The organism is Stenotrophomonas sp. CFBP8994, from assembly GCF_034044835.1.
Lineage (GTDB): Bacteria > Pseudomonadota > Gammaproteobacteria > Xanthomonadales > Xanthomonadaceae > Stenotrophomonas > Stenotrophomonas rhizophila_A.
In genome coordinates this window covers 452866-509435 of the sequence record NZ_JAXCWT010000001.1, presented here as the reverse complement: position 1 = coordinate 509435, position 56570 = coordinate 452866, and the positions used below count along the sequence as shown (strand labels likewise).

Here is a 56570-nt window from a genome sequence, read left to right as displayed (position 1 = left end):
GATCGATCGTCCGATCCGTCCGCTGTTCCCGGAAGACTACAAGAACGAAGTGCAGATCATCGCCACGGTCATGTCGCTGAACCCGGACATCGACGGCGACATCGCCGCGCTGATCGGCGCCTCGGCTGCACTGTCGCTGGCCGGCACCCCGTTCAAGGGTCCGATCGCCGCTGCCAAGGTCGGTTACAAGAACGGTGAGTACATCCTCAACCCGACCGTGACCGAACTGAAGGATTCGGAGCTGGAACTGGTTGTGGCCGGTACCGCCAACGCCGTGCTGATGGTTGAATCCGAAGCCGCGCTGCTTTCCGAAGACGTGATGCTGGGCGCCGTGACCTTCGGTCACCGCGAAATGCAGAAGGTCATCAACGCCATCAACGAGCTGACCGTGGAAGCCGGCACCAAGCCGTCGACCTGGGTCGCCCCGGCCAAGAACGACGTGCTGATCAGCGCCCTGCAGGAAGCCATCGGCCCGCGCCTGGGCGAAGCCTTCCAGGTGCGCGACAAGCTGCAGCGCCGTGACGCCATCTCGGCGATCAAGAAGGACGTGGTCGAGTCGCTGGCAGGCCGCGTGGCCGCTGAAGGCTGGAACCCGGCCGAGCTGTCGAAGGAATTCGGCGAGCTGGAATACAGCACCATGCGCAACTCGGTGCTCGACACCAAGGTCCGCATCGACGGTCGCGCGCTGGACACCGTCCGCCCGATCGCCGTCAAGACCGGCATCCTGCCGCGCGTGCACGGCTCCTCGCTGTTCACCCGTGGTGAGACCCAGGCCATCGTGACCATCACGCTGGGTACCGCCCGCGACGGCCAGGTGATCGACGCCGTGTCCGGTGAGTACAAGGACAACTTCCTGTTCCATTACAACTTCCCCCCGTACTCGGTGGGTGAGACCGGCCGCATGATGGGCCCGAAGCGTCGCGAAATCGGCCACGGCCGCCTCGCCAAGCGCGGCGTGCTGGCAGTGATGCCGTCGCTGGAAGCCTTCCCGTACACCATCCGCGTCGTCTCGGAAATCACCGAGTCGAACGGTTCCTCGTCGATGGCCTCGGTCTGCGGTTCCTCGCTGGCCCTGATGGACGCCGGCGTGCCGGTGAAGTCGCCGGTTGCCGGTATCGCCATGGGCCTGGTCAAGGAAGGCGAGCGCTTCGTCGTCCTGTCCGACATCCTGGGTGACGAAGATCACCTGGGCGACATGGACTTCAAGGTCGCCGGTACCGCTGAGGGCATCTCCGCCCTGCAGATGGACATCAAGATCGAAGGCATCACCGAAGAAATCATGAAGCAGGCACTGCAGCAGGCCAAGGCTGGTCGTCTGCACATCCTGGGTGAAATGGCCCACGGCCTGACCGCGCCGCGCCAGGAGCTGTCGGACTACGCGCCGCGCCTGCTGACCATCAAGATCCACCCGGACAAGATCCGCGAAGTGATCGGCAAGGGTGGTTCCACCATCCAGGCCATCACCAAGGAAACCGGCACCCAGATCGACATCCAGGACGACGGCACCATCGTCATCGCTTCGGTCAATGCCATCGCTGCGCAGGCTGCCAAGGCCCGCATCGAGCAGATCACCTCGGACGTCGAGCCGGGCCGCATCTACGAAGGCAAGGTCGCCAAGATCATGGACTTCGGCGCGTTCGTCACCATCCTGCCGGGCAAGGACGGCCTGGTCCACGTCTCGCAGATCTCCAGCGAGCGCGTCGAGAAGGTCGGCGACAAGCTGAAGGAAGGCGACGTGGTCAAGGTCAAGGTGCTGGAAGTCGACAAGCAGGGCCGCATCCGCCTGTCGATGAAGGCCGTCGAGGAAGGCGAAGGCGCCTCGGCCGAGTAATCGACCGCAACACCAAGGTAGGTGACGACCGTTGGTCGTCACCCCCTGAAAAAAAACGGGCCTTCGGGCCCGTTTTTTTTGCCTGTCGCAAGTCAATACGTTTCCCATTAGCGGCGCCAGAAGATGTCCGCCGGACAGATTCGCAGGACATCCAACCACGACCGTGCGCGCCTTGATAACGTTGGCCCATCGTGATCCACGGAGTCGCCATGTCCCCTCTGTCTACTTCCCTGCTGGGCGCCGCCATCGCGCTCGCGCTGCCCATCGCGAGCCACGCCGCACCGGCTTCGAATGCGGTGATTGGGGCCTACTATCCGGGCGGTTCGGCCGAGCGCTATCCAGTGGCGTCCATTCCCGCCGATACGCTGACCCATCTGTTCTACGCGTTTGCGCGCATCGACGACGGCAAGTGCGTGGTGGACGACGGCGCTGCAGCACACTTCAAGGCACTTGCTGCGCTCAAGCGCAAACACCCGCAGCTGCACACCATCATCTCCATCGGCGGCTGGAACGCCGGCGGCTTCTCCGATGCAGCGCTTACGGCACAGAGCCGCGAACGTTTCGTGCGTTCGTGCGTGGCGATGTTCTTCGAGCAACAGCGCGGCAGTTTCGACGGCGTGGATATTGACTGGGAATTCCCGGTCTCCGGTGGCCCGCTGGAGATCACCGACCGTCCTGAAGACCGCCACAACATGACCCTGCTGGTGCAGGAGTTCCGCAAGCAGCTGGACGCGCTCGACGGCGGCCGCGGCCCGCACAGGCTGCTCACCGCCGCACTGCCGGCCGGCCGCGTGCAGACCGACGGTCCTTACGACCCGGCGCTCAGTTACGAGTTGAAGGAACTGGGCCAGGCGCTCGATTTCATCAACCTGATGAGCTACGACATGGGCACGGGCTTCTCCAAGGTGTCCACCTTCAACGCGCCGCTGCGCGAAGTGCCGCAGGACCCGCTCGCACCGGAGCAGCGTCGCTGGAACAACGTGGAAGGCGCCGTGGAGTATTACCGCCAGCATGGCGTGCCCAACGACAAGCTGGTGCTGGGCGTGCCGTTCTACGGGCGCGGCTTCAAGGTCACGACCGACTCTGCCGATGGCCTGTACCAGCCCTACAGCGCCCCGTTCGATGCCGGTGACTGGCGCCGCATCAAGCAGGAATTCCTCGACAAGCCCGGCTGGCAGCGGCACTGGCACCCGGTGGCGCAGACGCCGTGGTTGTACAACGCCGCCGACAAGGTGTTCATCAGCTACGAAGACCCGGACTCGATTCGCCTGCGCGCGGACTACGCCAGGGACCAGAAGCTGCGCGGCGTTTTCACTTGGGAGCTGACGGGTGATGACGACCAGGCCAGCCTGCTGAAGGCCATGGCTGCACCGTTCAAGTGAAGCCGGCTACACGCTGAAAGCATGCCGATGGGGGATAGCAGGTAGGGTCGGTTCCCAAACGACTGCCGATAGCGGAGATTGCTCGATTGACGCATGACCTTCAAACGGAGTCGCGCTTTTCCGGACTTCTCCGTTCGTTGGTCATTCGTCGCCCTGCCGATCATTCCTATCGGCGGTCGTTCGGGAACCGACCCTACCGGTGGATTACTCCCGGATTGCCGGGAGTTAACGCCGCGGCCGAGCCTGCACTATTCTTGCCGGCATGACGAGCGTTCAGCTGCTGGACCTGCACATCGACCGCGCCTCGCAGCAGGTGCGGCGCGGTGATGTGGCGCTGCCGGTGAGCGGCCTCAGCTGGCGGCTGCTGGACTGCCTGTTGGAGCACGGCACCGATGTGGTCGACTTCGACACGCTGGCACGGCAGGTCTGGGCGCCGGCCGTGGTGGGTGAAGATGCGATCAGCCAGCGGGTGAAGCTGCTGCGCCAGGCTTTGGGCGATGACAGCCGCCGGCCGCGCTACGTGCGCTCGGTACGTGGCCGGGGCTACCAGTTATGCGCGCCGCCCCAGGCGTGCGCACCGATGGCGCCACCAGCGCCGGTAGAGCCATCCGCGGCGGCTGCCGCGACCGCCGCAACTGCCGCAGCAACTGCGGCGGCGCCGGAGGGGCCGCAACGGAGGCTGCACGCGCGGTGGGCTTGGCTGGCGGCGGGCGTGGCTGCTGCCGGCGGCATCATCGCCGTCATCGTCCAGCGGCCGGACAACGCGGCGCACTCACCCGCAGACCCGGTGCTGCAACGCGCCGCGTATTACGCCGGCATCGGCCAGGCCAGCAACAACGAGCGTGCGATCACCCTGTACCGACAGGCGCTGCAGATCGACCCGGATTCCAGCGCCGCACGGCGTGGCCTGGCGCGAGCATTGGCCGCCGATGCCTGCCTGTTCAACGGCAGGCCGGGGAACGCGCAGGAGGCACTGCAGCTGGCCGGTCAGGTGTTGCAGGCGGCCCCTGACGACGCAGCCGCGCATGCGCTGCGCGGGTACGCCCATGATTGCCTTGGCGCGATGCCGCAGGCGATTGCCGATTACGAGCAGGCGCTGCTGCGCGATCCCGACGATGAGCGCACCCGCGCCTCGCTGGCCTACCTGCAGCAGGAGCAGGGCCACCTGGCGCAGGCGCTCAATGCCAACCTCAGCCTGCGCGCGCCGGAGCGGATCCGCTTCCGCGACGTGCAGGTCGCCCGCGAACTTGAACTGCTTGGCTTCACCGACGCCGCCGCACGCCGCCATGCGCGCAACTTCCAGCTGTACCCGGACAATGTCTTCAGCAACATTGCATGGCCGCGTGCGCTGATGAACATGGGCGAGCAGGACAAGGCGCGGCAGGCGCTGGACCAGGCGCTCGCGCGCGGTACCCCGCATCCACAGCTGCTGCGCCTGCACGGCGAACTGCTGTTGATGGGGGGCGACCGGCAAGGTGCGGCAGCGGCCTTCGAGCAGGGCCGCCTGCTGCGCCCGCTGCAGTCGTTGGGAACGACCCTGGCCGGCCTGCAGCAGGGCAGTGGCACGCCGTCCCCGGAATGGATTGCCGCGCGCCTGCGCGAGGTGACCGCGCAGGCTGACGACGGTTGGTCGGACGCGGCCGTGGAACGGGCCCTGCTGCACCAGGCGCAGGGTGATGCAGGCGCGGCCATCGCCGACCTGCACCGCGCGGTGGACGCCGGCTTCCGCGACGCCGCGTGGCTGCGCGTCACCCCGCTGTTCGCCCCGCTTCGGCAGGCGCCCGGATGGGAGCGCCTGCTGGCCCGGATCGAGGCGGACGTGGCCGCGCAGCGGGCGCAGGTACTGGCAGCGTCCTGGCGCCCCGATGACCTGAAGGGCCTCAGCGCAACGCCGGCAGCAGGAACCCGGTAAGCACGCGGCGCGACTGGGGATGGGCGTAGCTGCGGTTGTAGGCCTTGCTGGTCACCACCGCGACCAGCTTCTTCTCCGGCATCACGAACACATAGTTGCCGCCGTTGCCCGACATCGCCCACACCGTGGTTTCCTTCCCGTCCACCGGCAGCTTCAGGCCCCACCACTGGTAGCCGTAGTCGCTGCCGTCGTCGGTCTGCGCCTGCGGGCGGATCATTGCCGCGATGTAGTCGGCAGGCACCAGCTGTTTGCCCTGCCAGCGTCCCCCGGCCAGCACCAGCTCGCCCAGCCGGGCCAGATCACGGGTGCGGTAGCGGGTGCCGCCGCCGCCCATGCCGATGCCTTCGGGGGAACGGTTCCAGTGACTGCGGGTAATGCCCAGCGGGCGTTCGAGCGCCTGCGCGGCGTAGTCGGCCAGCGGCAGTTTCGTGGCCCGTTCCAGCACCGCGCCCAGCACGAACGAATCGGCGGTGCAGTAGGCGTGCGCGCGGCCGTGCGGGCTGTCCTCTGGCCGGCTCATCCAGGGCGCGAAGCCCTTGACTGGCAGCGCCAGCGCGAAGTCCAGCCAGCGCTCGGTCACGTACATGCGCTCTTCGTTGCCGGCGGAAAATTGATTCTGGTCATCGCATTCCCACAGGCTGCTCATGGTGAGCAGATCTTCGACCGTGGTGCCGCGCAGGCGGGGGTCGACCGGGTGCTGCGCGGTGAACTCCTGGAAGTAGTCGTAGACACGCGCCTGCACGCCCGGCAGGTGCCCGTCGCCGATGGCCGCCCCCACCAGCAGCGAGGTCACGCTTTTGCTGGCCGAGCGCACGTCGTTGAGCGTCTGCGCATCGGCGCCGTTGAAATAATGTTCGTAGGCCACCGTGCCATCGACCAGCAACAGCACGCTGGTGACCTGTTTGATCTCGTCGCTGGCAACGGCTGCCTCCAGCGCGGCGAGCGGGGCAGGGTCGAGGCGCGGCGGGGCGGCCTGAGCCGCGATGGGCAGGCAAGCGGTGATGGACAGGACCAGTGCGGCGAAACGACGGGCGGGGTGGGGCATGGTGGCGCTCCTCGGAAGTGAGGTGCCACTACGCCAGCACCGCGTCTGAAGTGCTGGAAGAACGCCTGAAGAATTCTGAAAGCGGCACCCAGCCTGCATCTGGCGATGCAAAGCGGGCCACGCGCTTTGTCCGTTACGCCCGCGTGTGCGCCCACACGCTGTTGGGGTCGCCGTTTACGGCCCGGCGCTGCGTTGCGCGCGCCATGGCGGCAAAGCCCAGCGCCATCGCCAGCGCCACGCCGTCCACCCAGAACAGCGGCCAGTAGCCGCGCGCGGCGCTGGTCCACAGCCACAGCCCGCTCATCGCACCGTGCACCACCGGGATCAGCGCGGTCACCGCCGCCGCAGCCCACAGCAGCTCCACCGCCGCCCTGGACGGCGCGCGCAGCGCCGCCCACAGGGCGCAGCCGCCCCAGACCAGGAAGCAGGTCCAGCGCATGCCCGCATCCGCATGGGCCGGGGCCAGGTGCTCCAGCAGCTGCACGCTCACGAACGCCGCCGACACCGCCACGCACAGCCCAATGCACACGCCTGCCGTGGCCCGCGCCATGTTCACCTGCGCGCGTCCCTGGGTGGCCTGGCGGCGCTTGCGGCGCGACTCGATCCACAGCAGGTTGCCCGAATAGAACAGGAACGCCCCGCCCAGGCCGAGCACGAAGTACAGCCACGGCACCAGCCCGTTGCCGAATTCGCCGAAGTGCAGCGCATACGTCGCCGCCAGCGTGGCGTGGTTGGCATCGCGATGCCCCGGCAGCTGGGTGTGCAGCACATCGCCGGTATTGGCATCCATCGCCACCGCGCCCAGCGGGCCCAGCGACACGCCGCCATCGCCGGTGATTTCGATCACGGCGTTCCGGTCACCGGCATTGGCCAGCTTCAGGTAGGCCGGTTCGAACACCGCCTGGCCTTTGTCATTGGCCACCGCGATCGCCCGCGCATGCAGCATCGCCAGGCTGCCGGCACGCACCGGCTCGTTGGCGGGCGCGCGGATCGGCGCGGTATCGGTTGCCCCCGGCAGCGCCGCCAGCAGCTTGCCGTCGTAGATCAGCGGGTTCAGCGCGGCCATCTGCAGGAACATCAGGCACAGCAGCGCACCGGTGACCGCGAACAGCAGGTGGAAGGGCAGGCTGAGCACGCCGATCACGTTGTGCGCGTCCTGCCACATCTGCTTGAAGTTGCGGCCCGGACGCAGCGCGAAGAGGTCGCCCACCAGCTTGGGCAGGTGGATCACCAGCCCGGACAGCAGCGCCAACCCGTACAACAAGCTGACCACGCCCATCAGGTAGATGCCGGCCACCGGCAGGCCCAGCGTGTAGTGCAGTTCGTTGACCAGCTCGGCCAGGCCGGCCTGTGGTGGGGTGGGGCTGCCATCCACGTGGTCGGCCCAGGCAAACAGCCAGGTGCCCTTGGCATCCTGCCAGTACGCGATGGACTGTGGCGTTTCCGCGCCGGGGAAGGTCATGCCCACGTGCTTTCGCGCGTCGGGGTGTTTGGCCAGCACGCCATCGAGCAGCCGCTGTGCATCGTCCAGGGTCTGCGCTGGCTGGTCCATGCCCTGCGGCGACTGCCACAGCGGCAGGTCGTGGTGGAACACCGTGATGGCGCCGGCATAGAACGCCACGAACAGCGCAAAGCCGGCCACCAGGCCAACCCAGGTGTGCACGGTGGTGAAGGTGCGCAGGGTGAGCGAACTGAATTTCATCGAATAGGCCTCACTGCACCCAATGGAAGTGGCGCAGCAGCCACAGCAGGCCGAAGCCGAACGCGGCGCTGGCACTCAGCCACCCCCACGCGCGCGGTCCGGTGCGGAATGCGAAGGCCCACAGCGCGGCCAGCATCCACAATGGAATGAAAGCGATCATGCCGGGCACGATCACCGACTGCCACGGACCCGGCGGCAGCCAGGTGATCAACCCGGTGACGGCCGCAGCCACGAAGAAGCCCGCCAGCAGGCCGGCCAGTGCACGTGCCCACATCAGCGCCGCGCCTCCGCATCCGGCCGCGTCCAGGCAGCAACATAGGGCAACACCATCGCCGTGAGCATCCAGCCGCCGAGGGTCACGCAGAAGCCGGTGGCAAAGCCCAGCTGGCCCATCCACAGCCACAGCGAGGTGGCCGCCGCCACCAGCCCGAGCTGGCGGCCCAGCCGCCCTGCGCGGCGCAGGCGCGGCCAGCGGCAGTGCGGGGAGGCAGCATAGAAGGCCAGCGCCGAAAAGGCCGAGGCGGCGCCGGCCAGCGCGCAATACAGCAGGGCCAGGGCATCGGCGCTCAGCATGGGCGCGCCGCGCGGGGCAGGGGCGTGCGGGCCGAAGGGGCGGCGCAGGGCATGGAAATCCTTGGAAACGAAGACGGGCCGGGCGGTGCGGCAACCTGCGCATGGTAATCATTGCCGTTTTCAATCGCCACAGCGGCCTGTTCAGTAGTGCCGGCCACCGGGCGAATGCCGTCGGGATTGGGCTTCCCCGGCCGTTTGGTTTAAGATCGGGGCATCCACCTCGAGGCAACAAGGTGACCCGCGCCCAGCGCCGGTCCAGCGTGCGACATGAGCACTACCACCGCCCAGCGCTGAACGTCATGACGGCCCCTTGCCCAGGCGCCTTCATGGCGCTTTTCTTTTATCCGGCCGCGCGCCCCGGACACCATCGACCCCGTTTCCCTGGCCTGCGCCGCAGGCCCACCAGCACAAAGCCCCAGCCATGATTGCGATCACGCTTCCCGACGGCAGCCGCCGTGAGTTCGAAAACCCCGTCAGTGTCATGGACGTCGCCCAGTCGATCGGCGCCGGCCTGGCCAAGGCCACCATCGCCGGTTCGGTGGACGGCAGGCTGGTCGATGCCAGTGAGGTCATCGACCACGACGCGAGCCTGCGCATCATCACCGCCAAGGACGAGGAAGGCGTGGAGATCATCCGCCACTCGGCCGCGCACCTGGTTGGCCATGCGGTCAAGCAGCTGTACCCGGACGCCAAGATGGTGATCGGCCCGGTGATCGCCGAAGGCTTCTATTACGACATCCACTCCGAGCGCCCGTTCACCCCGGACGACATGGCCGCCATCGAAAAGCGCATGGGCGAGCTGATCGCGCAGGACTATGACGTGGTCAAGAAGATGACCCCGCGCGCGGAAGTGATCGAAATCTTCAAGGCCCGTGGCGAGGACTACAAGCTGCGCCTGATCGAAGACATGTCGCCGGACATCCAGGCCATGGGCATGTACTACCACCAGGAATACGTGGACATGTGCCGCGGCCCGCACGTGCCCAATACGCGCTTCCTGAAGGCCTTCAAGCTGACCCGCATTTCCGGCGCCTACTGGCGTGGCGATGCGCAGAACGAGCAGCTGCAGCGCATCTACGGCACCGCCTGGGCCGACAAGAAGCAGCTTGAGGCCTACATCAAGCGCATCGAAGAAGCCGAAATGCGCGACCACCGCCGCATCGGCAAGCAGCAGGACCTGTTCCACCTGCAGGAAGAGGCCCCGGGCCTGGTGTTCTGGCACCCCAAGGGCTGGGCCCTGTGGCAGGTGGTGGAACAGTACATGCGCAAGGTCTACCAGAAGAGCGGCTACGGCGAAGTGCGCTGCCCGCAGATCCTGGACGTGAGCCTGTGGAAGAAGTCCGGCCATTGGGACAACTACCAGGACAACATGTTCTTCACCGAATCGGAGAAGCGCACCTACGCCGTCAAGCCGATGAACTGCCCGGGCCACGTGCAGGTGTTCAACCAGGGCCTGCACAGCTACCGCGACCTGCCGATCCGCTACGGTGAGTTCGGCTCGTGCCACCGCAACGAGCCCTCCGGCGCGCTGCACGGCATCCTGCGCGTGCGTGGTTTCACCCAGGACGACGGCCACGTGTTCTGCACCGAATCGCAGATCGAAGCGGAAGTGACCGCGTTCCACCAGCAGGCGCTGGCGGTGTACCAGCACTTCGGCTTCGAGGAGATCCAGATCAAGATCGCCCTGCGCCCCGAATCGCGCCTGGGCGACGATGCCACCTGGGACAAGGCCGAAGCCGCGCTGCGTTCGGCGCTGTCCAGCTGTGGCGTGGAATGGCAGGAGCTGCCGGGTGAGGGCGCCTTCTACGGCCCGAAGATCGAATACCACCTCAAGGACGCCATCGGCCGGACCTGGCAGCTGGGCACCATGCAGGTCGATTTCATGATGCCCGGCCGCCTCGGCGCCGAGTACGTGGACGAAAACAGCCAGAAGAAGCACCCGGTCATGCTGCACCGGGCGATCGTGGGCTCCATGGAGCGCTTCATCGGCATCCTGATCGAGCACCACGCCGGCCAGTTCCCGGCCTGGCTGGCCCCGACCCAGGCGGTGGTGGCCAATATCACCGACGCCCAGGCTGAATACGTGCAGGAAGTAACGAAAACCCTTGCAGATCAAGGCTTCCGGGTAACGTCGGATTTGCGCAATGAGAAGATCGGTTATAAGATTCGCGAGCATACGCTGCAGCGGGTCCCGTACCTGCTGGTGGTGGGCGACCGTGAGAAGGAAAATGGCGCCGTAGCCGTGCGTACGCGCTCGGGCGAGGATCTGGGCAGCATGTCCGTCCAGGCGTTCGTCGAGCGGTTGCAGGCAGAACAGTCTGTGTAAGAAAGTCCCGGCCCTGCGGATGATCCGCGAGGGCCGGTTTGATTCCTCTGGGAGATTGCAATATCAGTACCCCTGACAACAAACAGAACCGCAAGAATCAGGAAATCCGGGTGCCGCGCGTACGCGTGATCGGCAGTGACGGTGAAATGATTGGCGTGTTGACGCGTGACGAAGCGCTGTCGATGGCCGAAGACGAAGGTCTGGACCTGGTCGAGATTCAGCCGCAGGCTGATCCGCCGGTGTGCAAGATCATGGACTTCGGCAAGTTCAAGTTCGAAGCGCAGAAGAAGGCCAACGAGGCCAAGAAGAAGACCAAGCAGGTCGAGATCAAGGAAGTGAAGTTCCGCCCGGTCACCGATGAAGGCGACTACCAGATCAAGCTGCGCAAGATGCGCGGTTTCCTGGAAGAGGGTGACAAGATCAAGGTGAACATCCGCTTCCGTGGTCGTGAAATGAGCCATCAGGAACTGGGTCGCGAAATGGCCAACCGGATCGAAGCCGATCTGGGCGAGGACATCGTGATCGAGTCCCGCCCGCGCCTGGAAGGCCGGCAGATGGTCATGATGATCGCGCCGAAGAAGAAGTAACCGCGCTCTGGCGCGACGCGCGCCACGTCGAACGTGGCCGCGCGGAACCCCCGGTTCGTCGGCTCCCGGGCAGGCGACGGCGGGGTGGCGACGGCGGTACGACGGCGGTACGCCGGGGGTACGACGGGGGTAGAGCCGACTGTTAGTCGGCTGCTTTCCCGCCATGCCGCCAAGGGCAGCCGACTAACAGTCGGCTCTACCCAGCCGGCGACAACCAGCCGGCGACAACCAGCCGGGCGACCCCGAGCCGGCGACACCCAGTCGCTGTGACGGCAATACCGTCCGTTTCGTTCAGGTTCCGGGCCCAAGACCCGGCAAACCCCGCCTGATCAACAGCTTGCACCCGTTCCCCAACCCATGCATAATGGGCGACCCCGTTTTTTCGCGGGGCTGCTGTTTTGAACGGTTTCACGCTTTTCAACGGCAACAGGACCGGCCTGGTTCCCAACGGGGATCCCGGGCTTACAAGCAGGCAAGGGCACGGACGGAAAGTGTGGCAATGCCACCGCCCTGGTCAGTGACAAAACATCATCAAGGACATTGCAATGCCCAAGATCAAGACCAACCGGGCGGCGGCCAAGCGTTTCCGCAAGACCGCCTCCGGTAAGTTCAAGGCTGGCCACGCCAACCGTAGCCACATCCTCACGAAGAAGTCGACCAAGCGGAAGCGCAATCTGCGTCAGACGAACCATGTTCGTGCAGAAGACGCAGGCCGTTTGAACCGTATGCTTCCCTACCTCTGAGGACTGACCCATGGCACGAGTAAAGCGTGGCGTACAGGCGCGTCGCCGCCACAAGAAAATTCTGACCCTGGCCAAGGGCTACTACAACGCCCGCCGCAAGGTGTTCCGCGTTGCCAAGCAGGCCGTCATCAAGGCCCAGCAGTACGCCTACATCGGTCGTAAGCAGAAGAAGCGTAATTTCCGTTCGCTGTGGATCACCCGCATCAACGCGGCTGCCCGCATCAATGGTCTGAGCTACAGCCGTTTCATGAACGGCCTGCTCAAGGCGGGTATCACCCTGGACCGCAAGGTCCTGGCCGATATCGCCGTGCACGACGCAGCTGGTTTTGCAGCACTGGCCGAAAAGGCCAAGGGCGCGCTGGCGGCATAAGTCCTCTCCCCGCCGTTGCCGTGCAAACGCAACGGCTGCGGGTAAGGCAATGCATGGGGAAGGGCGCAAGTCCTTCCCCATTCTTTTTTGTGGCGGCGGCAGCCCAACCGGGTGCCGTCCCGACAGCGGTGGCGACGGGGGTCGGCCCGGCGCGCATCGCGAAGGCATACCGACGCGAGGTTCAGGCTATCCATGAGTGACATCCAATCCCTGACCACCCAGGCGCTGGCCGACGTGGCCGCCGCCCAGAGCCCCGATGCGCTGGAAGCCCTGCGCGTGGCGCTGCTCGGCAAGAGCGGCAGCATCACCGCACAGCTCAAGCAGCTGGGTGCTCTGCCGGCCGACGAGCGCAAGGCCGCCGGCGAAGCCATCAACCAGGCCCGTGACGCGCTGACCCGCGCGCTGGGCGAACGCAAGGCCGTGCTGGAGAACGCCGCGCTCGACGCGCGCCTGGCCGCCGAAGCGATCGACATCACCCTGCCCGGGCGCCGCGCTGAACGCGGTGGCCTGCATCCGGTGACCCGCACCCTGGAGCGCATCACCGAAATCTTCGGCCGCCTCGGCTACGAGCTCTCCGAAGGCCCGGAAATCGAAGACGACTGGCACAACTTCGAAGCCCTGAACTTCCCGCCGCACCACCCGGCGCGTGCCATGCACGACACCTTCTACTTCGGCGATGGCCGCCTGCTGCGCACGCATACCTCCGGTGTGCAGGTGCGCTACATGGGCGACCACGCGCCGCCGCTGCGCATGATCGCGGCCGGCAAGGTGTACCGCAGCGACAGCGACCAGACCCATTCGCCGATGTTCCATCAGGTGGAAGGCCTGCTGGTGGACGAGCATTCGACCTTCGCCGACCTCAAGGGCACCCTGTCCGAGTTCGTGCGCGCGTTCTTCGAACGCGATTTCGAGATGCGTTTCCGCCCCAGCTACTTCCCGTTCGTGGAACCGGGCGCGGAAGTGGATATCGCCTGGCAGCAGCCCGACGGCAGCACCCGCTGGCTGGAAGTGCTCGGCTGCGGCATGGTCCACCCCAACGTGCTGCGCAACGTGGGCATCGACCCGGAGCGCTACACCGGCTTCGCCTTCGGCCTGGGCGTGGAGCGCTTTGCCATGCTGCGTTACGGCGTGAACGACCTGCGCGCGTTCTTCGAGAACGACGTGCGGTTCCTCAAGCAATTCGCGTAACGCCGAACGACATTCATCACGGCCCAGGCGCATGCGCCGGGCCCACCAGGGTGACACCATGAAATTCTCTGAAAACTGGCTGCGCAGCCACGTTCCCACCACCGCCTCGCGCGACGAGCTGAGCGCGGTGCTGACCGCCATCGGGCTGGAAGTTGAAGAGGTCACCGACCTCGGCGCCAGCCTGGACCACGTGGTGGTGGCGCGCATCGTCACCGCCGAGCGCCACCCCGAAGCCGACCGCCTGCAGATCTGCCAGGTCGATGCCGGGCAGGGCGAGCAGCTGCAGATCGTGTGCGGCGCGCCCAACGCGCGCCCGGGCCTGGTTGCGCCGCTGGCGATGATCGGCGCGAAGATCGGCGACTTCAACATCAAGGCGGCCAAGCTGCGCGGCGTGGATTCCAATGGCATGCTGTGCTCGGCCAAGGAACTTGGCCTGGACAGCGACGCCTCGGGCCTGTTCGAGCTGCCCGATGACGCCCCGGTGGGCCAGTCGCTGGTGGAGTACCTGGGCCTGCCCGACGCCAGCATCGAGATCAAGCTCACCCCCAACCGCGCCGACTGCTTCAGCGTGCGCGGCATCGCCTTCGACGTGGCCGCCGCGTGCGCCAGTGAAGTGGTGCCGTTCAATCCCGCGCCGATCGCCGCCGTGGGCAGCCGCGAACTGACCATCGCCCTGGACGCCGGCGCCGAAGCACCGCGTTACCTGGGCCGTGTGATCGAAGGCGTGAACCCGCGCGCCGCCACCCCGCTGTGGATGGCCGAGCGCCTGCGCCGCAGCGGCGTGCGCCCGGTGTCGCTGCTGGTCGACATCACCCAGTACGTGATGCTGGAACTGGGCCAGCCGATGCATGCCTACGACCTGGGCACCCTGCAGGGCAGCATCGCCGTGCGCCGTTCGCGCACCGGTGAAACCCTGAAGCTACTGGATGGCCGCGACGCCGCGCTGGATGACGGCTTCCTGGTCATCACCGACGCCGACCGCCCGGTGGGCCTGGCCGGCATCATGGGCGGCTTCGACACCCGCGTCACCGACGACACCACCGCCGTGTTCCTGGAGGCCGCGCACTTCGCGCCGGCCGCCATCATGGGCCGTGGCCGCAAGCTGGGCCTGCACACCGACGCCGGCCACCGCTTCGAGCGTGGCGTGGACCCGGCGCTGCCGCGCACCGCCATTGAATACGCCACCCGTCTGGTGCTGGACCTGGCCGGCGGCACCCCGGCTCCGGTGACCGAAGCGGTGCGCGAAAGCGACCTGCCGGCCACCGCGACCATCGGCCTGCGCCGTGCGCGCATCGCCCGCGTGCTGGGCATCCAGATTGCCGATGCCGACGTGGAGCGCATCCTGCGCGCGCTGGGCATGGACGTGGCCGCCGCCGCCGATGGCTGGCAGGTCACCGCGCCCAGCCGCCGCTTCGATATCGCCATTGAAGAAGACCTGATCGAAGAGCTGGCCCGCATCCACGGCTACGAGCGCATTCCCACCACCCTGCCGGGCGGTGCCGCGCGGATCGCCATGCCCAGCGAAACCCGCCTGGACGACCTGAGCACGCGCCGCCAGCTGGTGGCCCGCGACCTGCAGGAAACCATCAACTACGCCTTCGTCGACGCCGGCCTGCTGGCCCAGTGGCAGCTGCAGGACAACGTGGTGGCCCTGGCCAACCCGCTGTCGGCCGAGCTGGCGGTGATGCGCCCGGCGCTGCTGCCGGGCCTGGTGGCCACCCTGGGCCGCAACGCCGCGCGTCAGCAGGGCACCGTGCGCCTGTTCGAGCTGGGCCGCGTGTTCCATCCGCAGGCCGGGCAGGGCGCCGCCCCGCTGGAAACCCAGCGTGTGGCCGTGGCCGTGTGTGGCGACGCCACCCCGCAGCAGTGGGGCCTGGCCACCCGCAAGGTCGATTTCCATGACCTCAAGGGCGACCTGGAATCGCTGGCCGCCGCCTCCGGCGCCGCACTCAGCTTCGTGCCCTCCACCCGCCCGTACGGCCACCCGGCGCGTTCGGCCGAGGTGCTGCGCGATGGCGCCAGCATCGGCTGGATCGGCCAGATCCACCCGCGCCTGGCCAAGGCCATGGACATCGACGTGGACGTGTTCGGCCTGGAGCTGGACCTGGCCCCGCTGGCCGCCCGCAGCCTGCCGCGCGCCACCGAGCTGTCCCGTTTCCCCTCCGTGCGCCGCGACCTGGCCTTCCTGGTGCCGGAAGCGGCCGCCTGGATGGACCTGGAAGCCACCCTGCGCCGGGCCGTGGGCCCGCTGCTGCGCCAGGTGACCCTGTTCGACCGCTACGTCGGCCAGGGGGTCGAGCCAGGCTTCAAGAGTCTCGCTATGGGCTTGATTTTGCAGGACAAGTCGCGCACTCTGACGGACCGCGACGTGGATGCGGTGGTCACCGAGGCGGTGGCCGCAATGGAGCGTGAACACCACGCCCGGATCCGCGGTTGAGCGGGCAGCATGGGGGGTAGCAGGCAATGGCATTGACCAAGGCTGAGATGGCCGAAAAGCTATTCGACGAAGTGGGTCTGAACAAGCGCGAAGCCAAGGAATTTGTCGACGCGTTCTTCGATGTACTGCGTGAAGCGTTGGAACAGGGACGTCAGGTGAAGCTTTCCGGCTTCGGCAACTTCGACCTGCGGCGCAAGAACCAGCGCCCGGGCCGCAACCCGAAGACCGGCGAGGAAATTCCGATTTCCGCCCGTACGGTGGTCACCTTCCGTCCGGGCCAGAAGCTCAAGGAAAGGGTAGAGGCATATGCTGGATCCGGGCAGTAACCGCGAACTTCCGCCGATACCGGCCAAGCGCTACTTCACCATTGGTGAAGTCAGCGAGCTGTGCGATGTAAAGCCGCACGTGCTGCGCTACTGGGAAACCGAATTTCCCAGCCTGGAACCGGCCAAGCGCCGTGGCAACCGCCGCTACTACCAGCGCCACGACGTGCTGATGGTGCGCCAGATCCGCGGCCTGCTCTACGAACAGGGCTACACCATCGGCGGTGCCCGCCTGCGCCTGGAAGGTGCCGGCGCGCGCGACGAATCGGCGCTGAGCAACCAGATCATCAAGCAGACGCGGATGGAGCTGGAAGAAGTGCTCCAGCTGCTGCGTCGCTGAACCATTTTTCGATCAAACCGGTTATACTCGTCGGCCCGCTGAGAGGCGGGGACAACACCAGCAACATCGGGGCGTAGCGCAGCCTGGTAGCGCATCTGCCTGGGGGGCAGAGGGTCGTCGGTTCAAATCCGGCCGTCCCGACCAAAACTGGTTAAACATCAAGGGCTTGCGCCATACGGTGCAGGCCCTTTTTGTTGCATCACCCTATTCCCACCCTATAGACGTGGCTGCTTCGACACTTGCAGAGTGATAAGGTTGTGAAGGCCGCGATGATGCGTGTCTGGCCGATCAAGAGGGCAATGCCTCGAGCGCCGAGCGTCGGCAGTGCAACTTGCTACAACTCAAGGGATATGCGGTGGATAGAGCCAACTGGCGCGAGCTCAACGTCCGGCGTCCTAGCATGTCGTTCATGGCCAGCAAGCTAGATGCACGGAGTGAATGTTCGCTCGCAACAAACGTCTAACGATTCGTAGAAACGGAATCCGCTTGGCGACTCAGTCCTATACAGGAGTTTGGAGAGAAGATGAGCATGGTTCCCACTGAATGTCGCATGCCCTCGCTCTATCCCGAACTCGGGAGGTTGCAGCCGCAACTCATCCTCCTGGCTTTTTTCGTTGGCAACGGCACGCTCAGTCAGAACGCCGCGTTGATCCGTAGAAACCTCGTCCGGCTAATCGATAAGGCTGTGTATGAGTATTCTTTGGCCAGACAGACGGTGCTTGATCAGATCGCGGAGTCTCAACGCAGCTACGAGCAAATGCTTGGCGGAAGAGTCATTCATATGTTCGGATTTACTGATCATATGGAAAACTGTCTAAACGCTACCCGTCGAGCGCTGGACTTGCTGCAGCACTTGCGGGCCGATTTAAGTGCTCCTGCTCAAGACAGAATTAGGCGTCGGCTGATTGAATCTCATGCCGGATCATTAATTGAAGTGCGAAATATGTTTGAACACGTCGGTGATGCAATAAATAACAACGAGTTTGGTGAAGGTGAGATGGTTATCCTGAGCTACGGCGATGATCAGAGGGGTGTCTGCATCGGAAGTAATTCTCTGTCATTTGACTCTATTGCGACAATTCTTCGTGGGATTCACGAAGAGGCAAGGCGACTTCTGGAGGAGCCGCATCCGACGGATACCCCCTGACGATGCCCTCTAGTGACCCTACGCAGCACTTGGGGCCCGGCGATAACTAGTGTTTCAGTCAGTGTTCGAATCAGTGCAGCATCCTAGAAGAGACGACTCAAGACGGAACCGGTCACTCTATTTGGCTGCATACTCTTGGTGCATAACACACATAAGGCGATGTGCAATGTCACGCTGGACTGATCAATATGCTACCCACCCCTTCCACAGTACCTGGCAATCATTTGTTAGTACGGTAACTAGCGTTTCAGTTCCTGACGGTGCGCCTCTGGCCGATGCAGAGGAACTTGCCCGACTCGTGAAGGTCGTCGCTCAGCTGGACTCCACGTTGGCAGCAGTCGACCCGGAAATGGGCAACATCGACGCGCTTGGCAGCATGCATGCATCCACGCAAACGGCCTTAGGCGAGGTGCAGGCATTCCTCAGTAATGGCAACATAGGTCATCTTAGCAACGCCAACGGGCAGGTCGACGCCCTTGCTAGCCAAGTGCAGCGGTACGCCTCTACACTGCCTGCTATTGGTTCGCCGGCGGTCGTCGCAGCAGCAGCATCGCTTGGCAAGTACGTGGCTGACTGGCATCGCAACGCTTCTGCTCAGCTTGAAAAGCTGGGGGAGATGGTCGGGCAGGTCGACGCCCGTACGAGGGAGTCGAACCTCGCTGTAGATAAACTGGTTGAGCGTATGACCGCGCTCGAAGGGCAGCTCCAAAGCCAGATGTCGACCTTCACACAAACCTTCACCCAGGCCGAGGCGTCACGCGCAGAACGCTACGACAAATGGCAGGAAACACAGCATGCCAAAGTCGATGATGCATTCTCCGAGTTCGCAAAGAAGTATGCAGCAGGCCTCGTAGTCCTGGCCGACTATGAAGGACAGGCAGGGAAAGTGCTGGGGTCTGTCGTCAACACCTCGCAGGCAGGTGCCTACGCTACCTATGCGAATGAAGAGAAGGCTAGCGCCAATACCTACCGGCGGATGGCGATCGGTCTGATGGTTCTGGCAGCTATGGTCTTGTTCTTGCCTGAACTCTGGCACGTTGGCCGCGTGGTTAGCGGCTACAGCGTTGACTGGCAAAAGGCGATATACCGCTTACCCTTCTCTCTAGTCCTGTTTGCGCCAGCAGTCTATCTGGCCAAGGAATCTAGCAGGCACCGCAACAACGAGGTGCTCAACCGCCGTCGGCAGCATATCCTGACAACCATCGAGCCGTACCTTGCGTTGCTCGAACCGAAGAAGGCTGAGGAGGTCAAGACTGAGGTGGCCAGAAGTCTGTTCTCCGATGCCATGGGCGCGCCGGCGGTAAAAGACGAGGATGCCAGTAACATGCTTGCACAACTGTCGAACCTTGTGACCACAATTCTCAAGCAGAAACGGTGATCAGATTGTGTAACAAGGAGTCGTTCCATTTCGTGTCCATACTTCTCCGCTACCAGCCGATAGCGCCGCGTGGTGGGCCGATGTCCGATTGTGACAATTAGCGGGCACCGAAGGCGGTTGGTAGTTGTTTCAAAGAGCATGAGCGATTTATACCCGACTTCGACTAACGCACCAGGTCTTTCTCAAATGAATAAGATGCCTCCGGTTTCCTTTGACTACATCACCACCCAGCAATATCGGCAACTGCTCGAAAGAGACTTGGCGGAAATGCATGCCTGCTTGAGAGCGGACGCCTGGAAGGCTTCCATGGTTCTTGCGGGCAGCCTAATTGAGGCAGTCCTCGTTGAGCATCTTGAGTGGCTCTCTCCTTCGGGCGAAGAGAAGCGCATCCGAAAGCTAGTGCTGGGCGACGTGATCACCGAATGTGCGAGTAAGGGCGAAATCACAGAAACTACTGCGAAGTTGTGCAGCGCAGTGAAGGACTACCGTAACCTCATCCACCCGGGGAAGGTTGTTCGCGACAGTGTAGCCGCCCCTGACCAAAACAACGCGATCATCGTAACGGCGCTCGTTGGGCGAATCGTGGGAGAAGTTGCTTCCGCTAGGCGCAAGCACGGCGGACTCACAGCTGAGCAGTTGCTGAGCAAGCTGGAGAAGGATAATGGGGCCATTGCCATCTTTCCACATCTCCTCAAAGACATAACTCACAAGGAGAAGCATCGCCTGGTGACTGAAGTGTTGCCAGTCGCTTACGCAAAGAGCAAGCTATTCGTAGATAACGACGACTTCTTCGACGCGAGTTTTCCCCCGCGAATTTGCACTGCCTACCGTTTGACGACAAAGGAGTCGCCCGAGCTTTCTAGCGAAGCTGCGAAACAGTTTCATTCACTCATCATAAGTGGCGACGCCCTGGAGATCGCCCAACATCGCGAGGCATTCTTTAACCCAGAGGATTTAGCGCACCTTACAGATGCGATGCGCGCAGTGGTGATCGATCACCTTATTGGAATTATGGTCGACCAGCGCAGCAATATTCGCTATCAGGAGTTTACGGGAATTACGCCCTTCCTAACTAGTTCAAGTTTATTTAGGTTCCTCTACCCAATCATTCACGACTTGCGGGTGAGCGACAGGATGGAACGTGCCAAAGATTTCCTTTCCTTTGAACTGCCGCGATTGCCGGCTGAGTTGAAGCCTGAGGTAAAGGAATTTCTAATTGAGCAAAAAGGCAGTCCCCAGTTCAGGCGCAGCGCCAATAGCATCGCGTATTTGGACGAGCTCATAGAGTGGATTGACTTCCCATTCTGAGGCCCACCGCATTTCTTTGCATGCCAGAATCCTTTCGCAGCCTGTTTAGCAATTGTTCTCGACGAACGAGAGCCCTAACCATCAGCACCTACCACCTCTCTCACAGCGGTGCGTGGTGAAACGTCCGGCAACGTTGTCGACGTAGCTCCTATCGCAGCAAAGTGTTGCCTGGTTGGACGTCCTGCCATGGGGTGTCGTGTCCTTCGAGGTAGTGTTCAGTCATGCTGGCTGAGGAGTGCCCCATCAGACCCTGCACTTGCTCAATCTTCCACCCATTTTCGCTGAGAAGTGCTCCGCCGAGGCTGCGAATCTCATGAAAGCTCGGTGGGTATTTGCCCGTAACCCCAGCTGCCTCACGCGCATCTTGGAACGCCCTGGTGAGCTGTTCTGGCATCACCTGAGTATGGTGGTTTCGGGCAGAAGCCCGCATGTTTGAGGGGCGTGCCTTCTCAGGGAGTCGGTGAATGATGTACGGGGAGAGCACGCTGCCTCGCGCCTGCCCTAGCAGGCCGGCGAGCTGTTCGCCTATTCGAATCTTCAGCTTCACCAAGCTGCTGCCCTCTGTTTTCTGTGGGATGACCCAAAGTGCCCCATCACGCACGTCGGTGAACTTTAGCGACACAACGTCGTCGCGGCGGAGTAGCGTGACTAGGGAAATGTCCATCGCAAGGCGGAGCCAAGGATCAGCCTTCTCCCAGATTGCGGCATACATTTCTTTGGTGAGGCGAGCACGCTTGCGATCATGTTGGAACCTGCGGGTCGCCAGCACCGGGTTGGTGTCGATCCATCCCTCCTGGACGGCGCATGCCATGATCCAGCCAAGAACAAGCCGGAACTGCTGACGTGCACGGTCAGACTGGGTGACCGCGCGAATGAACTCGGCGCAGTCCTTAACCGCAACGTCCTCCACTGGCTTGGGCCCAAGGCCTGCCTCGATGCGACGAATCACGCTCTCATACACCTCGGCAGTCTTGGGAGCCCAGCCACGGTTTGGTATATCGTCCCGACGAAACACCGCAATCGCGTCCGCGACCGTTTCGCGGGACCCGACGACTCGGTCGATTAGGTCGTTGCCGGGCATGAGCATAGCATTGAGCTTCTTGGCTGCAGCAAACGCCTTGGCCTTGTCGCGGCCCATGAAGGTCTCGCGTCGGGTGACGGGATGTCGGTACTTGAAGCCGTCCCGGTTTGGGTACAAGTTGTCGGGCCAGCCTTGGCGACTGGAGCTTCGCTTCCTTGGTGTCATTTGCCTATCCTGCTTCAAGCACGCGCGCCACAAGGTCGTCCCCGTCAGCCAGCCACGCGTGGACGTCAATGAACCAACTGCCGCCGACCTTCTTCCCTGGCACTTTCCCGTCCCGCAGCCACCGGTGTAGTTGGGGAATACTCGGACGGCTGCTGTCGTCGAAGTAGGCATCTAGCCACCTCTGCGGGGTCATCAGGTGCATGCGGTGCTCCCCGGCCCTGGGGGTCGAGCGAGGTTACTAGTCGGGCGAGTGCCGCCTAAGGCCATCCTGAATCGCTTCAGCAAAAACGGGTTGTGAGCGGCCATCATCGGGGCAAAACTGGCACTGGGGAGTAGTCGAGGTGGCAAATGGCTGTTGGAAGTGCGCCTGAGTCGTTTCACAGCGTTACGCTGTCCGTTGACGGACAGACCTATACCGCAAACATATGGCGGGGCAGTGCCCATCTTTGGCGATTGCTCTCCGTAGAGGTCCATGGCATGGCCCAAGTGGCTGCCGGAAAGCAGGACTTCGCATCCTGCCGATCCAGCCTTGAATCGGCTGAGCAGATAGCAAAAGATTTGCTGGCCGGTGCCAGAAGAAACGGTGCCGCGTAGCTCGACGGCGTCCGCATGTACCAGCTCAGTCATGCGTCGCCCCCCATGGACTCTGGGTGAACGCAGCGGGTTCCGCTGCCCTGTTTTGGATGGTGCGGAGTGAAGGAAGAGGGCGAGTCGGTGTGGTGCCGAGCACCTCGATCTCGCCGCCCTGGGCGCGGAATCGAGCGATGCCAGCTGCCAGTTCCTGCCTCTCAGCTTCTTTGTGCTGGATGGTGGTGGCGTGGTAGCTGATCGACCGCCGAGGCTTCATCACCTTCTCGATTGCTTCGCGCGTCGGCGGATTGGCGGGGTATGGGGTCAGCATCAAGCGGCGCATGTCGTCGGTGAGCACCCACATGCGATTGCCTTTGGAGATGAAGTTTCGGGCCATGCAGGCGTCCATCGCCGAGTTCAAGAGGCTGGTGACCTTCCTCGGTGTGGTGTCGAACTGGGCAAGTTCTGCCAATGCTTCGCTGGTTGCGCCAGCGGGGCGGTCGAGCAGGAATCGGAGCAGCTGCGTGCGGCGCAGCAGGTTGTCGGCGTTTCGGGACATCGTTATGCCTCTGCTTTGGACGGGCGCGCGGTGCGTACGCGCACGCCGTTGCGGTCCAGCCAGCGGGTGGCGGATCTCAGTGATGAGTGGGAGAGCTTGAATTTGTGAGCACCGACGACCAGGTGCTGAACTCCTGCCGTGACGTTCAAAGTAGCCGCGGCTGAGACTTCAGTGGGTGTGTCGCTGAAAGGGCTGGCGTACAGCCCGGCCCACAGCCAGCCGGCACACACCATCACTACCAACGTCGCGCCCTGGTTACCCGTGGCGAATGCGCGCTCGACAGGCAGGCGTACAGCGCTCATGCGAGACCTGCCTTGGCAACAGACTCGGCCACCAGCGCATCTGCTGCGGCCCGGCCGCGCGGGGTGAGCGTGGCGCACGCCGGGCAACTAGGATTGTCGAAGTCGAGCAGGGCGCGCTCGTACAGCCAGTTCATAACGCGTCGGGTGAAGATGTTTGCGGGTTGCTTCGGGGAGCAGAAGCCGCCTCGCGTGCGCTTCAGGGTGTCGTCGGTCGCGCCGCGAGCGACGATCAGTGCTGCGCGCTCCAGGCGTTTGAGTGGTGCGGCCATGGTGTGCTCCTGGTCAGGCGGCTTGCTTGGGGAGCCCGGCGAGAACTTCAGCGCGGGCGCGGGTAAGGTGCGATATCGGAATCAAGAGCTGGTCCAGGGTCGGGTCGGTCCAGCGCAGCTCGGTAATCGCGAGGGACGGGCTCGGAACGGTTGCCTTCTGGCACATGTGGCATTCGATATGGATCAGCGCCGGGCAGGGGTGCCCGAGGCGATGGCCCGTGGGTGCGCCCATCGTGGTGACGATCTGCGGCCGGTTTCCGTAGCAGCAGAGCGGGATATCGGCGGGACATGGGCGGGAACTCTGTTGCATGGGTCACCTCTGAGCGGCGGACGGGGCGGCGGGCGTGGCGGGCGACCCAGCAGCGGCATGAGCGGCTGCTATCTCCATGACACGGAGCGGCACTACGACCACCGCGACAGCCCCAAGCAGTGCCCAGGCGAAGCGGAGACGGGCACTCATGCGTCAGCCCTCGGATGCGCCTTCGCGGACAGCTCGAACGCTTCCCGCGAGTAGTCACTCGCCAGGCTTTCGCAGCAGAAGGCAGCGCCGTGCAGGCGCTTGGCGCGGCAATCGGTGGCGCTGGCGAGGTTCAACTCGCACAGGTGCGCAAGGCGCTGGGTGCGCTGCAGCTCGGCTGGTTCTACACGTAGGCGGCTCATGCCCGCACCTCTGCTGCCATGTTCCTGGACTCAACCTCGGTACGGCGGCTGGCAACACCCATGCGCCGGGAGCGGCGCAACTGGTTGCGGCTGTGCTCCCCCGCGCTGCGGGCGCGCAGGACGTTGGCGCGCGTGTGGTCGCGGGCCGCCAGCGCAAGCAGGCAGAGGACTGCGAGCAGCGGCAGCGGCGGGGTTGCGGCGTCAGAAGTGGGTCGGCGTCTCATGGCGCTCTCCGGGGAAGGAGGACGCCGGCGGGCCTGATGCCTTGGGAGTGGCTCCGGCGATCGGCTGGGGAGTGCCGCATCGCCGGCTGGCCCGCCGGTCGTCCGCCGGCACGTGCCGGCAAGGCGAACATTAAGCGCGCTTAGCGCTAGGTGTCAAGCGTACTTAGCAAATTGGCAAAAGGGGGTGATGCAGGCCCTTGGTATCATTGGCCAACTGCAGGAGGCAGGGTCTACGAGGGAGAGGTATGAAGGTCTGGATTGCGGGGCTGCTTGGATTGACGGTGGTGGCGGTAGGTGCCGCGATATGGCTGCGACCCGGTACCGCCGATGTCGCCGAAGCGGTGCCATCTGAGGCATGGCGGCCCGCCAAGCAGGTGACGCTGTCGACGCCAGAGGGTGGGACGCGGACCATGCATCTGCAGCAGGATCCCCGGGATCTTCGCAATGCCACAATGCAGCGCATCACGGAATTCGACCTGCGCTGGAATGACGCGGTACAGCTGGCGGACAGCACGCCGCGCATTGCGCTGGCCGGCCCGGCCAACTCCCTGCAACAGCTTGCACGGGAAAGCCGCACGGTAGAGCTATCCGATTGCTTCGCGCAGGGCAGGGGTTTCTGGACGGCAGGCTTGGAGGCGCAGGCCAGGGCGACCTTGGCATTCATGGTGCAAGCGCCATCGGGACCAAGCGCAGAGTTGAAAGCCGCTCAGGTCAACCTGGGCAGCTGGGCAAAGGTGGTTGACGCCTGTCGCTGACAGGCGTGCGCGCATCACATCGCGGGCGGGGCGTCTGGTGCGCCGAGGCCCTGCTGAACGCAGTCTTCAAGATCCTTCATCCGATCCAGCAGTTGCCGTAGATCGTCGTCCGCCAGGGACGATAGGAATAGGGAATTGCGCTGATCCAGAACACGCTGGATCTCACTGGTCCACCCGTACCAGCCGGCGATTCGCGTGATCTCGCGGGCCGCGACGCCTCTCCAATCTGATTCCAGTGGGGCGGGTGCCTGGTAGCTTTCAAAGTTCTGAAAGCGCCGCCATGCCTCGGTCTCTGCTTTGACCTCTTTGCGTGGCTCGACGGCGACTGGCGTTGCTTCGCTAAGCAGCTGGCGCAGTCGCGAAACCTTCTCCCGAGACGACATCCTGTTCCCCCATGTACCGCACTTACGCTGCGGAAGCTTGGACGAAGCGCAGCACCTTCGCCCGTGGCATATCCTCTTGAAGCAGTTCGTACGCCAACAAGGTCACCTGGGCGCGCTTCTGAGGTGGAAGCTGCAACCCCCTTTCGTCGAGGGCCTCAGCCACCAGCTGGAACGCGACTATGAAGGTGTCGTGTGTCAGAGGTTGAGACGGCATTTGCAATGCAGCACCAGCGGCGGATGAGCGCTCGCCCAGCAGTAGCTCGCGCGCGTCCATCTGGACGGCATCTGCAATCTTGAAGAGCTGCACGGCCTTGACGTGGTCTGCCACGACGTTGTCATTGAGCCAGTTGCTGATGGTGGCTGTCGTTGTGTCAGCGGCACGCGCCAGGTCCGCCGAGCGGAGCTGGGCGGCTTGCATTGCGCTTTGGAGGCGCTGACCGAGGGTTGTCGTGGGCATAAGCCAGCTTAACAATTGGGGCGATAAGAGGGCTTGACTCAACGTTAAGAGCGCTTAATACTGTCGCTCGCCATGACCCGTACCCCTACCAAGCATGAAGTGAGGACCGCGCTCGGTTTCGAGAACGACGCGGATTTGGCTGAGCTGTTCGGGATTTCGCGCGCCGCTGTCGCTCAGTGGTCGAAGGACAAGCCCATCCCGGAGCTGCGTTGGCTGCAACTGCAGCTGCTCCGCCCGGAGATCCAGATAGGGAGCGGGCATGACCGGCCGTGACGTAATCGCCCTGCATGCAGACCTGGGCAACGGTGAGGTCGGCGAGTTGGTAGACCCCGGGTTGATCGTCAGCCGGCATCCCGACGGCCTCGCTCTGGACGCCGACCGGTGGTCGGCCCTGGGGCACTCCCGACAAGCCGCAGGCCGACCGCTTCATTGGTGGGAGGTTCCCACGCATGGGTAGCTGTGTGGCTCACCGGCCGGAACAGGACGGCGATCACGCTGCCGATTCCCTCCTGCGCGGAGTAGGCCCGGAGGGCGCAGAAGCGCATGCGGCTGTGGAATCCAACGAGTTCGCTCATGGGATGAATCGTGATCTACCACGGCATCCCACGAGAACGATGAAACGCTACACGATTCAGGGGGTCACGCTATGACGTGCGCTCGATCAGACATCTACTGGCGGGATGCTGCTTACAACGCGGTGTCCCGCATGCCCGGGAGCGTCAACGCGGCGGCGGCCTACTTGACCAAGCGGCGTGGCGTCAGCATCAAGGGTGAGTCCCTGCGCAAGAAGCTGCGAGGCCTGGAAGGGGAATCGCTCTCCATGGAGATGATGGAGATGCTGACTGATTGGATGGTCGAGCAGGCTGCGGGTACTCCCGTAGCAACAGATTGGATCCTCTCGCTCGCCGCGCAGTTCAACCTTGCCATCGACCACGTGCCAGCCGCGCCAGACGGTGGGTGGCCCAATGAGATCGATGCCATCAAGGACAAGCTGCTGCACGTCTCAAAGTTCTGCGGGCAGCTGTCCGCCGTTGCGTTGGATGTTCTGCAGGACAACCGGGTCACGCTGGAAGAGGCGGATCGAATGCTCGATGCACTGCAGGCTGTTCGCACCATGTGCCACCGGATGGAGCGGAACCTGCGGCGCGCAGTTGCGAAGGGAAGGCAGCGTGATTGAGATGGCCATCTTCCGTGCGCCCCAGGCACGACCGGGCAACGGCAGGCGCATCGTCAGTACTGCTGCAGGTGCAGAGATCGAACGTATCGAGCGGTTGTTGTCCGGCGAGGAGACAGGCCCGGTGGGTGACGACGCCATTGCCGAACGTGATCGCGCCTGGGCTCAGCAGAATGCAGCGGAGCAGAGGCAATGCACCTTGCGGCTGGAGGTCTCTGATGACGGCCAGCACTGATCGTGCCCCTTCCCCCCGGGGAACACAGGGAAGGCGGCTCGCGCGATTCAGTTCGGTCGCCCCCTTGAATCTGATTGGCGAACCTGAACGAGCGCCAGTGCTTGGGTCCTCCCCGGATCAGCCTGTCGCGGGTAACCAAACGCGCACTGCTCGTGTAGATAGCGGCTCTGGAACTTACTGAATGTCTGCGAATTACGATGATGTGCATGGCCAGCTGACCGATGCGGGCCTGATCCTCGACACCTTGGATGTCAGTGGGCGCATGGTCCGCTGCAAGGTAGAGGGCTCTCGCGAGCGCCGAGGCTGGTATGTCCTGCACGAACTCAACACCAGCAGCGGTGACACGCTGATCGTCGGCACGTTCGGCGTCTGGCACGGCAATGACAACGGAGCGCAGAAGATCGAACTGCGCAAGCGGGATAGCGCGTTCAGCCAGGAGCAGCGCGAAGCGCTCAAGCGCCGACTGGCCGACGACCGCCGGCGAGCCGAGGCGGCCCGGTTGGAACAGAACCGGCGTGCTGCCGCTCGCGCGACCTCGGCTTGGACCAAGGCGCTGGCTGATGGCGAGGCGGAATACCTGGTCGACAAGGCCGTCCAGGCATTTGGCTTGCGCTACGGCCGCAGTGGCGTCGCCCTAGTTCCGCTACTGGATCCGAATGGCGCGGTACACGGCCTGCAGGTGTTGCGCAGCGCAAAGCAGGCCAAGGCCGCGAACAAGCCGGCCAAGGAATTCTGGCCGGCGGGCCTTGCCAAGAAGGGCCACTTCCACCTGATCGGCGGCACGCCGCAGTGGATCCTATTGGTCGCAGAAGGCTATGCGACCGCGGCTACCCTGCACATGGCCACCGGCTATCCGGTTGCGGTTGCCTTCGACGCGGGCAACCTGATGCCAGTGGCAGCAGTTCTTGCCAAGCGTTACCGCAGCGCCAAGGTGCTTGTCTGCGGCGATGACGACGTCCTGCAGAAGTGCCGTAAGTGCAAGTCGCGCCTGGTGCTGGCTGACAACCCCGAGCTCTGTCCCACATGCGGCGAGCCGCACGAGTCCTCAAATGCCGGGTTGCTCGGCGCAGAAGCGGCCGCGCTCGACGTGGGCGGAGCAGTCCTGCTACCGGCCTTCGCCGATGAGCGCGGCCGGCGGGAGCGTTTCATCGACACCGGCCGCAAGGTCAGTGACTTCAACGACCTGCACGTGCTCGAAGGCCTGCACGTCGTGCGCAGTCAGGTCGAAGCCCGCATCACGGAGCTTTCGTGGCGACCCCGGACCGAAAATCGCAGCGCGTCCAGCACCACCAGCGGGGGCGCGGGGCAGGTGCCGCTCAAGCCCATCGACTCCCTCGATGAGCTGCTGGAGCGCTTCGCCCTGGTGTATGGGCAGGGCGGCACGGTGTTCGATCACAAAGAACACATGCTGATGGCCTTGGGTGACATGGGCCACGCCTGTGTTCGGCGCGAGCTGCACCGGGCCTGGATGGAACACCCCGGTAGATCCATCGTGCGCGTGCGCGAGGTCGACTTCGATCCCTCGGGGACGAAGGAGGGCGTTACCTGCAACCTGTTTGCCGGCTGGCCCACCATACCTAAGGCCGGCGAGTGCTCGAAGCTGCTTCACCTGCTCTGGCACATGTGCGGCAACGAGGCCAACCAGAAGGCCCTCTACGACTGGGTGCTCAAGTGGTTGGCGTACCCGCTGCAGCACCCCGGCGCAAAGATGAAGAGCACCATCGTCATCCATGGCCCCCAAGGCACCGGCAAGAACATGTTCTTCGATGAGTACATGAAGCTGTTCGGGGACTACGGCCGCGTGCTCGATCAGGCCGCACTGGAGGACAAGTTCAACGACTGGGCCAGCCGCAAGCTGTTCCTGCTGGCCGACGAAGTGGTGGCCCGCACTGAGGTCTACCACCTCAAGAACAAGCTCAAGGCGCTCATCACCGGCGACCGGATCCGCATCAATCCCAAGAACATCCAGGCCTATGAGGAAGACAACCACGCCAACCTGGTGTTCCTGTCCAACGAGGCGATGCCGGTCGTGCTGGAAGAAGACGACCGCCGGCATGCGGTGATCTGGACACCGGACAAGCTGACTCAGGAGTTTTATGACGACGCTATGGAGGAAATTCGCAACGGGGGAACTGCCGCCTTGCACGACTACCTGCTTCGCCTGGACCTGGGCAACTTCAGCAACGGCACCAACCCCCCGATGACCGATGCCAAGCGCGAGCTGATCGGCTTGAGCCAGGACAGCCCGCAGCGGTTTCTGGATGAGCTCTATGGCAACGACATCCCCGGGGTCAAGCCAAGGCCGGCCCTGTCAAAGGAGTGGTACGAGCTCTACAAGGTCTGGTGCGGCAAGGAAGGCGTGCGGCCTGCGCCGAACCCCAAGTTCGTCAACGCACTGGTGCGCAAGCGGCAAATCGTCCACCCCGACCGGGCGCGCAAGCGCTACACGGTCGGGCAGACCACCCTAGGCCCACATGGGTTCCTGATGCTGGGCACTACCGCGCCGCAGGATGACCGTAGTGAGCAGACCTTCCTGGGCGAAGAGCTGGTTGCGTTCCGCAGCGCATTCAACGATTACCGGGGGCGTGCATGACTCGCTCGACCATAGACGTGCGGGACGTGCGGGCAGGTGTGCGGGAGTCTGTGCGGGCATTTGGCGTAGTGGCAGTAGGGCTGTGCGGGATGTGCGGGACTGCCCTTACACACCTGCGCGGGTGCGCGCGTGCCGGTACGTCAGTTTCGACAGATAGCGGTGTTCCTACCCGCGCGTATAGGTGCCCGCACATCCCGCACGTCCCGCACAACGCATGCGCCGCAGCCGTTTCGCAGGTTCGCGATCCCGCACGCCACACCGCACGTCCCGCACCAATGCTCGCGCGCGCGTTTTCTTCTGACACTGCTCTTTTGAAAAAAATGAATGAAGGGGAGGGTGGACATGGCTTCTGAGGACGTGACAGTCACAGGCAAGGATCTGGCGCTGCTGATCGGCTGTCGGCCGTCCTACATCGTGGAACTGAAGAAGAAGGGCCGCCTGGTCTGCGCAGAAGGCGGCAAGGGCTACCTGCGCGACGCCTCCCTGGCGCTATACGGCCAGACTCAGGATCCCGCCTACAGCGCTGTTGCCGCGCGTCACGCTCAAACGCGGGGCGCATCTCTTGCGGGTGCGGGGGAAGGGGAAGGCCCCGAAATTGATCCCGACGACCTGGACCCAGAGGCGGAGCAGGAAAACGCCGCGCCAGCGACCCCGGACGCGAAGCGAAAGGCCAAAGCTCTGGCGGACAAGGCCGAGATCGACGCCAAGGCCGCAGCTCGTGACTACGAAGTCAGCATGGGCAAGCTGCTCGACGCCGGGCAGGTCGAACACGTGCTGGCCGAAGCGGCCACCGCGATCCGGGTTGAGCTGGAGCGCATGGCAGACGCCTTGGCACCGCAGCTGGCGGCAACTGCCGACGAGGCCCGCTGCCGGGAGCTGATCTGGAACGAGGTCAGTCACGCACTGGAAGAAATGAGCCGGGGCTTCCGTACCGCCTCGACGGCGGTGGTTGAATGACCGCTCTGGCTCGCCTGCATTCCGTCCTGGCGCGCTCGCTGCAACCCCGTCGTCCGCTGACCGTCTCCCAATGGAATGACGAGCACATGCGACTTTCCAGTAAGGGCAGCAGCAAGCCCGGCCGCTGGGTCACCAGTCGCAATCCGCCGTTGCGCGAGCCGATGGACAACATGTCCGCGCGCAGCCCCGTCCACGACCAGGCTTGCATGTTCCCCATCCAGTTCGGCAAGAGCCAGATCGCCACCAACTCCATCGCGTACTGGATGGACTATGCGCCGGCCCCGATCATGTACGCGCTGCCGGGCGAAGCGTCCATGAACAAGTGGGTGAACCAGAAGCTCAACCCGATGATCGAAGTGTGCAAGGCCGTGCGCCGGGCGCTAAGCAGTACCGCCAGCCGCGACAGCTCCAATCAGCGCACCTTCAAGGACTTTGCAGGTGGCCAGCTCTACGTGGAACACATGGGTAGTCCCCAGCGCTTGAAGTCGACGACGGTCAAGAACCTGGTGGTGGATGAGATCGATGAAGCTCCGCAGGTGCTGCTCACTGGCGATGACCCGGTCAAGATGCTGGATGGCCGCACCTCGTCCTTCCCCACCACCTACAAGCGGCTGTACATCAGTACGCCGGGTATCTCGGGTTTGAGCCGCATAGCCAAGCTCTATGAGAAATCGGACCAGCGTCGTTACCACGTCCCGTGCCCTCATTGCGGACACTTCCAGCACCTGCAGTGGAGCGGACTGCATTGGTCACCCGACGCCAAGCATGCCTGGTATGCCTGCAACGACTGCGGCGCCTGTATCGAAGAGCACCACAAGGCGGACATGATCGCAGCCGGCCGCTGGGTGCCGGCCAACCCGGATTCGCTCGTCCGCGGTTACCACATCAACTGCCTGTACTACCAGTTCGGGCTAGGGCCGCGCTGGGTTGACCTGGTGCGCGAATGGCTGGATGCGCAGAACGATCCTGCCTCGCTGAAGACCTTCGTAAACGACCGTCTGGCTGAGACGTGGGAAGATCCGAAGATGCGCGCGGTCAAGCACAACGTGATCGCAGATCGCGTGGAACCGTACCGGCTTCGCTGTGCGCCGCGTGGGGTGCTGGCCATCACCGTGGGTGTGGATACCCAGGACAACCGGCTTGCGGTCCACGTGGTTGGGTGGGGGCGGGGGATGACCGCTTGGACCCTCGACTACGTCGAACTTGCCGGTGACCCGGCAGAGGAGGAGGTGTGGGTGGCGCTGACGGACCTGCTCAATCGTCCCATAGAGCGGGAGGACGGCGTACAGCTGCGAGCCTCCGCCACCGCCATCGACGCGGGTGGCCACCGCACCGAGGCGGTGAAGAACTACGTACGGCAGCGCAAGATCACCCGCGTCATGTGCATCTTTGGCGCGGTGCCGAACAACGCGCCCATTCTGTCCAAGGGAAAGCTTGCCGACGTGACCTGGAAAGAACGCACGGATAAGCGAGGAATCACCATCCACCATGTCGGAACTGTGGCGGCCAAGCACTACCTCTACAGTCGGCTGGCAGCCGACGCCGAGCGGCAGGCGGAGGCGCGACTGGTGCGTTTCAGCGACGAGCTGTCCCCGGAGTTCTTCCCCGGGCTCGTCTCGGAGGTCTACAACCCTGTCAAAAATAGATTCGAGAAGCGCGTGACCCGCAACGAGCCATTGGACACGTGGGTGTATGCCTACGCCGCAGCCCACCACGCGGAGGTGCGCCTGCATCGTTTCACCAAGTCTGACTGGGATGCCCTGGAGGGAAGGCTGGCCGGATCGGGCGGAGCGCCAGCACCGGATTCCCGTGAAACATCGGCGGGTGGGGAAGCGGCCGTCGGCGTCCACGTGGGAGTGGCTGCGGGCCAAGTTGCGCCGACGGGCCGAGCGCGTAGCTCGGGTTTTGCCCGCGACGGCTGGGGACTGTGATGGCAAAGCGAAGAGCGACGACCGAACAACTTCGGGAACGAATTCTGGCGGCGATGCTGGCGGACATCGGGATAAGCGAACGGATGGCGCAACCCTTCGTGGATTCGGTGATGCACTGCTTCGCGGGTGAACAGCCCTACTTTCCGGCGGTTGCCAAGACATATGCGGTCGAGGAAATCCGTGCCGCGCTCAAGAATGGGATTCCCGTGAAACAAGTGATGCGGCAGTTCGATGTTTCCCGTTCCAAGCTTCATGAATTGTTCCCCGGCGGTCTGCCAAAGCGTGAGGAAAGCGAGGTGTCCACGCTTTCAATGAAAGTGGCGACAAATTAGTTTTTCGCCCCTTCCAAATCAGTGACTTGCGAGCAGTGATGTCCACGAGTTTATTGAGTTCGTGGACACCTAAGTCCCTAGCCTATGTAGTCATGAAGACTGCTCAGGAAATGCTGGATCTGTACATCGCCGCCGAACAGGCTGTCCTGCTTGGACAGTCAGTTCGCTTCGGAGAGCGTCAGCTGACCAGGGCAGACCTTGCGGAGATCCGCAACGGACGTAAGGAATGGCAAGCTTTCGTGGATCGCGCGGCAAGCGGCGGCCGTCGCGCTCGTTGGGCGAACGCTGATTTTGGCGGTGTCACCTGATGTCCTCCGCGCTCACCGCCAAGACACGTCTGGTCGCAGCACTCGGCACTGATCGTGCCATCGCCACAGCGCGGGCCCAGCTCGCTCCGGTGTTGGCGCGCGCCCATGAGGTCACTCGTCCCTCGCGCAATCGCAAGCTCGCTCGTGACTGGGGCAGTGGCAATGCCATCGCGGGAATGGACGCACGTCAGCTTCGTGCCCAGGCACGCCACCTCGAACGCGATCTGGACCTGGCAGACAATGCCCTCAACGTGTTGGTGCAAAACACGGTCGGGTCTGGGATCGATGTGCTTTCCGCTCCACGCATGCCGGGCCAGCCAATCGACCGCGCTCTGGCGCTGCAACTGGACGACCTGTGGGACGCATGGTGGGACGCGCCGGAAGTGACCGGTTCCCACGACTACGGTATGTGCCAGCAGTTACTGGCTCGCAGCTGGTTCCGGGACGGCGACGCGTTCTACCAGGACCTGATTGGGCCCGTGTCGTATCTGCAGCACGGATCGGTCGTGCCCTACAGCTTTGAGATGCTCGAAGCGGACTTGGTGCCGCATGATTTCAACGATCCGGCGCGCAACATCAGCCAGGGCGTTGAATGCAATGCGTGGGGAAGGCCGGTGGCCTACCACGTATTTAAGCGCCACCCGGGTGACCCGATGGGATCGCGCACCGAGACCAAACGTGTTTCGGCCGATTTCATGCACCGTATCGCGTTGGTGAAGCGGTTGCACCAGCTGCGTGGATTGAGCGTCTTCGCCAGTTCCATGTCGCGCTTCGAGGATGTCAAGGATTACGAGGAGTCCGAGCGCATCGCTGCGAAGGTTGCAGCGTCGATGACGTTCCAAATCAAGAAGGGCTCGGGCGAGCAATATGGCAATGATCTGGGCGGCAATGTGCTGATCCAGGACGACGTGCCAATCCGTGAGCTGCGCTTGGCGCCGGGGGCGATCTTCGATGATCTGCTGCCGGGCGAATCCATCGAAAGTCTGGGCACTGACCGGCCCAATCCAAACGCGGCCACGTGGCGCAAGGAACAGCTGCGAGCGGCTGCAGGTGGTATTGGGGTGAGCTATTCCAGCCTGTCGCTGGACTACAACGGCACCTACTCGGCGCAGCGCCAGGAGCTGGTAGAGAAGTGGGGCAGCTACCTGATGCTCGCCGAGCGCTTTATCGCGCTCTGTGTCCGGCCCCAGCGCATGCGCTTTGTCGAAGCCTGCGTCCTTTCCGGTCGCGTGAAGATGCCGCGAGGCTGGACCCTGCGCGACTTGGCCGCATCGACCTACGTGCGTCCCGTCATGCCCTGGATCGATCCGCTGAAAGAGGCTTACGCGCGTGGCGAGGCTGAAGATCGCGGCTGGGTATCGCCGCAGCAAAACACCCTGCAGTACGGCAACAACCCGGCCGAGGTCCTGCGCCAACGCCAGGACTGGCAGCAACAGAACAAAGACCTGATGCCGCCGGCATCCAACACCAGCGCTGAAGCCCGTGCCCGCGTGGTGGGCTCGCTGCAGCACGATCTCTCCAGGAGCGAATGACCATGCGTGCATGCCTGTTGGCCGCCGCCATCCAAATCACCATCCGGGCCGACGCTGGCCATGAGCCCGAGCTGGGTCCCGCGCTGTATCAGATTCGCGCCGAGGCCGACACGGCCGAAGTCATGATCTACGGCGCAATCGGCGGATCTCTCTTCGAAGAATCGGTCTCAGCCAGCGACCTGGTCGATCAGATCGGACAGATCACTGCCTCCACGATTCATGTGCGCCTGAACAGCGTGGGCGGCATCGTTGCTGATGGACTGGCCATCCACAACGCACTCAAGTCCCACACCGCGCGCAAGATCATCACCGTGGAAGGACAGGCGGCGTCCATCGCTTCGCTGATCCTGCAGGCCGGCGATGAGCGGCAGGTCTACGCCAGCTCGCTGGTGATGGTGCACGCCCCGCGCACGGTGGCTGCCGGTAGCGCAACTGCCTTCCGCCAGAACGCGGATGCCCTGGACGCTCATGCGGCGGCGATGTTGGAAGCGTACGCGGCCCGCTCGGGTCGCCGCGAGGACATGGAGCGCCTGCTTACCGACGACGTGGACCACTGGTACTCCGGCCCGCAGGCCGTGGAGGCCGGCTTGGCCGACACCGTCGTGGGCGCCGAGCCGGGCGCCAGCGCTCGCTGGCAGGGGGCATCGGCCGTGGCCATCAGCGGCTACCTGCAGTCCATCGACGGCGCGGCCTCTCCGGTCACCGCCCAGCTTCGCCGCCACATCACGGCGTGCCTGTCCCCACAAGTTTTCGCCTCTCTCCCTGAGGTCAGCCAGTCGGCCGTCATCGGCCATATCGAGGATCCCACCATGAACCAGCAGTACCGTCACATCCTCGCCAATGCCGGCCGCACCAGTGCGACTCCGGCAGGCGCAACCGCCACCCCCGCCTCGGTCGCCGCGCCCGTAGCCGCACCGCCGGTGACGGCCGCGGCCGATCCGGTCCAGGCCGCGATGGTGGCACTGCGCGAGCGCAATTCGCAGATCCAAGCGATGGCCACTCCGCATATGGGCAACGCCCAGGTAAGCGAGTACGTGAACAGCGTGATCGCGCAGGCTGACTCCAATGTCACCGCCGATGCGGTGGGCCGCCACATCCTGGCGCTGCTGGCCACCAACGCGGGTCCGCTCAACGGTGGGGCCAACTTCACCGCTGGCACCGACCAGCGTGACCTGACCCGCTCGGCGATGGCCAATGCAATCCAGGCCCGTGCCGGTCTGGTGCAGCCGACCGACGGCAATCCCTATCGCGGAATGACCATGGGTGAGATCGCTCGCGCGTGTGTCCAGGCTACTGGCACCAGCGTAGCCGGCATGGATCGGATGCAGATTGTGGGTCTTGCCTTCACCCACAGCACCTCCGATTTCCCTTCGCTGCTGGGCGACGCCTCGCGCCGGGCCGTGCTGCAGGGGTATCAGGAAGCGGAGGAGAACTTCGACCAGTTCACCCGCGCCGTCAACGTGCCGGACTTCAAGCCCACCAACCTGGTCGGACTGGGCGCCTTCTCGGATCTGGACATCGTGCCGGAAGGTGGCGAGTACAAGCACGGCACCTTCAGCGAACAGTCGCAGGCGATGAAGATCGTCACCTACGGCAAGCTCTTCACCATCACCCGTCAGGCCATCATCAACGATGACCTGGGCATCTTCAGCGACGTGCCGCGCAAGATGGGCCAGGCTGCTCGACGCACGCTTGCAAAGGCGGTTTTCGAGCTGATCAACGGCAATCCGATTCTGGCCGATGGCAAGCCGCTGTTCCACGCCGATCACGGCAACCTCCTGCCGGCGGCGTTAATCAGTACCTCCAGCGTTGGCGGCATGCAGGCCCGGATGCGCCGTCAGAAGGACAAGGACGGCAACCTGATCCAGGTGCCGATGAAGGGGCTGCTGACCCCCGTTGCGCTGGGCGAACGCGCCCGCGCCGTACGCACTGCGGAGTTCGCTGTGGGGAGCGGCGGCGAGCGTGACCCGAACACCGTGCGTAACACCTTCGAAGTGTGGGACCACGGCCGGCTTGATGAAAAGAGCGCAGAGGCCTGGTACGGCGTGGCCAACCCCGCATTCGTGGACGGAATCGTGGTGGGTTACCTGGACGGTAACCAGTCCCCGTATCTCGAACAGGAACAGGGCTTCACCGTCGACGGTGTTGCCTGGAAGGTTCGCCTCGATGCTGCGCCGGCTATTGCCGACTACCGCGGCATCTACAAGAACCCGGGCAAGCCTGAACCCGCCGAAGCCTGATCCGAACCTCGGTCAGGCGCGGCCATCGCGCCGCGCCTGATTGCCATTCATATCGAAAGTGAGGACTGAACCATGAAGAACGCACATCAGGACGGCCGTGTGCTGGATGTGACCCTGACCAGCGACGCCAAGAGCGGTGAGCTGGTGGTCGAGGGCAAGTTGGTCGGTGCTGCCGTCACGGACGGCAAGGTCGGCGAGATCATCGCTGTCCATGTGGAAGGCGTGTTCGAGCTGCCCAAGCTGGCTGCAGCGGTCTTCGCCGTGGGCGCGCCTGTCAACTGGGACGGCACTGCCAAGCACGCCATCGCGGCGGCGGCGGGTGCAGACCAGGTCGGTGACATCGGCTTTGCCGTGTACGCGGCGGCCGCAGGCGCAGCGACGGTGTACGTGCGCCTGACGCCGGGCACTGCTGCGGCTGGCGAGGCCGGCGGCGCGTAAAAGCTTGGCCGGTATCGCCCACATGCGCCGGGATGGCGTGGGCGATATCGGCATTTCACCACGGGCAAGGGGAACCTCATGAACACCACCACCACGCCGCGCGGCGTTCGCAACAACAATCCGGGCAACATCGACCGCACCAGCGTGGCCTGGCAGGGCGAAGACCGTTCCGCGACCGCCGTGGCCCGCGAGCGTCGCTTCTGTGTGTTCACCACGCCGGAGGCCGGCTTTCGCGCCCTTGCCAAGACCCTGCTGACTTACCAGCGGAAGCATGGGCTGCGGACGGTAAAGGAGATTATCAACCGCTGGGCCCCGCCGGTGGAAAACAACACGGCCGCCTACGTCCACCGAGTGGCGGACGAAGTCGGCGTCGGAGGGACCGAGATCATTTCGTTGAACCGGCCCGTGACGCTGTTTCGCCTTGTGCGGGCCATTGCCCGGCACGAGAACGGCCGCCTGTACTGGGACGACGCTGTGATCGAGCGCGGCGTCACCGAGGCCTTGCAGTAATGGCCGGGCCGGACATCGGCGACGGGGCGCCTTGGTGGCTAGCTGGGAGCGTGGTGGCTTTCTGGCTGCTGCGGGAAACTTGGGGCGCGGTGCTGTCTCGCAAGAAGGAACGCACCGAGACCGATGCCAACATCAGCTTGATCGACGGCCTTGCCAGGCGCATCGAAACGCTGGAGAACCGCCTGTCTACTCAGGACGTGCGGCTCCAGCAAGAGGTGGATCTGCGCCTTCGCGCTCAAGAAGAAGCCAGCGCGCTGCGGACCCGGATCCGGCAGCTGGAGTCGGTCCTGCGCCAGCTGGGCGCCGTCATACCCGAAACCGATGGGGTGTCGGCATGATCCGCGCCCTGGCCATTGTCTTGGCCATCCTTCTCGGCGTCATCGTCTGGCAGCGAGGAAGCGTCTGGAAGTCCGACGCCGCAGCGGCGGCCGCCATCGCTGCCCGAGACGACGCAAACACCAAGTTGTCCGCAGCCAAGGCCGAGATTGGCGAGCTGGGCAGCGCCATTGCAATCGAGCGCGGCAACGTCAGAGCAGCAAATGCATTGGCTGCGCGCTATGAACAGGAGAAGAAGCATGCGCAGGATGAGTCTGATCGCCTTGTCGATGATCTGCGTGCTGGCCAGCGTCAGTTGCACCAGCGCTGGCAAGCGGCCCTCCACACCGCTGAACTGTCCCAGGCCGTCTCCGCCGCCAGCCAACCTGATGGTGGCGCCGACGACCGGTTCCAAAGTGCGGGCCGAATTATTGGCGCCGCCGACCAGTGCGACGCCCAGGTAAGGGCGCTGCAGGCCTATGCCATTCAGTGTGGAGGTGAGCCGTGATCCTCATGCTGCATCTGATCGCGTTGGCCACATCGGCCGCTGGGCTGTACCTGGCGCGGGAAAACCGGCGTGTAGACGGTGGACGCCGATGAATCAGCGTGAGTTCCTCTCCCGGCTGGATGCCGACCTGCATGCCAGCTTCGCCACCGCTGGCATGGCCGATCACGCCTTCTACACCGCCCCGGGCGGCTCCTCAGCGCTGCCATGCCAGGTCTACGTCACTCGCGATGTGGAGACTGTCGGGGATCTCCGCCAGTTCAAGGCGCTCAGCGTTGAGGTCGACTATGTGCTCGGCAGCCTGGCGCTGGTCGGGCTGCAGCCGGCGCAGAAAGGCCGTCTGCTGGTCGATGGCGACTTGTATGAGAACGCCACCGAGCTCTCCAACGACGGCTCTTTAAGCCGTTGGAAGGTGCGCCGTGTCCAGCCCTGATAACCAAGCTCCAGCCAGCTGGCAGCTGGTCGAGTTCCTCGCAGCCCGCGTGCGCTTGATCACCAAGGCTTCGGGCTATCGCACCGACATCGGGAATGGCTTGGTGGTGGTCGACGACTCGGATGTACCGGCTGAGTTCGAAGGCCCGTCCACCGTCATCGAGGTGGACCGAATCAGCGCCACTTCGTCGGGGCGCTCCCAGGCTTCCTCGGATGTCGGGGTCGTGATCGAGTTCAGCGTACCGCGCGGAGGTGACCAGGAGAACCCACGCCAACTAGTCCACTGCGCCCGGGCGGACCTGCGCAGGGCGCTGGTCTTCGACCTCCGTGATCTGCCCAAGGGGGTCACTTCTTTTGAAGTGACCGAAGCAAACCTGGCCACCGTCGGCGACGACGCGGGCCATTCCAGTGTTGTCGCTCAGATCACCGCACGGGCCGGTCTGACCGAAGTTTTCTAGCCCGTGTCCATTTCCCAGGAGAATCCCCATGGCCACACAGCCCAAGGTCCGCAAGTTCGCAGGTGATCTTCGGTTCTATGAGATTGGCAGCGGTGCCAATCGCATCCCGCTGATCCCCGACCCCGACGATAAGTTCGGTAACAAGCCGCTCGAACAGAGCTCGCTGACGTTTGGCTATGAGGCCGGCGACACGACCGAAGTGAAGAGCAAGCGCCGCGATGATCGCTACGGCCAGATCATCCACCGCGACGCCAACCCGGGCACGACCAACGTGACGGTGGGCGCGTTGGAAGTTCCGGTCGGCTTCCTGGCGCGCATGCTCTACGGCAGTGCGGTGACCAGCACGGTGGCCGAAGGCCAGGTGACCGATCAGGCGGTCACCGTCCATAGCAAGGATGCGCCTGTCGAGCTGGGCCACCGCTTCGTGCTGGCCTCGCCGGCACTGGTGGTCAAGAAGGCAAGCACGACCTTGGAGGTCGGAACCGACTACACCATCGACAACCGGCAGGGCCTGCTGATCCCCACGGCAGGCGGCGCGATCCAGCACGGGGATGTGCTCACCCTGGACTATAGCTACGACGGTTACCGGGAAACGGCCATCAATGGCGGTGCGGTGCCGAATAAGTCCTTCATGATCCTGGGCGATGTCCAGGACCGCATCGGTGGTGATGAAGGCCTGCTGCGGATTCCGCAGGTCGATCTTACCGTGGACGGTGACGTGGACTGGTTCAGCGACGAGCCGATCCAGCTTACCCTGACCGGGCCGGTCGTGTTCCGCTCGGAAGAGACCGCCCTGTACACCTTCAAGGTGTACGAGCAGCAGGCCGGCTGATGGCCCTCCAGGCCTCCTGCCGTCTGGACGCGGCGGTGCCCCTTGGGTGCCGCCGCTGTTGCGCACGGTGCGCTGATGGCCCGTAGCTCCACGTTCGGGCGGACCAGCGCGGGCGCTCTGGCTCGCTTTGCCGCGTTGGTGGACGGTTTGAGCAAGACCGCCATCGCAAAAGCCGACTCACGTTCTATCGCGTCGGTGCGCCGGCGCTTTGAGCCAGCGGCGAAGAGAGCGATCAGAGAGGTCTACACCGTCCGCGCGGGTGACCTGAGTGGACGCTTCAGCGTCCGCTCTGGCCTCGGTGAAGAGGGGGAGTACCTCTCCCTCAACGCGTCCACCAAAAAGCTGCCGCTGATCGGGTTCGGCGGGCGCTGGGGTGGTCGCAAGACTGCCGGTGCCACCGCAGGTATCCAAGTGGGCATGCGCAAGGTCTACACCTCTGCGTTCATTGCGCGGATCGGTGGCCAGCGCCGGATGGTGGTGCGCCAGTTCTCCCGTGATGCCACGGTACCGTCGGGACGCGATGGACGTCGCAAGCTGCGCACCCTCACGGGGGCAAGCGCCTTCCAGATGGTGATGGGCGAGGGCGAGGTTGTGGCCAGCAGGCTGGCTAGGGAAATGAATATGTATCGCAGTACCGAACTGATCCGCCAGCTCGCGCTGGCACGAAAGAGGAAGCGTTGATGGCGGGCACGGCTGCATTTGAAGAAGCCCTTAGGCTAGTCCTTGAGACCAGCGGCACCGAAGGCGTGGACGATCTGCGTCAGGCCCTGGTCGACATGGGGGTTGCAGCCGAAGACGTAGGCGCCGATACCGCGAAACTGGTCGACAAGCTCGCCGCCCTCAATGCCACCGCCGGGAAAGCGGAAGCGTTCGAGAGCATGATGCGGACGCTGGGCGAGCTGGAACAGCGGTTTGACGCCAACCAGCGTGCCGCACTGGAATTGGGCCTAAAGATCGGCGAGACGGTCACGCCCTCTAGGGATCTGCTTAATGCCCAGAAGGCACTCCGCGCCGAAGGCGACAAGCTGCAGGCCAGCCTGAGCAAACAGTGGCAGGCGGTGGCCAAGGCAGATGCCGAACTGCGCGAGCTTGGGGTGGACACGAGCCAGCTGGCAGCCGGCCAGCAGCGCTTGCGAACCGAGGCCACGCGCACCGCGCAGGCCTTCACCGAGCAGGCCAAGGCTTCGGCCCAGGCTGCGGCCGAGGCTCGCAAACGCAATGACCAGATTGAACAGAGCGATGCAGGCTTCCGCGCGCAGGCCAAGGCAAGCACGGCCGCGGCGGAGGCCCTCAAGGCATACCGTGAGCGCGCTAACCAGGCTACGCGCGACACTGCGGAACTGGGTACCGCCGCCGAGGCCACCGGTTCGCTGATGAACGCGCTGAAGGGCGTGGCGGCCACGGCCTTGGGCTTCATCGGCTTCAGCAAGATCGCCGATGGCATCAAAAGCATTATCACGGAGGGAAGCGACGCCGAGCAGGAGTTGGGCCAGCTAGAAGCGGCGCTGGCGGCCACTGGGCGGCAGAGCGAGTTCACCGCCGAGCAGCTGGCGCAGATGCGTCGCCAGCTTCAGGGCGGGCTGTTTGATGACGGTGAAATCTCCAAAGCCCAGGTTCGCCTGCTGTCGTACACGAATATTGTCGGCGAGCAGTTCCCTGCCGCCATGCAGATCACAATCGACCAGGCCCAGCGTCTGGGCATGAGCTTGGAACAGTCGGCAGAGGTTGTCGGCAAGGCGCTGCAGACGCCATCGAAGGCGATGGAATCGCTTAGCAAGCAAGGCTTCACGCTGGATGCGAGCCAGAAGCAGCTGATCACTCAACTGGAGGCGACCGGACAAGTCGCACAGGCCCAAGCCATCATCCTGGACTTGTTGGCCGAGTCGTATGGTGGCGCCGCTGCCGCAGCAAAGGTGGGCACCATCGCCGGGCTGTGGATGGCTGCGACCGAGCGGTTCAAGGACTGGAAGCAGGAGGTCGCCGACCAAGGCGTGCTGGTCTACTTCAAGTCGCAGCTCAGTGAGATGCTTGCGCTTGCCGACCGCCTCGCCAAAGACGGAACGTTGACCCGGTGGGCCAAGCAGACCGCCGATGGCATCGTGACCATGGCCAATGCTGCCCGTACGGCGACCAGCTGGCTGGTCGAACATGCAGGCGCCTTGGCGACGCTGGGTAAGGCCTTCGCAACCTTCGCGATAGTCCGTGCAATCGTGCAGATGAATACCTGGCGTATTGCGCTGATCGCGTCTACTCGTGCGCAGATCGCCAACGTCGCCGCCATGGATGCGGCTGGCAAGGGCGCCCTGACCCTGGGCAACATTCTGAAGTCATTGCCTCGCGCAGTACCCATCACCATTGCTCTGCTTGGGCTGGAGCTAGTCAGTAAGGGGCTTCAGTCGATGGGGCAAGCCCTCGGCGAAGAGATGGGCAAGTGGAGCCAGGCCAGCAAGGATGCCGGCGCCGCGGTCACACTGATGCGTGAGCAGATGTATCTGCAGGGCGTGGAGTACAAGAAGCTCGCCGTTACCGTGGCCTCGTACGGGCAGGTGTCAGTCAAGACCTCGGCCGAGGTAGCGGCCATGGGTGAGGAGGAACGCAAGTCATATCAGGCCCGCCTTGACGGCCTCAAGAAATACCTCAATGCGCAATTCGGATTCCTGTTTACGCAGAAGGAACTGGGCCTAGCCACGGAGGAACAGCTGGCCCAGTTGGAGCAGGTCAAGTCTCGGCTGACAGAAGTGGGTGCCGGCTACCAGGCGCTCTCGGCGGGGTCGCGTCTAGCGGGCGAGGCGCTCAAGACGGGTATCGGCGCGGGCGCACAGCTGGTCGTTGAGCAGCTCAAAGGGATAGGGGGCGACGCCAAGCTGGCCGTGACCGAGATCGGCAAGCTGTTCCAGAGCCTGAACTACTCCGACTCCAATTCCCTGGGCAACGTAGGCCTGGCTCTCGCGTCGATAGCGGAACAAGGCGCAGGCGCCGCACGGAACGTGCGCGACGGGTTGATGGCGACCCTGCAGCAGCTCAGCGGCGAAGAGCTATCCCGGTTCCAGGCCGCCGCCCAAGCTGCGTTCAGCTCGCTGCCCTCGGCGGCGGCGAACACGGCCGTCGTGCTCGAACAGACGCTCATGGCCGCGATGACCAAGCTTGGCGTATCGGCGGACCGCATGGGAGCGAGCTTCACGGCTGCCGGGCGAGACGCTAATGCTGCCTTCGGCACTGTGGTCGAGAACGCCTTGTCCACGAGCGCTCAGATCGAGGCGGCCTTCAAGTCTGCGCTGGGCAAGGTGGCCACCTTGGATGAGGCTAAGGCCCTGGGCGCGCAGCTACAGGCCGCCGGGCAGCAGGGGAAGGTTGGTTTTGACCAGGCTGAGCGTTCAGCGTCGGCCCTCAATGCCCGCATCCGCGAGATCACCAACGCGATGAACCCGCTGAACGATGAGTTCGGGCGGCTGGGTATCCAGTCACAAAGTTCGCTCAATGCTGCCCGGGACTCGGCGAAGGAGGCGTTTGAAGCTATCCGACGCGGGGCGGCTTCGGGCAAGGCGAGCGTGGAAGACGTTCGGCGGGCGTTCGCCGCGTATTCCAACACGGCCAGAGCGGCGGTCGCCAATAGTGATAAGTGGAAGCAGGACCAAGTAAACGCTCAGCTGGAGATCCAAGGCGCGCTGTACTCAACGAACGCTGAGTTTGATAGGCAGGGCGCAAAGGGCGCTGCTGCCGCGCAAGCGGTGGTTCAAGGGAGCAGCGAAGCGGTCGCGTCTCTGCAGCAAGTACAACAGGCAGCTGCCGGTGCGGCCGATGGCGTGGCAGCAGTCGGGGACGCGGCGGGCGGCGCGGGTGGGAACCTCAAGTCCGCGTCAGCGGCTGCGAGCGGCTTCTCTATGGATATGGGCCAGATATCGGCGAAGACGCGGGAGCTGCTGAGTCAGATGAACGGGCCGCAAGGCCTGCAGCAGTTCGCCAACATTTGGAACGGGCTGGCAAAACAGCGGCGCGAGCTACAGGCCTACAAGGAAGGGCTTCAGGGAGTTGCGTTGGGAATGGATGAGATGTCCAAGAAGCGACGTGAACTAGCGTCGCGTTTTGACCTGGTCGGCGAAGGCGAGCTGGAAGAGCTGGTGCAGCTGGAAGCACAGATCGAGGCGAAGCGGGCGGAGCGCCGGCGCGCGGCGCGCCAGGATACCCAGGATCGATTGGATGCGGCCAGACAAGAGGCGGAGCTGCAGGCAGCCGCAGACGCAAAGCGCATTGGCAATAACGCGGGGGATGGCGCGGCAGTGGTGCGAATAGAGTGGGTTGCCCCCGCGCGCTCCGTTGTCGCCAGCGCATCCGCTGCGGAGCGCGAGCAGGCAGAGCGCATTGCAGGGCTGGTTACACCGCTTGTGATTGAGAAAGTGTCTCGCAGCAAGAGTGTCTCGGTTCGTGGGGGTGCCCGCCGATGAGCCGGATCATCCTGGCCGGAATAGAGCTGCCCGCAGACCTGCAATGGACGGACGAGTTCACGTCCTGGCGAGTAGGGCAGCAGGTAAAGACTAGCCTGAAAGGCGCACGCATCGTGCAGGAGTCCGCACTGCAGGCCGGTCGTCCCATCACGCTCCAGACCCAGCGCGACGGAACTTCCTTCGTCGCGCCCATATCGCTCGCCGTGCTCCGTGCACTACAGGCCAGCGAAGAGCAGCCGCGCAATGACGCTCTGCCCTTGGTACTCCCTGCGCATAACGGGGGAGATCGATCGTTCAATGTCCGTTGGCGCCGGACTGACGGCGCCGCCATAGAGGCGGAGCCTATCCGCTTCGCAGTGCCGGCGCTGGACGGAGACTATTTCTCAATCACTCTTAGACTGATGACGGTGTAACTGATGACGATTTCTGCGACAGACATCAAGATGCGCCAATCCCAGCGCCTGACCGACAACCCCGACGGCGGCGGACGCATGGTGCAGGCCGAGATTGTGGACGGACAGATGAACAATCTGTTCCCCGATATCGGTGACGAAGAGCGAACCACGGGGCGCGCTACTTTGCGCAAGATGTTCGTGCACGTGGATACCCCTGGCACGGACGTGCTCAAAGATGCCATCGGGGTGCTGCTCGACCCGCCGACCGATCCGAAGGTGCAGGTAAGCATGTTCGCCACGGGGAGCTACAGCGACGTGCGCAGCGACGCGCGTAACCGCGTGGAAAGCTACATCACGCGGGGGGTGGAGTCGCGGTACGTGCTGCTGAGCAACCATTTCATTGGGCAGCAGGCATTGCAGTTCTACTGCATGAAGGACGCGCCGAGCCCTGACATCAACGACAACCTGTGCCTTTTTGTGACAGCCGCGGGTTATGCCCCGAACGAACAGTATGTGCGGGTCAAGAGCATCCTGTCGCGCTCGACGCGGACCTTCTACGACGACCTGGGCGCATTCGAGCGTGACGTGATTATCGTCGAGACGGTCACTGCACTGCTCTACGACTTCCCTGGCCAGGAGGCCGTGCGCTTGAGCAGCATCAAGCCGCCGACGCGCATCTATGAGACCAACGTGGTCGAGGCCACCAGCTACCACAGCGTGAAGCGCCTGACTGCGGCTGCCAAGCCTGGCGACCTGTCCGTGCAGGTGGACACGCCGTATGTCACCATCGTGCCGACATCCACCGCCGAGACTCCGGTAAGCGATGTCTTGGCTGGTCTGGGCACGATCAGCTACGTGCCATCCGGCCCGGCAGGTGCCCTTGCGTTGAGCTTCAGCACCAACTTCCCGGCTGGAATTCCGGTCACGCGGTTCCTTGGCACTCCGATGGTGCTGGGCTCAGTGAAGGTCTTGGCCGGCAGTGTTGAGCTGTCGGACGATGGGGCGGGCAATCTCACCTCGTCCAGCGCGTCGCCATGGACCGGCTCAGTCGATTACCTGGCCGGATCGATCACCTTGATCAGTGCCAATGCGGTTGGATTTGCGAGTGTCAACGTTACCGCCAGGCCGGCCGGTGCCATTTCCGCGCAGGGCTTCTCGGATGAGATCACTGTTACCCAGAACAACCAGGGCTACAACTGGCTCTTCCAGCTGACCCCACTCCCGGCGGCCGGGACCGTTGTGGTGGACTATCGCGCCTTGGGTAAGTGGATCCGCCTGCAGGACAATGGGCAGGGCCAGCTGGTGGGCAAGCCAGGGCAGGGCAGCGGCTCGGTGAACTACGCAACCGGCGCGGTCGTGCTGACTACCGGGGCCCTCCCAGACCTGGACAGCAGCGTAATCCCTAGTTGGGGCACCCCGGTACTCGCTGAGTCGCGCACAGGCGACGTGGCCATCGAGCCTCCAGCCCTGCACTTCATGCTGGAGAACACAGGTATTGTCCCGGGCAGCAGCTCCTTTACGCTTCGCGTGGGCGGAAGCACCGTGGCCGTTTCAGACAACGGCGTTGGTGCGCTATTGATAGGCGGAGTCCCTCGCGGTTCGATCTCCTACGCCACGGGCGAGGTGGTAATTCGCCCGATAGCTCTCCCGGATGCGGACAGTCAGGTAGTGTGTGACTACGAGTACGGCGAAGCCCTAACTGCAACCGCGCAGCCTGTCCCGGATGCGGCGGGTGTTGTGTCGGTCCAGATCCCGAACGGTCCAGTGCGTGCCGGAAGCCTTCGACTTGACTGGTTGATCTCAGTCTCCAAGGACACTCAGGGGATGCCCAGTGCGCCGCAGGTGATGCGTGTCGTGGCAAAGGATGACGGCAAGGGCAACGTCGTTGGGGTACAGCTTGGCTCGCAGGCGATGACGGCGACCTTGGGGTCGATCAATTACGCAACGGGCGCCCTGAACCTCCAGGCCGGTAAGTTCACGGTCCACGCGGTCTCGATTCCGCTTTACCAGGTCAATCCGGGCGGCACGCTCAAGATCGCCGGCTACACCCGAAAGGACGTCGGCGCCGATTTCTCCGCAGGTACGATGATCTCACTGGGATGGATGGTTGCGGGCGCGGCGCAGATGACGTCGACCGAAACGCTGCCCTTGCCACCGGTGCAGCTGCTGCTCACTCCGACCATCAGTGACAGCATTGTGCCGGGAAGTCTGCGGTTCACCTACAAGGGGCGCACGTACGTCGACCGCAATGGAGGGCTTTACTACAACATCGATCCAATGTCCGGTGCAGGTGTGTACGGCGGCGCCATCGACTATTCAAACGGCGCGGTGACCTTGACGCAATGGGTTCCCGGCGGGACAAATGTCGTAACGGTGCAATCCCTGCTCACGCGCATCGCTGACCACGGCGTGGCAGGTGTTTACTTCCGTGCCCCGGGCTCGCCCCTGCGTCCGGGGGTGTTCACGCTGAGGGCGGTGGTGGTGGACGGCACCCAGCTGGCGGCAACGGCGGACGTCAACGGTAACATCAGCGGCCCACAGGTGGCCGGCACGATTGATTGGGAAACGGGCGTGGCGAAAGTTGCCTTCGGTCAGCTTGTGCCGATGGCGGGTAATGAAGGCGCGCCGTGGTTCGATCCTGCAGCGGTGGTTGGCGATCAAGTTTGGAAGCCTACCCTGGTGCTGCCGGGTACGGTCTACATTGGCGCTGTGGTGTTCCGCTCCATCCCGCTGTCGGCGGTAGTGATCGGTCTGGAGTCGGTGCGCTTGCCCGCAGACGGCCGCGTGCCGGCCTTCAAGTCTGGACAGACGGTCCTGATCCACCATACCGCCAAGCACTCCATCGCATCGCCTCAGGCGAATCAGGTAGTGCCCTTCGGTCGTACCCATGTGGCTGCCGTGGAGGTGGTCGATGCTGCTGGAACGCCCGTGGACAGCGCCTGGTATGAGTATGACCTGCAGCAGGGGCGGCTCACTTTCAGCGACCCGCTCAACCTGTCGGCTTACCAGCTGCCAATCGTCGTCTCTCATCGGGTGGAGGACCGCCGGTTGGTAGTCCAGCCGCAGATTACTGGTGAGATCGAGATCAACACTGGCCTCACCCATGACTATCCCCCAGGCGAGGCGCTGATCAGCACTGCGCTGCGGCTGGGTGAGGCAAATGGGTCGCTCGACCTGCAGGCCCGCGTGGTCAACCTGTTCGATCAGAGCACTTGGACCAACAGCTGGACGGACCAACTGGTTGGCAGCGCGGCGCCGGGCACCTACAACGACACGGATTTTCCTCTCCTGGTGACCAACAGCGACACCATCACTGAGCGCTGGGCAATTCGTTTCACCAATGCCACGCAGTTTGAGGTGATTGGTGAGACGGTGGGTGTGATTACCACTGGAAGCATCAGCGCGGACTGCGCACCTCTAAATCCACGCACCAATCGGCCCTACTTCACGATTCGCCGCCAGGGTTGGGGAACTGGATGGGCTACCAACAACGTGGTGCGGTTCAACACTGTTGGTGGCCTGGCCCCGGTTTGGATGGTTCGTACGACCCTTCCTGGTGCACCCGAAGGGATCGTTGATTCCACCCGTTTCATGGTCGTTGGCAACATTTCAGGAGATAACGCATGAGCTTGATCCCTAACGTATACAAGAGCACCGATCCGGGCGCACCCCAGCTTTCCGGCCAGCCAGGTTCGATGGCCATGCTGTTCGATGCGTTGCTGGTTGACGGCTACGGCAGTGGTGCCAATCAAAAGCCCGGTATGGGCTGGACCAAGGCCTTCACCGGCTCAAACGTACGGGTCTTCCGAAACGCATCCATTATCGGTACCGGATTTTTCCTGAGGCTGGACGATACCGCTCAGCGTTCAGCGTTGCTGCGCGGATTTGCCACCATGTCGGATATCGATAACGGCTCGGATCCCACCCCGGCAACCTCACTTAAGCCGACTGGTTCACGCTGGGACAAGTCCTCAGTCGCAACGGCCGAGGCTAGGCCGTGGGTGGCTGTGGGTAATGAAAGGTTCTTCTATCTATTTGTGGATACCTCCGGGCAGCTCGCGCAGTACGGAGGCGGGGCGATGCATCCGCACTACGCGGGCGATATTACTTCGCTGAAGCCCGGCGACAAGCACCACTATGTAGTGTCTTACAAGGGCTCGGATAATGAGCTGTCGAGCAGCATCGGATATGGTCTCAGGGGCCAGAGCGGTTGGAGCAACAGCTTCACTTCTGACACGTCCACCTCGTGCTTCATTGGCCGCAACTCAGCGGCAGTTCCGGGAGCTATACGATGCGGCCTGTCGGCAGATGGGTTGTACAGCTCGGGTTCCTTCGGTAGTTCGTCCCAATATCCCCCATACCCCTACGCGGCCAACAACGGACTGCTGTACGCACCCGTGGTGGTGTTCGAGGGTCCCTACGCGCCGCGCGGGTTCCTGCCTGGGCTTTACGCTCCAGTCCATCGTCGACCCTTCCCAGAGATGACAGTGGTGAGCGATGTGGGTGGCTTGCCGGCCGGAACTCAGCTCTTGGCGAAGGGGTACATAATCGACACGACCGGCTACAGCGAGACGTACCACGGTCAGGTGCTGATCGACATCGCAAACGCCTGGTGAACCATGAGCATCGTTGCGATCCAATTCGGGTTTCGCGCGTCACCGGTCAAATGGGCGACGCTGGGCGGTGGAGCGTGCTTTGGTGCGCTTGTTTCCACCGCTCAGGCATACGCGGGCAAGGGTTTCCTCGCCGGTGAGGGTCCCTCGGCCTCCGAGCCCGATGCAGTTGATGGCCGCTTCCGCATCCTGAACCAGCCAGCGCAAGGGCGCATATTGGTCTTTGACCGGGGCACGACAAACTGCATCGCGAGCGTGCTCAGCAAGCCGGATGGCACATGGCGGCTCGACCGGCTCGATCCAGCTCTAGTGCTGACCGTGGTCGGCTATGACGACTCGGGGCAGCAGAACGCGGCTGTCCAGGATTGGGTGCGACCGGCGGTGGAGGAGTAGCCGGTGGTGGTCGACGGCACTCATGTCGCGCTCAACCTCGGACCGCTACCTCTGGCGACGGGCCAGCGCGTCGGCCTGAACCTGGGCGTGGACTGGGCCCAAGTGGATCCGCCCGGGCCCACTGTTGAGTCTCTGCGCAACTCCGTGCGCTTGCGGTGGCAAGGCGCGCAGCGCCTGGGCCGACTTTCCACGGTCCGATGGAGGCAGGCCGACAACGGACGTAGCGGTGCGTCATTGGCCTGGAGCCTGCAGCAGGCTGCTGCTGCCTCTTTGGCGGCATTGCTCTGGTCCACCGCCGGAAGCGCCATCGGCAGCGTCAGACTGATGTGGGCCGGGTCGATGGGGGCGCTCCGGGCGAGTCACTCAATCGGCTGGGTTGGGCTTGCGCGAGAGCGCAGGGGCGTGTCGTTGCGCTGGCGCGCCAGTGAGTCGGTTGATACCGGCTGGCAGCTGCCGTATGGCTCGCTGCCGGCCGCCTCCCGCAAGTTGGGCCTGCGCTGGGCGCAGCCCGGCCAGACACGCCAAGCACATGGAATACCGTGGCAGTTACCCGGGCGATGGGCGGTAAAGCGCGATCTGCCGTGGGGCTTGGCCAAGCCGCTGCCGTGGATCGTTCGGCCGCCAGTCGAGCCGCCAGAGCCTGATCCGGATCCGCCCACCCTGCCTGGTAACCGGATCGGGCTAAACCTCTCGTGCCTGCCGCTGGGTGCTCGGGGACTGGCACCTCTAAATCTGGGCGTGGCTGCGTGCTACGTGGTGCGCCCGCATCAAAGGACGTACGTTGTGATCAACAGTATTTCTGTGGTCCGCTTGCCGGACCGGACCCCGATTGAAGTGTCGTCAGTGACGATCACCTCCAGTTGCGACACGTGGGGTTCGACTTTCGACTTCGAGCTGGCAGATGTGGCTCACCTTGCGCTGCTGAAACCGTCAGCGGCCGGGCCCCGCCAAGTGGAGGTGACCCTCAACGGGTATACGTGGACGGCTCTCATTGAGAGCTACAGCAGCCGCCGAGAGTGGGCGAGCAATGGCATAAACCTAGCGGGGCGATCGCGTTCAGCGGTGTTGGCCGCGCCTTACGCGCCAGCTCGTGTCAAAGTCACTACCGAAGACAGAACCGTTGCACAGCTGGTCGACGAGGAGCTGGCCGACACCGGATTCACAGCGTCCTACGACACGGTGGATTGGGTGGTTCCAGGAGGCGCCTGGTTCTACGACGCCACGGCTCCACTGGATGCCATCAGCCGACTCGCCGAGGCCAGTGGCGGTGTGGTGCAGTCCGACCCTGCCGACAGACTGCTGCGCATTCGCGCGCGCTATCCAGAGAGCCCGTGGTACTGGAAGGAGCGTACTCCGGCTCACGTGATCCATGAGGACATTGTCACCAATGAGAGTCTGCAGGTTCGCAGCGCTCCGCTTTATGACGCGGTCGTGGTGACCGGTGAGCTGGCGGGGAAGGGCGTGACCTGCAAGGTTCGCCGAAGTGGAGAAGCCGGCCAGTCGTTTGCGCCCCAGGTCAGCAGTCCACTGATCAGCACCGCCGCCGCCGGCGCCGAGCGTGGACGAAACATCCTGTCGGATCGCGGGGAGCAGGCGTCTATCGACGTCGTGATTCCGCTCTTCAGCAGTCCGGTAAGGGCGGGCGAGACGGGGCGGGTGCTTCCATTGGATTTGGTGGAGGTCGTTGGAGAAGAGGGTACTTGGCACGGTCTGTGCACGGCTGTGCGAACCGAAGCGAGGGCAGGCGACGGCGCGTTTGTCATCGAGCAGACCATCACCTTGGAAAGGCACTACACCGATGCGGACTGAACTGTGGGATCAATTCGACGGGCTGCTCGGTGCTGGGCCACGCCAGCTTGCCACCGTCACCGCTCACAACTCTGACGGGACTAGCAGCCTGAGCACCTACGATGGGCGACAGATGAGGGCAATGGGGCAGCTAGGATCCAGCGTTCCGTACAACGTCTGGGTTCGCGACGGCCGCGTGGTGGAAGCGGCGCCTAATCTGCCGCTGGTGGAGCTCGTTGTGTAGCAATTGTGGCTAAAGCTTTGGCGAACCAAGCTCATGGAGTTTTCTCAAGGGGCCTGCTGCCGCTATCGGCCGCCCTCGGATATTGCAGGTGACTTGGGCCGTATTAGACCGGGAGTGCCGCCACGCATCCGATTCTCAATACTGGCCGTCTCGGGTAGGCGGGTGGCGCAGCAGGAGCTGTGGTCTGCCGGCCGGAATCGCTCGAGAGAGGTCAAAAGCAATGCAGCGGGGGCTGCTACCCGCGTGTCCGGGCTGTGGTGGTGCAAATATTATTGTGTGCTTGGGTTTCATAAGGGCGAGCTATTGCGCTTGCCCCACACCGCCGGAAGCCACCCATGCCGCAGGGCGGTGGGCGGTGGGCGAGGCTTACTTGGCCGGTTAGTTCGGAGCGTCATTGTCCTGAATGACCAGCTGTGCGCAAGCTGGCGGGTCCTCGGCCCCTCTGCATGCCAGCTGCATTGCTTCACGAGCGGCCGGCAGTCGTCCGGCGGTGCGGAGGGCTGACGCCACGGCAGTGCAGAACGCGGCGCTGGGCTGCTGGCGACACAGCTTGGCGACTTCATCCAACTCTGCATCGGGCAAGATCGGTTCGCTGGGCATGTCTTTGGTCAACGCAAATGCCTTGCCCACGGCCTTTGCGCGCTCGGCATCCTCCGCGTGGCGGCAGGCCTCGGCATCAAAGGCCTCGCTGTCTTCCACGCACACCGCTGGGGGGCTGGACGGGACGCTGTCGTTGGCCATGACCTTGGCGATCACCCACGCGCTGCGAGCTTCGCTGCGGTAGTCCTCGATCAACCGGTTGCAGGCGGCGGAAACGCCTTCGCTGCACCATCGCCTCCAGCTGTCTGCGCCGGCCCACGTCATCTGGCCGAAGCAGGTAGTGATATCAGCGCGGCAACTGCCGGCCGGGAATGTCGGCACGGTCTGGCAGCCAGCGTCGGCGTCGAGCGCGTAATGGTGAGTTTCGTCGCTGAGGCTGCGACCATCGCCGCTGACCGCCAGTGTCACCATCCTGCCGCTGGCCGTATTAGCCGCTAGCAACTGGTCGCCGTCGTGCTGCAGGTGGTACGGCTCTGCGGCTTGGCCAGGCAGTTGGCGTTCGCCCTGCACCGCGCTGTATACCCGAAGTACGGCGCCGCTGGACGGGTCCTTGAAGGTGCCACAGTGCGGCGACTGCGCGGCAGCAGGCAGGGCCAGCATGGCCAACAGTGGGAACAGGGCAGCGCGCCAGCGGCGCAGGCGACGGGGGGCAACGGCAAGAAGCACAGCATCATCCTTGATCAGAGAAAAAATAACGCGGGGCGGACCTGCGCCGTAGATACGCAGTAAGCATAGGGCCAGTCAGGCACTTGCGTCAGCCCGCTCCGTACGCTCGGCCGCTTAGGTGCGTTGCTGCGCGGGGCGTTGACGGCGCGGCTGACGCGGTACGCCTCTATCGCCTGGCGGCTCGATGGCCATCAGCATCGCCAGGGCACCCACCGGTTGGGAACCCAGGCTGGCGGGATCTCTAATCGGGCTCTGGATGAATTTTCCGCGCGTACAGCAACCGTACTCCCCAGTCAGCGCAAAACTCGGCGCTTGTGGTACACGTGGCCGCCAAGCCCTGCTAGCCTTTGTAGCTCGGGGCCGACATTTAGGGAGGGCGGTAAGTGCCTCTTGAAGCACTTGTTTACTGCAGCCGAGTTGCCACTGGTATCACCGTCGACCAGATAAATCTCTTAGTGACGGACGCGGCCTCGCATAACTTGACGGCCGACGTCACTGGCGTGCTGTTCTGCGACGGGTTGAGCTTTCTTCAATACATTGAGGGGCCCGCAGACGGGATCGCCGCCACCTATGCCCGGATCCTCGCAGCCACCAGCCATACAGCAATTGAGGTGCTAGGTACGCGGAGTGGAGGCGCTCGCCGGTTCCCTCAATGGTCCATGCGCTGGCTTCCGCTTGAACAGGTGGATTTTCGGATCACAAGGGCTAGTGAATGGCGCGATCTAGCGCGACGGAGAGAAGGAGCCATGTTCCAGGTGCCAACCGGGGTCGACAGAATGGCCACGCTGGTACGGCCGTACTTGAACTAATCGCCGAGCGGCGCGCGCACTGGCAACGCTGGTTGCGCGATGTCTCTTCGCGCGGCCTTCACGCTACGCAGAGGAAATTTTGTCCTGGAACTTGGGGGAGGCATCCGTGCTGCATCGGGTGGCTCATGCTGTGCTGAAGTAGTGGTTGCAGTAGCAGCTCGGGTTACTCAGGCAGGGCAATGAGACTGGCTCAGAAGCGGTCGCCTGCGTAGCCCGGGCTTTTGCCTAATTGTGACCAGAAGATCGTGCGCGCAAGGGTGGCGTGTCGCCTGCCGGGTCTGACAGCGCAGCGGCCGCCTCAATCTGATCGCGCAGGATAGATATTCCTTGTGTTATGGCGGCGCTGTACATAGCGTCGTCGTCCAAGTGAGCGGAGGTGGCGCGTTGTTCAAGACCTTCCGAGGCCGCAATCAGAACTTCTGGGTTGGGGTGGGTGGCTATCAGCAGTCGCAGGCCGTACTCCATAGCCTTGAGGTGCCCCAATATCGCTTGCACTTGAACTTCAAGCGCTTCAATTCGTTCGAGTTCCGGACTACTCACCTTCTTGGGTCTCCTTCCGTCCAGCCTTGGCGAGGGCCGGCTGATGCATGGGTCTAATCCTACGATCATGCTCGCGGGAGCTTCAATCGCCATTGTCGACGACCATCAGATCGTAGCGCAGGCACTGCAGCTACTGGTCGACGGTCACGGTGCGACTTCGGAAGTGTTCACGTCCGGTGAGGCGCTGCTGAAGCGTCTGCCGGAGTCAACTTGGCACCTCATCCTGTTAGATCTCAGCATGCCTGGCATGAGTGGGCTGGAAGTCCTCGAGGAATTGAGGTCCCGCCGATGCGACATTGCCGTCCTCGTCGTTTCGATGCACGACAATCCGGCGTATGTGCGGCGATCCTTGGACCTGGGCGCTAGAGGGTATGTCCGTAAGGACGCTTCGGCCGACCAATTGTTGGAGGCTATCGACAAGGCCACCCATGGCCTGCCTGCCATTAGCCAAGACGCCGCAAGGTGTTTGATTGCGCGGCAGCGTGGCACAAAGCCGTTCCCGTCGAGGGCGGAGATTCTGGTTCTGCGGGAGGTTCTCCAAGGTCATCGCGCGCGCGACATCGCGGTGGCCCTTGGGATATCGAAGCGGACGGTCGAGTCGCATAAGGCGCGCCTCATGCAGTACTACCAGGTCAGGTCAACACTGGAGTTGATCCGGTGCGCGGAAGATGATGGCCTAGTGCGACCGCCCGCATCCCCGAAAATGAACGTTTAAGAATGCACGGTAGGTCGCGATTTCGTTGGCCGATATGATGTACCGTTCAGGACAAAGCCCCATTAAGGATTCATCGTGCCGTTGCTCGCCTTTGCTTACGCCAGCCAGGCCACAGAAGGTCTTCCTGCCGACAAGATCGAGCAGCTGAGTCGCGACGCTGCTTCGTTTAACGCCATAGCAGGGGTTACTGGCCTCCTGCTTTTTGACGGTGCGCGCTTCCTACAGTACTTGGAGGGCCCCGACGATGGGATCGAAACCGTCTACTCCCGAATCCGCTTCGCGACCAGCCATTGTGACCTGGTCGAGCTGGCACGGGGCCGGGTCAGCAGGCGCAGGTTCCCGTACTGGTCCATGCGATGGATTCCTGTAGAGGAAGCGGTTTTGCGCGAAGCGACCTTCAGTGACTGGACAAGCCTCGCTCAGCGTAAACCTGGTTCGCGGACGCAGCCCACCGGCGTGGACCGCTTAACTGAACTTGCCGCGCCTTACATCATCTGATTACGGGGTCAGCCCTGCGGATCAGACGCCCGGGAGCGGTCGCGTCCCACGAACAGGT

The 56570-nt window shown here is 63.7% G+C and carries 56 protein-coding genes and 1 tRNA gene (1 of these 57 running past the window's edge); 43 read left to right on the top strand and 14 right to left on the bottom strand.

Going from position 1 to position 56570, the window contains the following annotated elements; genetic code table 11:
- The 3 genes from pnp to SOM39_RS02470 form a co-directional block, all read left to right on the top strand.
- Positions 1-1831: the 3' portion of a polyribonucleotide nucleotidyltransferase gene (gene pnp, locus SOM39_RS02480; protein ID WP_068853377.1), read on the top strand. It extends 278 nt beyond the left edge of the window; only the last 1831 of its 2109 coding nucleotides appear in the window; its start codon lies off the left edge, out of view; its stop codon occupies positions 1829-1831.
- A 209-nt stretch (positions 1832-2040) separates the two neighbouring features.
- Positions 2041-3213 carry a glycoside hydrolase family 18 protein gene (locus SOM39_RS02475; protein ID WP_320457381.1) on the top strand — a complete coding sequence of 391 codons (1173 nt, stop codon included), beginning with the start codon at positions 2041-2043 and terminating at the stop codon, positions 3211-3213.
- 262 nt (positions 3214-3475) lie between these two features.
- Positions 3476-5125 (top strand): winged helix-turn-helix domain-containing protein, encoded by a 1650-nt coding sequence (locus tag SOM39_RS02470; protein ID WP_320457380.1) that lies wholly within the window; start codon positions 3476-3478, stop codon positions 5123-5125.
- On the opposite strand, the gene SOM39_RS02465 is transcribed toward SOM39_RS02470, so the two are convergent.
- From SOM39_RS02465 to SOM39_RS02450, 4 genes are all read right to left on the bottom strand, one after another.
- Positions 5094-6170: a serine hydrolase gene (locus tag SOM39_RS02465; protein ID WP_320457379.1), complete on the bottom strand. Its 1077-nt coding sequence runs from the start codon at positions 6168-6170 to the stop codon at positions 5094-5096. The genes SOM39_RS02470 and SOM39_RS02465 overlap by 32 nt on opposite strands.
- A 133-nt stretch (positions 6171-6303) precedes the next feature.
- Positions 6304-7872 (bottom strand): PepSY-associated TM helix domain-containing protein, encoded by a 1569-nt coding sequence (locus tag SOM39_RS02460; RefSeq protein WP_320457378.1) that lies wholly within the window; start codon positions 7870-7872, stop codon positions 6304-6306.
- A 10-nt stretch (positions 7873-7882) separates the two neighbouring features.
- Positions 7883-8146 (bottom strand): hypothetical protein, encoded by a 264-nt coding sequence (locus tag SOM39_RS02455; RefSeq protein WP_068853362.1) that lies wholly within the window; start codon positions 8144-8146, stop codon positions 7883-7885.
- Positions 8146-8445: a hypothetical protein gene (locus SOM39_RS02450; protein WP_068853359.1), complete on the bottom strand. Its 300-nt coding sequence runs from the start codon at positions 8443-8445 to the stop codon at positions 8146-8148. Before SOM39_RS02450 ends, SOM39_RS02455 begins: the two co-directional genes overlap by 1 nt.
- Before the next feature lie 421 nt (positions 8446-8866).
- On the opposite strand from SOM39_RS02450, the gene thrS reads away from it, so the two are divergent.
- The 12 genes from thrS (at position 8867) to SOM39_RS02390 (ending at position 20592) form a co-directional block, all read left to right on the top strand.
- Entirely contained in the window at positions 8867-10771 is a 1905-nt protein-coding gene (thrS, locus tag SOM39_RS02445) for a threonine--tRNA ligase (RefSeq protein ID WP_320457377.1), read from the top strand.
- 47 nt (positions 10772-10818) lie between these two features.
- On the top strand, positions 10819-11358 hold the full coding sequence (infC, locus tag SOM39_RS02440) for a translation initiation factor IF-3 (RefSeq protein WP_026070650.1): 540 nt from the start codon (positions 10819-10821) through the stop codon (positions 11356-11358).
- A 545-nt stretch (positions 11359-11903) separates the two neighbouring features.
- A complete protein-coding gene (gene rpmI, locus SOM39_RS02435) occupies positions 11904-12101 on the top strand; it encodes a 50S ribosomal protein L35 (protein WP_017355265.1) in 198 nt (65 codons plus the stop codon).
- Positions 12102-12111: 10 nt separating this feature from the next.
- Positions 12112-12471, top strand: coding sequence for a 50S ribosomal protein L20 (gene rplT / locus SOM39_RS02430; RefSeq protein ID WP_003484828.1), 360 nt, complete (start codon positions 12112-12114; stop codon positions 12469-12471).
- A 192-nt stretch (positions 12472-12663) separates the two neighbouring features.
- Entirely contained in the window at positions 12664-13659 is a 996-nt protein-coding gene (locus SOM39_RS02425; protein ID WP_068853355.1) for a phenylalanine--tRNA ligase subunit alpha, read from the top strand.
- 58 nt (positions 13660-13717) lie between these two features.
- A complete protein-coding gene (gene pheT / locus SOM39_RS02420; protein WP_320457376.1) occupies positions 13718-16096 on the top strand; it encodes a phenylalanine--tRNA ligase subunit beta in 2379 nt (792 codons plus the stop codon).
- 26 nt (positions 16097-16122) lie between these two features.
- On the top strand, positions 16123-16422 hold the full coding sequence (locus tag SOM39_RS02415) for an integration host factor subunit alpha (RefSeq protein WP_005410432.1): 300 nt from the start codon (positions 16123-16125) through the stop codon (positions 16420-16422).
- A complete protein-coding gene (locus SOM39_RS02410) occupies positions 16403-16759 on the top strand; it encodes a MerR family transcriptional regulator (RefSeq protein ID WP_068853353.1) in 357 nt (118 codons plus the stop codon). The genes SOM39_RS02415 and SOM39_RS02410 overlap by 20 nt, the downstream gene beginning before the upstream one ends.
- Positions 16760-16826: 67 nt before the next feature.
- Positions 16827-16903: transfer RNA gene (locus tag SOM39_RS02405), tRNA-Pro, on the top strand.
- 379 nt (positions 16904-17282) lie between these two features.
- Positions 17283-17906, top strand: a complete 624-nt coding sequence (locus tag SOM39_RS02400; RefSeq protein ID WP_320457375.1) for a hypothetical protein — start codon at positions 17283-17285, stop codon at positions 17904-17906.
- Positions 17907-18072: 166 nt separating this feature from the next.
- Positions 18073-19284 carry a hypothetical protein gene (locus tag SOM39_RS02395; protein ID WP_320457374.1) on the top strand — a complete coding sequence of 404 codons (1212 nt, stop codon included), beginning with the start codon at positions 18073-18075 and terminating at the stop codon, positions 19282-19284.
- 186 nt (positions 19285-19470) lie between these two features.
- The gene (locus SOM39_RS02390; RefSeq protein ID WP_320457373.1) at positions 19471-20592 is read left to right on the top strand and encodes a hypothetical protein; all 1122 of its coding nucleotides are present in this window, start codon (positions 19471-19473) and stop codon (positions 20590-20592) included.
- A 148-nt stretch (positions 20593-20740) separates the two neighbouring features.
- Here the strand turns inward: SOM39_RS02390 and SOM39_RS02385 are convergent, their stop codons facing one another.
- From SOM39_RS02385 to SOM39_RS02360, 6 genes are all read right to left on the bottom strand, one after another.
- Positions 20741-21838 (bottom strand): tyrosine-type recombinase/integrase, encoded by a 1098-nt coding sequence (locus SOM39_RS02385; RefSeq protein ID WP_320457372.1) that lies wholly within the window; start codon positions 21836-21838, stop codon positions 20741-20743.
- 619 nt (positions 21839-22457) lie between these two features.
- Positions 22458-22967, bottom strand: a complete 510-nt coding sequence (locus tag SOM39_RS02380; RefSeq protein ID WP_320457371.1) for a hypothetical protein — start codon at positions 22965-22967, stop codon at positions 22458-22460.
- A gap of 2 nt (positions 22968-22969) precedes the next feature.
- Positions 22970-23269 (bottom strand): hypothetical protein, encoded by a 300-nt coding sequence (locus tag SOM39_RS02375; protein ID WP_320457370.1) that lies wholly within the window; start codon positions 23267-23269, stop codon positions 22970-22972.
- Complete coding sequence (locus SOM39_RS02370; RefSeq protein WP_320457369.1) at positions 23266-23538, bottom strand: hypothetical protein; 273 nt, start codon at positions 23536-23538, stop codon at positions 23266-23268. Before SOM39_RS02370 ends, SOM39_RS02375 begins: the two co-directional genes overlap by 4 nt.
- Before the next feature lie 13 nt (positions 23539-23551).
- Positions 23552-23848 carry a hypothetical protein gene (locus SOM39_RS02365; RefSeq protein WP_320457368.1) on the bottom strand — a complete coding sequence of 99 codons (297 nt, stop codon included), beginning with the start codon at positions 23846-23848 and terminating at the stop codon, positions 23552-23554.
- A 146-nt stretch (positions 23849-23994) separates the two neighbouring features.
- Positions 23995-24198, bottom strand: a complete 204-nt coding sequence (locus SOM39_RS02360; protein WP_320457367.1) for a hypothetical protein — start codon at positions 24196-24198, stop codon at positions 23995-23997.
- Positions 24199-24667: 469 nt separating this feature from the next.
- Here SOM39_RS02360 and SOM39_RS02355 point away from each other — a divergent pair, with 469 nt between their 5' ends.
- Entirely contained in the window at positions 24668-25177 is a 510-nt protein-coding gene (locus SOM39_RS02355; RefSeq protein ID WP_320457366.1) for a hypothetical protein, read from the top strand.
- Positions 25178-25191: 14 nt separating this feature from the next.
- Here SOM39_RS02355 and SOM39_RS02350 read toward each other — a convergent pair whose 3' ends face one another.
- Together SOM39_RS02350 and SOM39_RS02345 are read right to left on the bottom strand one after the other, a co-directional pair.
- On the bottom strand, positions 25192-25560 hold the full coding sequence (locus SOM39_RS02350) for a hypothetical protein (protein ID WP_320457365.1): 369 nt from the start codon (positions 25558-25560) through the stop codon (positions 25192-25194).
- A 22-nt stretch (positions 25561-25582) separates the two neighbouring features.
- A complete protein-coding gene (locus SOM39_RS02345) occupies positions 25583-26017 on the bottom strand; it encodes a helix-turn-helix domain-containing protein (protein WP_320457364.1) in 435 nt (144 codons plus the stop codon).
- Between the two features lie 72 nt (positions 26018-26089).
- On the opposite strand from SOM39_RS02345, the gene SOM39_RS02340 reads away from it, so the two are divergent.
- The 24 genes from SOM39_RS02340 (at position 26090) to SOM39_RS02225 (ending at position 52461) form a co-directional block, all read left to right on the top strand.
- Positions 26090-26290: a helix-turn-helix domain-containing protein gene (locus SOM39_RS02340; protein WP_320457363.1), complete on the top strand. Its 201-nt coding sequence runs from the start codon at positions 26090-26092 to the stop codon at positions 26288-26290.
- A 433-nt stretch (positions 26291-26723) separates the two neighbouring features.
- Positions 26724-27194, top strand: a complete 471-nt coding sequence (locus tag SOM39_RS02335) for a hypothetical protein (RefSeq protein ID WP_320457362.1) — start codon at positions 26724-26726, stop codon at positions 27192-27194.
- Entirely contained in the window at positions 27187-27426 is a 240-nt protein-coding gene (locus SOM39_RS02330) for a hypothetical protein (protein WP_320457361.1), read from the top strand. The genes SOM39_RS02335 and SOM39_RS02330 overlap by 8 nt, the downstream gene beginning before the upstream one ends.
- A 181-nt stretch (positions 27427-27607) precedes the next feature.
- Positions 27608-30019, top strand: coding sequence for a DUF5906 domain-containing protein (locus tag SOM39_RS02325; RefSeq protein ID WP_320457360.1), 2412 nt, complete (start codon positions 27608-27610; stop codon positions 30017-30019).
- A 342-nt stretch (positions 30020-30361) separates the two neighbouring features.
- Positions 30362-30976 (top strand): hypothetical protein, encoded by a 615-nt coding sequence (locus tag SOM39_RS02320; protein WP_320457359.1) that lies wholly within the window; start codon positions 30362-30364, stop codon positions 30974-30976.
- Complete coding sequence (locus SOM39_RS02315) at positions 30973-32907, top strand: phage terminase large subunit family protein (protein ID WP_320457358.1); 1935 nt, start codon at positions 30973-30975, stop codon at positions 32905-32907. The genes SOM39_RS02320 and SOM39_RS02315 overlap by 4 nt, the downstream gene beginning before the upstream one ends.
- On the top strand, positions 32907-33239 hold the full coding sequence (locus SOM39_RS02310) for a hypothetical protein (protein WP_320457357.1): 333 nt from the start codon (positions 32907-32909) through the stop codon (positions 33237-33239). The genes SOM39_RS02315 and SOM39_RS02310 overlap by 1 nt, the downstream gene beginning before the upstream one ends.
- Positions 33240-33331: 92 nt before the next feature.
- Positions 33332-33547: a primosomal replication protein PriB/PriC domain protein gene (locus tag SOM39_RS02305; protein ID WP_320457356.1), complete on the top strand. Its 216-nt coding sequence runs from the start codon at positions 33332-33334 to the stop codon at positions 33545-33547.
- Positions 33547-35079, top strand: coding sequence for a phage portal protein (locus tag SOM39_RS02300; RefSeq protein ID WP_320457355.1), 1533 nt, complete (start codon positions 33547-33549; stop codon positions 35077-35079). The genes SOM39_RS02305 and SOM39_RS02300 overlap by 1 nt, the downstream gene beginning before the upstream one ends.
- A complete protein-coding gene (locus SOM39_RS02295; protein WP_320457354.1) occupies positions 35076-37319 on the top strand; it encodes a ClpP-like prohead protease/major capsid protein fusion protein in 2244 nt (747 codons plus the stop codon). Before SOM39_RS02300 ends, SOM39_RS02295 begins: the two co-directional genes overlap by 4 nt.
- Positions 37320-37391: 72 nt before the next feature.
- Positions 37392-37757 carry a DUF2190 family protein gene (locus SOM39_RS02290; protein ID WP_320457353.1) on the top strand — a complete coding sequence of 122 codons (366 nt, stop codon included), beginning with the start codon at positions 37392-37394 and terminating at the stop codon, positions 37755-37757.
- Positions 37758-37835: 78 nt separating this feature from the next.
- On the top strand, positions 37836-38267 hold the full coding sequence (locus tag SOM39_RS02285) for a structural protein P5 (RefSeq protein WP_320457352.1): 432 nt from the start codon (positions 37836-37838) through the stop codon (positions 38265-38267).
- 53 nt (positions 38268-38320) lie between these two features.
- Complete coding sequence (locus SOM39_RS02280; protein ID WP_320457351.1) at positions 38321-38605, top strand: hypothetical protein; 285 nt, start codon at positions 38321-38323, stop codon at positions 38603-38605.
- Positions 38602-39090 (top strand): lysis system i-spanin subunit Rz, encoded by a 489-nt coding sequence (locus SOM39_RS02275; protein ID WP_320457350.1) that lies wholly within the window; start codon positions 38602-38604, stop codon positions 39088-39090. The genes SOM39_RS02280 and SOM39_RS02275 overlap by 4 nt, the downstream gene beginning before the upstream one ends.
- A gap of 88 nt (positions 39091-39178) precedes the next feature.
- Entirely contained in the window at positions 39179-39520 is a 342-nt protein-coding gene (locus SOM39_RS02270; RefSeq protein ID WP_320457349.1) for a hypothetical protein, read from the top strand.
- The gene (locus tag SOM39_RS02265) at positions 39507-39977 is read left to right on the top strand and encodes a hypothetical protein (RefSeq protein WP_320457348.1); all 471 of its coding nucleotides are present in this window, start codon (positions 39507-39509) and stop codon (positions 39975-39977) included. The genes SOM39_RS02270 and SOM39_RS02265 overlap by 14 nt, the downstream gene beginning before the upstream one ends.
- A gap of 28 nt (positions 39978-40005) precedes the next feature.
- Positions 40006-40809 carry a hypothetical protein gene (locus SOM39_RS02260; RefSeq protein WP_320457347.1) on the top strand — a complete coding sequence of 268 codons (804 nt, stop codon included), beginning with the start codon at positions 40006-40008 and terminating at the stop codon, positions 40807-40809.
- 75 nt (positions 40810-40884) lie between these two features.
- Complete coding sequence (locus SOM39_RS02255) at positions 40885-41490, top strand: hypothetical protein (RefSeq protein WP_320457346.1); 606 nt, start codon at positions 40885-40887, stop codon at positions 41488-41490.
- Positions 41490-45251, top strand: coding sequence for a Laminin subunit alpha-2 (locus SOM39_RS02250; protein ID WP_320457345.1), 3762 nt, complete (start codon positions 41490-41492; stop codon positions 45249-45251). The genes SOM39_RS02255 and SOM39_RS02250 overlap by 1 nt, the downstream gene beginning before the upstream one ends.
- Positions 45248-45664 carry a hypothetical protein gene (locus SOM39_RS02245; RefSeq protein WP_320457344.1) on the top strand — a complete coding sequence of 139 codons (417 nt, stop codon included), beginning with the start codon at positions 45248-45250 and terminating at the stop codon, positions 45662-45664. Before SOM39_RS02250 ends, SOM39_RS02245 begins: the two co-directional genes overlap by 4 nt.
- Positions 45665-45667: 3 nt before the next feature.
- Complete coding sequence (locus SOM39_RS02240) at positions 45668-49273, top strand: hypothetical protein (protein WP_320457343.1); 3606 nt, start codon at positions 45668-45670, stop codon at positions 49271-49273.
- Complete coding sequence (locus SOM39_RS02235) at positions 49270-50262, top strand: hypothetical protein (RefSeq protein ID WP_320457342.1); 993 nt, start codon at positions 49270-49272, stop codon at positions 50260-50262. The genes SOM39_RS02240 and SOM39_RS02235 overlap by 4 nt, the downstream gene beginning before the upstream one ends.
- A gap of 3 nt (positions 50263-50265) precedes the next feature.
- On the top strand, positions 50266-50652 hold the full coding sequence (locus SOM39_RS02230) for a hypothetical protein (protein WP_320457341.1): 387 nt from the start codon (positions 50266-50268) through the stop codon (positions 50650-50652).
- A 6-nt stretch (positions 50653-50658) separates the two neighbouring features.
- Entirely contained in the window at positions 50659-52461 is a 1803-nt protein-coding gene (locus SOM39_RS02225; RefSeq protein ID WP_320457340.1) for a hypothetical protein, read from the top strand.
- Between the two features lie 601 nt (positions 52462-53062).
- Here SOM39_RS02225 and SOM39_RS02220 read toward each other — a convergent pair.
- On the bottom strand, positions 53063-53884 hold the full coding sequence (locus SOM39_RS02220; RefSeq protein ID WP_320457339.1) for a hypothetical protein: 822 nt from the start codon (positions 53882-53884) through the stop codon (positions 53063-53065).
- Positions 53885-54333: 449 nt separating this feature from the next.
- Here SOM39_RS02220 and SOM39_RS19265 point away from each other — a divergent pair, with 449 nt between their 5' ends.
- Complete coding sequence (locus SOM39_RS19265) at positions 54334-54759, top strand: BLUF domain-containing protein (RefSeq protein WP_414715837.1); 426 nt, start codon at positions 54334-54336, stop codon at positions 54757-54759.
- A 225-nt stretch (positions 54760-54984) separates the two neighbouring features.
- Here the strand turns inward: SOM39_RS19265 and SOM39_RS02215 are convergent, their stop codons facing one another.
- Positions 54985-55299 carry a hypothetical protein gene (locus SOM39_RS02215; RefSeq protein ID WP_143584464.1) on the bottom strand — a complete coding sequence of 105 codons (315 nt, stop codon included), beginning with the start codon at positions 55297-55299 and terminating at the stop codon, positions 54985-54987.
- A 4-nt stretch (positions 55300-55303) separates the two neighbouring features.
- On the opposite strand from SOM39_RS02215, the gene SOM39_RS02210 reads away from it, so the two are divergent.
- The gene (locus SOM39_RS02210; protein ID WP_320457338.1) at positions 55304-56014 is read left to right on the top strand and encodes a response regulator transcription factor; all 711 of its coding nucleotides are present in this window, start codon (positions 55304-55306) and stop codon (positions 56012-56014) included.
- Between the two features lie 75 nt (positions 56015-56089).
- Entirely contained in the window at positions 56090-56512 is a 423-nt protein-coding gene (locus tag SOM39_RS02205; protein WP_320457337.1) for a BLUF domain-containing protein, read from the top strand.
- Positions 56513-56570: the final 58 nt, after the last annotated feature.

Bases quoted from the DNA above. Each gene is read 5' to 3' on its own strand.
- SOM39_RS02360 (WP_320457367.1), bottom strand. From the start codon at position 24,198: ATGAGCCGCCTACGTGTAGAACCAGCCGAGCTGCAGCGCACCCAGCGC.
- SOM39_RS02235 (WP_320457342.1), top strand. From the start codon at position 49,270: ATGAGCTTGATCCCTAACGTATACAAGAGCACCGATCCGGGCGCACCC.
- SOM39_RS02250 (WP_320457345.1), top strand. From the start codon at position 41,490: ATGGCGGGCACGGCTGCATTTGAAGAAGCCCTTAGGCTAGTCCTTGAG.
- SOM39_RS02450 (WP_068853359.1), bottom strand. From the start codon at position 8,445: ATGCTGAGCGCCGATGCCCTGGCCCTGCTGTATTGCGCGCTGGCCGGC.
- SOM39_RS02230 (WP_320457341.1), top strand. From the start codon at position 50,266: ATGAGCATCGTTGCGATCCAATTCGGGTTTCGCGCGTCACCGGTCAAA.
- SOM39_RS02285 (WP_320457352.1), top strand. From the start codon at position 37,836: ATGAACACCACCACCACGCCGCGCGGCGTTCGCAACAACAATCCGGGC.
- SOM39_RS02410 (WP_068853353.1), top strand. From the start codon at position 16,403: ATGCTGGATCCGGGCAGTAACCGCGAACTTCCGCCGATACCGGCCAAG.
- SOM39_RS02375 (WP_320457370.1), bottom strand. From the start codon at position 23,269: ATGAGCGCTGTACGCCTGCCTGTCGAGCGCGCATTCGCCACGGGTAAC.
- SOM39_RS02245 (WP_320457344.1), top strand. From the start codon at position 45,248: ATGAGCCGGATCATCCTGGCCGGAATAGAGCTGCCCGCAGACCTGCAA.
- SOM39_RS02390 (WP_320457373.1), top strand. From the start codon at position 19,471: ATGAATAAGATGCCTCCGGTTTCCTTTGACTACATCACCACCCAGCAA.
- thrS (WP_320457377.1), top strand. From the start codon at position 8,867: ATGATTGCGATCACGCTTCCCGACGGCAGCCGCCGTGAGTTCGAAAAC.
- SOM39_RS02465 (WP_320457379.1), bottom strand. From the start codon at position 6,170: ATGCCCCACCCCGCCCGTCGTTTCGCCGCACTGGTCCTGTCCATCACC.
- SOM39_RS02350 (WP_320457365.1), bottom strand. From the start codon at position 25,560: ATGTCGTCTCGGGAGAAGGTTTCGCGACTGCGCCAGCTGCTTAGCGAA.
- SOM39_RS02240 (WP_320457343.1), top strand. From the start codon at position 45,668: ATGACGATTTCTGCGACAGACATCAAGATGCGCCAATCCCAGCGCCTG.
- rplT (WP_003484828.1), top strand. From the start codon at position 12,112: ATGGCACGAGTAAAGCGTGGCGTACAGGCGCGTCGCCGCCACAAGAAA.
- SOM39_RS02310 (WP_320457357.1), top strand. From the start codon at position 32,907: ATGGCAAAGCGAAGAGCGACGACCGAACAACTTCGGGAACGAATTCTG.
- pheT (WP_320457376.1), top strand. From the start codon at position 13,718: ATGAAATTCTCTGAAAACTGGCTGCGCAGCCACGTTCCCACCACCGCC.
- SOM39_RS02295 (WP_320457354.1), top strand. From the start codon at position 35,076: ATGACCATGCGTGCATGCCTGTTGGCCGCCGCCATCCAAATCACCATC.
- SOM39_RS02345 (WP_320457364.1), bottom strand. From the start codon at position 26,017: ATGCCCACGACAACCCTCGGTCAGCGCCTCCAAAGCGCAATGCAAGCC.
- SOM39_RS02290 (WP_320457353.1), top strand. From the start codon at position 37,392: ATGAAGAACGCACATCAGGACGGCCGTGTGCTGGATGTGACCCTGACC.
- SOM39_RS02335 (WP_320457362.1), top strand. From the start codon at position 26,724: ATGCCCGGGAGCGTCAACGCGGCGGCGGCCTACTTGACCAAGCGGCGT.
- SOM39_RS02415 (WP_005410432.1), top strand. From the start codon at position 16,123: ATGGCATTGACCAAGGCTGAGATGGCCGAAAAGCTATTCGACGAAGTG.
- SOM39_RS02355 (WP_320457366.1), top strand. From the start codon at position 24,668: ATGAAGGTCTGGATTGCGGGGCTGCTTGGATTGACGGTGGTGGCGGTA.
- SOM39_RS02315 (WP_320457358.1), top strand. From the start codon at position 30,973: ATGACCGCTCTGGCTCGCCTGCATTCCGTCCTGGCGCGCTCGCTGCAA.
- rpmI (WP_017355265.1), top strand. From the start codon at position 11,904: ATGCCCAAGATCAAGACCAACCGGGCGGCGGCCAAGCGTTTCCGCAAG.
- SOM39_RS02395 (WP_320457374.1), top strand. From the start codon at position 18,073: ATGTCACGCTGGACTGATCAATATGCTACCCACCCCTTCCACAGTACC.
- SOM39_RS02220 (WP_320457339.1), bottom strand. From the start codon at position 53,884: ATGCTGGCCCTGCCTGCTGCCGCGCAGTCGCCGCACTGTGGCACCTTC.
- SOM39_RS02325 (WP_320457360.1), top strand. From the start codon at position 27,608: ATGTCTGCGAATTACGATGATGTGCATGGCCAGCTGACCGATGCGGGC.
- SOM39_RS02260 (WP_320457347.1), top strand. From the start codon at position 40,006: ATGGCCACACAGCCCAAGGTCCGCAAGTTCGCAGGTGATCTTCGGTTC.
- SOM39_RS02385 (WP_320457372.1), bottom strand. From the start codon at position 21,838: ATGACACCAAGGAAGCGAAGCTCCAGTCGCCAAGGCTGGCCCGACAAC.
- SOM39_RS02275 (WP_320457350.1), top strand. From the start codon at position 38,602: ATGATCCGCGCCCTGGCCATTGTCTTGGCCATCCTTCTCGGCGTCATC.
- SOM39_RS02470 (WP_320457380.1), top strand. From the start codon at position 3,476: ATGACGAGCGTTCAGCTGCTGGACCTGCACATCGACCGCGCCTCGCAG.
- SOM39_RS02475 (WP_320457381.1), top strand. From the start codon at position 2,041: ATGTCCCCTCTGTCTACTTCCCTGCTGGGCGCCGCCATCGCGCTCGCG.
- SOM39_RS02255 (WP_320457346.1), top strand. From the start codon at position 40,885: ATGGCCCGTAGCTCCACGTTCGGGCGGACCAGCGCGGGCGCTCTGGCT.
- SOM39_RS02460 (WP_320457378.1), bottom strand. From the start codon at position 7,872: ATGAAATTCAGTTCGCTCACCCTGCGCACCTTCACCACCGTGCACACC.
- SOM39_RS02320 (WP_320457359.1), top strand. From the start codon at position 30,362: ATGGCTTCTGAGGACGTGACAGTCACAGGCAAGGATCTGGCGCTGCTG.
- SOM39_RS02455 (WP_068853362.1), bottom strand. From the start codon at position 8,146: ATGTGGGCACGTGCACTGGCCGGCCTGCTGGCGGGCTTCTTCGTGGCT.
- SOM39_RS02370 (WP_320457369.1), bottom strand. From the start codon at position 23,538: ATGGCCGCACCACTCAAACGCCTGGAGCGCGCAGCACTGATCGTCGCT.
- SOM39_RS02400 (WP_320457375.1), top strand. From the start codon at position 17,283: ATGAGCATGGTTCCCACTGAATGTCGCATGCCCTCGCTCTATCCCGAA.
- SOM39_RS02270 (WP_320457349.1), top strand. From the start codon at position 39,179: ATGAATCAGCGTGAGTTCCTCTCCCGGCTGGATGCCGACCTGCATGCC.
- SOM39_RS02425 (WP_068853355.1), top strand. From the start codon at position 12,664: ATGAGTGACATCCAATCCCTGACCACCCAGGCGCTGGCCGACGTGGCC.
- SOM39_RS02340 (WP_320457363.1), top strand. From the start codon at position 26,090: ATGACCCGTACCCCTACCAAGCATGAAGTGAGGACCGCGCTCGGTTTC.
- SOM39_RS02380 (WP_320457371.1), bottom strand. From the start codon at position 22,967: ATGTCCCGAAACGCCGACAACCTGCTGCGCCGCACGCAGCTGCTCCGA.
- SOM39_RS02300 (WP_320457355.1), top strand. From the start codon at position 33,547: ATGTCCTCCGCGCTCACCGCCAAGACACGTCTGGTCGCAGCACTCGGC.
- SOM39_RS02305 (WP_320457356.1), top strand. From the start codon at position 33,332: ATGAAGACTGCTCAGGAAATGCTGGATCTGTACATCGCCGCCGAACAG.
- SOM39_RS02365 (WP_320457368.1), bottom strand. From the start codon at position 23,848: ATGCAACAGAGTTCCCGCCCATGTCCCGCCGATATCCCGCTCTGCTGC.